Source organism: Pseudomonas sp. IPO3774 (assembly GCF_013386835.1).
GTDB lineage: Bacteria > Pseudomonadota > Gammaproteobacteria > Pseudomonadales > Pseudomonadaceae > Aquipseudomonas.
The window spans coordinates 1-49,288 of record NZ_JACAQY010000057.1; the positions used below are offsets into that span (position 1 = coordinate 1).

General features: G+C 61.9%; 45 protein-coding genes and 2 riboswitches. Of the genes, 23 read left to right on the plus strand and 22 right to left on the minus strand.

Features of this window, described 5'->3' with window-relative positions:
- Nucleotides 1-71: 71 nt before the first annotated feature.
- The 5 genes from cobM to fabF all read right to left on the minus strand — a co-directional run bounded on the left by cobM (nt 72) and on the right by fabF (nt 3,807).
- On the minus strand, nt 72-818 hold the full coding sequence (cobM, locus tag HYE77_RS26495) for a precorrin-4 C(11)-methyltransferase (protein WP_177029456.1): 747 nt from the start codon (nt 816-818) through the stop codon (nt 72-74).
- An 83-nt stretch (nt 819-901) separates the two neighbouring features.
- Entirely contained in the window at nt 902-1,294 is a 393-nt protein-coding gene (locus tag HYE77_RS26500) for a cobalamin biosynthesis protein (protein ID WP_003217881.1), read from the minus strand.
- Nucleotides 1,291-1,989, minus strand: a complete 699-nt coding sequence (locus HYE77_RS26505) for a CbtA family protein (RefSeq protein ID WP_008431977.1) — start codon at nt 1,987-1,989, stop codon at nt 1,291-1,293. Before HYE77_RS26505 ends, HYE77_RS26500 begins: the two co-directional genes overlap by 4 nt.
- Before the next feature lie 11 nt (nt 1,990-2,000).
- A complete protein-coding gene (locus tag HYE77_RS26510) occupies nt 2,001-2,189 on the minus strand; it encodes a CbtB-domain containing protein (protein WP_003217883.1) in 189 nt (62 codons plus the stop codon).
- 96 nt (nt 2,190-2,285) lie between these two features.
- A riboswitch (cobalamin riboswitch) is annotated at nt 2,286-2,502 on the minus strand.
- 36 nt (nt 2,503-2,538) lie between these two features.
- The gene (fabF, locus tag HYE77_RS26515) at nt 2,539-3,807 is read right to left on the minus strand and encodes a beta-ketoacyl-ACP synthase II (RefSeq protein ID WP_177069853.1); all 1,269 of its coding nucleotides are present in this window, start codon (nt 3,805-3,807) and stop codon (nt 2,539-2,541) included.
- Nucleotides 3,808-3,920: 113 nt separating this feature from the next.
- Between fabF and HYE77_RS26520 the strand changes: the two genes are divergently transcribed.
- From HYE77_RS26520 to HYE77_RS26540, 5 genes are all read left to right on the plus strand, one after another.
- The gene (locus tag HYE77_RS26520; protein WP_003217886.1) at nt 3,921-4,439 is read left to right on the plus strand and encodes a helix-turn-helix domain-containing protein; all 519 of its coding nucleotides are present in this window, start codon (nt 3,921-3,923) and stop codon (nt 4,437-4,439) included.
- Nucleotides 4,436-4,638: riboswitch (cobalamin riboswitch) on the plus strand. (Overlaps the previous gene by 4 nt.)
- Before the next feature lie 92 nt (nt 4,639-4,730).
- The gene (cobW, locus tag HYE77_RS26525; RefSeq protein WP_003217887.1) at nt 4,731-5,792 is read left to right on the plus strand and encodes a cobalamin biosynthesis protein CobW; all 1,062 of its coding nucleotides are present in this window, start codon (nt 4,731-4,733) and stop codon (nt 5,790-5,792) included.
- A 3-nt stretch (nt 5,793-5,795) separates the two neighbouring features.
- Entirely contained in the window at nt 5,796-9,569 is a 3,774-nt protein-coding gene (gene cobN, locus HYE77_RS26530) for a cobaltochelatase subunit CobN (RefSeq protein WP_177069855.1), read from the plus strand.
- A complete protein-coding gene (locus tag HYE77_RS26535) occupies nt 9,569-10,567 on the plus strand; it encodes an ATP-binding protein (protein WP_177069857.1) in 999 nt (332 codons plus the stop codon). The genes cobN and HYE77_RS26535 overlap by 1 nt, the downstream gene beginning before the upstream one ends.
- Before the next feature lie 53 nt (nt 10,568-10,620).
- Nucleotides 10,621-11,223, plus strand: coding sequence for a VWA domain-containing protein (locus HYE77_RS26540; RefSeq protein WP_177069878.1), 603 nt, complete (start codon nt 10,621-10,623; stop codon nt 11,221-11,223).
- On the opposite strand, the gene HYE77_RS26545 is transcribed toward HYE77_RS26540, so the two are convergent.
- The gene (locus HYE77_RS26545; RefSeq protein ID WP_177069859.1) at nt 11,180-12,166 is read right to left on the minus strand and encodes a DUF1853 family protein; all 987 of its coding nucleotides are present in this window, start codon (nt 12,164-12,166) and stop codon (nt 11,180-11,182) included. The genes HYE77_RS26540 and HYE77_RS26545 overlap by 44 nt on opposite strands.
- 143 nt (nt 12,167-12,309) lie before the next feature.
- Between HYE77_RS26545 and HYE77_RS26550 the strand changes: the two genes are divergently transcribed.
- Genes HYE77_RS26550 through pepN form a run of 6 tightly spaced genes read left to right on the plus strand, consistent with a single transcriptional unit; the run spans nt 12,310 to nt 18,817 of the window.
- Nucleotides 12,310-13,200, plus strand: coding sequence for an NAD(+) kinase (locus tag HYE77_RS26550; RefSeq protein WP_003217892.1), 891 nt, complete (start codon nt 12,310-12,312; stop codon nt 13,198-13,200).
- Nucleotides 13,197-14,171, plus strand: coding sequence for a metallophosphoesterase (locus HYE77_RS26555; RefSeq protein WP_161635726.1), 975 nt, complete (start codon nt 13,197-13,199; stop codon nt 14,169-14,171). Before HYE77_RS26550 ends, HYE77_RS26555 begins: the two co-directional genes overlap by 4 nt.
- Complete coding sequence (locus HYE77_RS26560; protein ID WP_177069868.1) at nt 14,168-15,043, plus strand: rhomboid family intramembrane serine protease; 876 nt, start codon at nt 14,168-14,170, stop codon at nt 15,041-15,043. Before HYE77_RS26555 ends, HYE77_RS26560 begins: the two co-directional genes overlap by 4 nt.
- A gap of 15 nt (nt 15,044-15,058) precedes the next feature.
- A complete protein-coding gene (locus HYE77_RS26565; protein WP_003217900.1) occupies nt 15,059-15,319 on the plus strand; it encodes a YeaC family protein in 261 nt (86 codons plus the stop codon).
- Nucleotides 15,316-16,146, plus strand: a complete 831-nt coding sequence (locus tag HYE77_RS26570; protein ID WP_177069879.1) for a DUF2797 domain-containing protein — start codon at nt 15,316-15,318, stop codon at nt 16,144-16,146. The genes HYE77_RS26565 and HYE77_RS26570 overlap by 4 nt, the downstream gene beginning before the upstream one ends.
- Before the next feature lie 13 nt (nt 16,147-16,159).
- Nucleotides 16,160-18,817, plus strand: coding sequence for an aminopeptidase N (gene pepN, locus HYE77_RS26575; protein WP_177069870.1), 2,658 nt, complete (start codon nt 16,160-16,162; stop codon nt 18,815-18,817).
- Nucleotides 18,818-18,938: 121 nt separating this feature from the next.
- On the opposite strand, the gene HYE77_RS26580 is transcribed toward pepN, so the two are convergent.
- Complete coding sequence (locus HYE77_RS26580; protein ID WP_008432003.1) at nt 18,939-19,994, minus strand: aldo/keto reductase; 1,056 nt, start codon at nt 19,992-19,994, stop codon at nt 18,939-18,941.
- A 182-nt stretch (nt 19,995-20,176) separates the two neighbouring features.
- On the opposite strand from HYE77_RS26580, the gene HYE77_RS26585 reads away from it, so the two are divergent.
- From HYE77_RS26585 to HYE77_RS26600, 4 genes are all read left to right on the plus strand, one after another.
- Nucleotides 20,177-20,893, plus strand: coding sequence for a YafY family protein (locus HYE77_RS26585; protein ID WP_032898885.1), 717 nt, complete (start codon nt 20,177-20,179; stop codon nt 20,891-20,893).
- Nucleotides 20,894-20,945: 52 nt separating this feature from the next.
- Nucleotides 20,946-21,287 (plus strand): nuclear transport factor 2 family protein, encoded by a 342-nt coding sequence (locus HYE77_RS26590; RefSeq protein ID WP_008432007.1) that lies wholly within the window; start codon nt 20,946-20,948, stop codon nt 21,285-21,287.
- Nucleotides 21,288-21,309: 22 nt separating this feature from the next.
- Nucleotides 21,310-22,443 carry a cell division protein ZapE gene (zapE, locus tag HYE77_RS26595; protein ID WP_177069872.1) on the plus strand — a complete coding sequence of 378 codons (1,134 nt, stop codon included), beginning with the start codon at nt 21,310-21,312 and terminating at the stop codon, nt 22,441-22,443.
- Between the two features lie 91 nt (nt 22,444-22,534).
- Nucleotides 22,535-23,026: a GNAT family N-acetyltransferase gene (locus HYE77_RS26600; RefSeq protein WP_008432012.1), complete on the plus strand. Its 492-nt coding sequence runs from the start codon at nt 22,535-22,537 to the stop codon at nt 23,024-23,026.
- 99 nt (nt 23,027-23,125) lie between these two features.
- Here HYE77_RS26600 and HYE77_RS26605 read toward each other — a convergent pair whose 3' ends face one another.
- The 4 genes from HYE77_RS26605 to HYE77_RS26620 form a co-directional block, all read right to left on the minus strand.
- Nucleotides 23,126-23,341 carry a hypothetical protein gene (locus HYE77_RS26605; protein WP_087694368.1) on the minus strand — a complete coding sequence of 72 codons (216 nt, stop codon included), beginning with the start codon at nt 23,339-23,341 and terminating at the stop codon, nt 23,126-23,128.
- Between the two features lie 150 nt (nt 23,342-23,491).
- A complete protein-coding gene (locus HYE77_RS26610) occupies nt 23,492-25,741 on the minus strand; it encodes a TonB-dependent siderophore receptor (RefSeq protein ID WP_177069874.1) in 2,250 nt (749 codons plus the stop codon).
- Between the two features lie 155 nt (nt 25,742-25,896).
- On the minus strand, nt 25,897-27,636 hold the full coding sequence (locus tag HYE77_RS26615; RefSeq protein ID WP_008432015.1) for a phosphoethanolamine transferase CptA: 1,740 nt from the start codon (nt 27,634-27,636) through the stop codon (nt 25,897-25,899).
- Nucleotides 27,637-27,790: 154 nt separating this feature from the next.
- The gene (locus HYE77_RS26620; protein WP_023658901.1) at nt 27,791-27,967 is read right to left on the minus strand and encodes a DUF6026 family protein; all 177 of its coding nucleotides are present in this window, start codon (nt 27,965-27,967) and stop codon (nt 27,791-27,793) included.
- A gap of 244 nt (nt 27,968-28,211) precedes the next feature.
- Between HYE77_RS26620 and gnd the strand changes: the two genes are divergently transcribed.
- Genes gnd through HYE77_RS26635 form a run of 3 tightly spaced genes read left to right on the plus strand, consistent with a single transcriptional unit; the run spans nt 28,212 to nt 31,560 of the window.
- Complete coding sequence (gene gnd / locus HYE77_RS26625) at nt 28,212-29,219, plus strand: phosphogluconate dehydrogenase (NAD(+)-dependent, decarboxylating) (protein ID WP_256579633.1); 1,008 nt, start codon at nt 28,212-28,214, stop codon at nt 29,217-29,219.
- Entirely contained in the window at nt 29,216-30,739 is a 1,524-nt protein-coding gene (gene zwf / locus HYE77_RS26630; protein ID WP_087694371.1) for a glucose-6-phosphate dehydrogenase, read from the plus strand. The genes gnd and zwf overlap by 4 nt, the downstream gene beginning before the upstream one ends.
- The gene (locus HYE77_RS26635; protein ID WP_003217930.1) at nt 30,736-31,560 is read left to right on the plus strand and encodes an HAD family hydrolase; all 825 of its coding nucleotides are present in this window, start codon (nt 30,736-30,738) and stop codon (nt 31,558-31,560) included. The genes zwf and HYE77_RS26635 overlap by 4 nt, the downstream gene beginning before the upstream one ends.
- Nucleotides 31,561-31,697: 137 nt before the next feature.
- Here HYE77_RS26635 and HYE77_RS26640 read toward each other — a convergent pair whose 3' ends face one another.
- Entirely contained in the window at nt 31,698-31,958 is a 261-nt protein-coding gene (locus HYE77_RS26640; protein WP_003217933.1) for a hypothetical protein, read from the minus strand.
- A 343-nt stretch (nt 31,959-32,301) separates the two neighbouring features.
- Between HYE77_RS26640 and HYE77_RS26645 the strand changes: the two genes are divergently transcribed.
- Nucleotides 32,302-33,630 carry a sigma-54 dependent transcriptional regulator gene (locus HYE77_RS26645; protein ID WP_003217935.1) on the plus strand — a complete coding sequence of 443 codons (1,329 nt, stop codon included), beginning with the start codon at nt 32,302-32,304 and terminating at the stop codon, nt 33,628-33,630.
- Nucleotides 33,631-33,695: 65 nt separating this feature from the next.
- Here HYE77_RS26645 and HYE77_RS26650 read toward each other — a convergent pair whose 3' ends face one another.
- The 7 genes from HYE77_RS26650 to HYE77_RS26680 form a co-directional block, all read right to left on the minus strand.
- A complete protein-coding gene (locus tag HYE77_RS26650; RefSeq protein WP_043224814.1) occupies nt 33,696-35,009 on the minus strand; it encodes an autotransporter domain-containing protein in 1,314 nt (437 codons plus the stop codon).
- Nucleotides 35,010-35,058: 49 nt separating this feature from the next.
- Nucleotides 35,059-35,808, minus strand: a complete 750-nt coding sequence (locus tag HYE77_RS26655) for a hypothetical protein (RefSeq protein WP_003217939.1) — start codon at nt 35,806-35,808, stop codon at nt 35,059-35,061.
- 37 nt (nt 35,809-35,845) lie between these two features.
- Entirely contained in the window at nt 35,846-36,526 is a 681-nt protein-coding gene (locus HYE77_RS26660; protein ID WP_003217941.1) for a C39 family peptidase, read from the minus strand.
- A gap of 61 nt (nt 36,527-36,587) precedes the next feature.
- On the minus strand, nt 36,588-37,283 hold the full coding sequence (locus tag HYE77_RS26665; protein WP_008432027.1) for a hypothetical protein: 696 nt from the start codon (nt 37,281-37,283) through the stop codon (nt 36,588-36,590).
- 79 nt (nt 37,284-37,362) lie between these two features.
- The gene (locus HYE77_RS26670; protein WP_003217945.1) at nt 37,363-37,920 is read right to left on the minus strand and encodes a hypothetical protein; all 558 of its coding nucleotides are present in this window, start codon (nt 37,918-37,920) and stop codon (nt 37,363-37,365) included.
- Nucleotide 37,921: 1 nt separating this feature from the next.
- Nucleotides 37,922-38,368, minus strand: coding sequence for a hypothetical protein (locus HYE77_RS26675; RefSeq protein ID WP_003217947.1), 447 nt, complete (start codon nt 38,366-38,368; stop codon nt 37,922-37,924).
- 318 nt (nt 38,369-38,686) lie between these two features.
- On the minus strand, nt 38,687-39,682 hold the full coding sequence (locus HYE77_RS26680) for a FecR family protein (protein WP_087694374.1): 996 nt from the start codon (nt 39,680-39,682) through the stop codon (nt 38,687-38,689).
- 152 nt (nt 39,683-39,834) lie between these two features.
- Between HYE77_RS26680 and HYE77_RS26685 the strand changes: the two genes are divergently transcribed.
- Nucleotides 39,835-40,104, plus strand: coding sequence for a PepSY domain-containing protein (locus tag HYE77_RS26685; RefSeq protein ID WP_003217951.1), 270 nt, complete (start codon nt 39,835-39,837; stop codon nt 40,102-40,104).
- Between the two features lie 41 nt (nt 40,105-40,145).
- On the opposite strand, the gene HYE77_RS26690 is transcribed toward HYE77_RS26685, so the two are convergent.
- Nucleotides 40,146-45,260, minus strand: a complete 5,115-nt coding sequence (locus HYE77_RS26690; protein ID WP_177069876.1) for a dermonecrotic toxin domain-containing protein — start codon at nt 45,258-45,260, stop codon at nt 40,146-40,148.
- Nucleotides 45,261-45,430: 170 nt separating this feature from the next.
- Here HYE77_RS26690 and HYE77_RS26695 point away from each other — a divergent pair, with 170 nt between their 5' ends.
- Nucleotides 45,431-46,468, plus strand: a complete 1,038-nt coding sequence (locus HYE77_RS26695; RefSeq protein ID WP_177051034.1) for an Ldh family oxidoreductase — start codon at nt 45,431-45,433, stop codon at nt 46,466-46,468.
- 40 nt (nt 46,469-46,508) lie between these two features.
- Here the strand turns inward: HYE77_RS26695 and HYE77_RS26700 are convergent, their stop codons facing one another.
- Nucleotides 46,509-46,829, minus strand: coding sequence for a YqjD family protein (locus HYE77_RS26700; protein WP_003217958.1), 321 nt, complete (start codon nt 46,827-46,829; stop codon nt 46,509-46,511).
- 175 nt (nt 46,830-47,004) lie between these two features.
- Between HYE77_RS26700 and HYE77_RS26705 the strand changes: the two genes are divergently transcribed.
- Nucleotides 47,005-47,256 (plus strand): hypothetical protein, encoded by a 252-nt coding sequence (locus HYE77_RS26705; protein ID WP_003217960.1) that lies wholly within the window; start codon nt 47,005-47,007, stop codon nt 47,254-47,256.
- On the opposite strand, the gene HYE77_RS26710 is transcribed toward HYE77_RS26705, so the two are convergent.
- The gene (locus HYE77_RS26710; protein ID WP_008432042.1) at nt 47,231-48,148 is read right to left on the minus strand and encodes a LysR substrate-binding domain-containing protein; all 918 of its coding nucleotides are present in this window, start codon (nt 48,146-48,148) and stop codon (nt 47,231-47,233) included. The genes HYE77_RS26705 and HYE77_RS26710 overlap by 26 nt on opposite strands.
- Before the next feature lie 92 nt (nt 48,149-48,240).
- Here HYE77_RS26710 and HYE77_RS26715 point away from each other — a divergent pair, with 92 nt between their 5' ends.
- Nucleotides 48,241-49,167 (plus strand): carbon-nitrogen hydrolase family protein, encoded by a 927-nt coding sequence (locus HYE77_RS26715; protein ID WP_102605635.1) that lies wholly within the window; start codon nt 48,241-48,243, stop codon nt 49,165-49,167.
- The last annotated feature ends 121 nt before the right edge of the window (nt 49,168-49,288 follow it).

The window sequence follows — 49,288 nt, forward strand, 5'->3', positions numbered from 1 at the left end:
TGTAAGAGCGGAACCAATAGTCGCCGTTACCTAAATAACGGATATGTACACCATCACCACCGCCACCACCCTCAGGGCCGATACAAATGCGCATGCCCCGCACGATACAACGACGACTCACCAAAACTGTCACTGGCCAAAACCCGGCCCACCAGAATCAACGCCGTACGCCGAAACCCCTTGGCTGCCACCTTCCCGGCAATATCCGCCAGCGTACCAATGGCCCAATCCTGATCCGGCCAGGTCGCCCGATGCACCACCGCAATCGGACAATCCTCCCCATAGTGAGGCACCAACTCAGCCACGATCTTCTCCAGATGACTCACCCCCAGGTGAATCGCCATGGTCGTCCCATGCTGCGCCAAACTACTGAACACCTCACCCTCAGGCATCGCCGTCTTATCCGCATACCGCGTCAAAATCACACTCTGCGCAATGTCCGGCAGCGTCAGCTCAGCCTCCAACAACGCCGCACACGCCGCCACCGCCGTCACCCCGGGAATGATCTGAAACCCAATCCCAAGCTCCCGCAACAGCCGAATCTGTTCCCCAATCGCCCCGTACAAACTCGGATCCCCGGAATGCACCCGCGCCACATCCTGGCCTTTCTCATGGGCCGTCTTGATCAGCCCAATGATCTGCTCCAGATGCAGCTCCGCACTGTTAACCACCAACTCCGCCTGATGCCCCTCAAGCACCGCCGCCGGCACCAGCGAACCGGCATAGATGATCACCGGGCAACTGCGAATCAGCCGCTGCCCCTTGACCGTGATCAATTCCGGATCGCCTGGGCCTGCGCCGATGAAAAAGACAGTCATGGATTCATTCCTGTGAAAAAAAGCACGCGAGCAGCCCTCCAGATGAAGATTGCTCATGATCAAAGCTGACGATTATCGGGAATTCAGCCGGCGCAAGCCAATGCAAAGGTGGCCTGGGCGGTTTTTTTGCGGGTGATCAGCAGGGTGGCAGGGCTTTGAGACAGCTGTTCTGCCAGGGCCAGGGCGGCACTTTCAGCAATGCCGTAGCAGCCGGTATGAGCAAAAACCGTCTCGGACTTATGGCTCAGTCGATCTTCATAGGGCGCCAATTGCTCCGCACTGAAAAATACCAACGGCAAATCCAGAACCTGAGCCAGTGCCAGCAACCCCGGCTCATCCCGCTTGCGATCAAGACTGGCCAACGCAGTGATGCGCTGACGCTCAATGCCACCCTCGGCGAGGGCGGCGTTGAACAGTTCACGCAGGATGTCGACAGAACAACCCCGCTGACACCCCAGGCCAACCGCCAGGATCATGCCGAATACTGACCATCTCGGTTACGGCGAAACAGCCAGGCACTGATCAAGCCCAGCGCCAGCCAGAAGGCAACGTTGGTCAACTGCGAGGCGATCTTGAATTGAGCTTCCAGAGCCTCCGGCGCCAGCATCGAGTGGACTTCCGGCTGTGGTGCGCCAATCACATGGGGCACAGCCAGGATCGCCACGCCCAGGATTTTCAGCAGCCAGTTACGACCGAACACGATCAGCGCGATACCGGCAGCGGTCGAAGCGGCAGTGCCGATCCACCAGATTTGCCGTTGCGCCAGGTCTGCCGCCGCAGTCCCCGGCAATTCAGGCGGCAAGCCCAGGGTCGGCGCCAACACAAAGGTGGCGTAACCGGCCAGGCCCCACAGCAGGCCTTGGGCCGTGCGGGTCGGTGCACGCAAGGTGTACAGGCCGGCAAGCATCAGGGCAAAACCTACGGCGACCACCAGGTTACCGCCCGTAGTCGACAGCACACGCTGCCAGCCATCTTCCGGCTCCCAGGCTTCAGCGTCGTGGGTGTGGGCCGTGGCTTCGGCATGTTCATGCACTTCGGTCGCGGCCGGGGCGTTTTCGAAGGTCTCCGCCTGCAGGATCAGCGGGGCAACCCAGAAGCTTTGCAGCAAGGTCAGCAGCAAGGCGGCCAGGAGGCCGGTGAAACCTGCGGTTTGGGCAATACGCTTGATCATGTCGGCAGGTCTCAGTGGCACGGGAACGCAGCGCTGTGGCGGGTATCGTGGGCGGCGTTGTGCACCGCTTCGATGTGCGAGAAACCGGCGAAATACACCAGGCACGCGCCGAGGATCGACGCGCCTATGGCGGCAGTCAGGCGTTGGCTCAGGGTGGCGGTGGTGCTGGCGGTAGAGGCGGTGCTGCTGATGATCGACATGGCGCGTCCCTTCAGGGTTTCAGGGTGACACGAGCGCATGAAAACCCCGCGAGCCAGGCACGCAGGGTTCTGAACAGCGCCCGCCCACCGCGGGTTTGTTATCTGATTTTTTCGGGCCGGTCTCCGGGCTTGCGAGGGGCCTGGGCCTTGAAAGCATCACCTTCCCATGCCGTAGAGGCACAGTGGTTTTGATGCTTCACTCGCTTACCGTTGCGGGGGCAGCACCGGACTCGTCACGCCCTTGAGTAAAGGAACATGACTCACCGGTTTCCCGTTTCACCCTGTGAAGGGCACCCGAAACAAGATGTGTAGGAGAGCATGGGCGGGCGATGGGCGTCAAATCGCCGGGTTATTGCCAGCGTTTGAACAGCACGCTGGCATTCACGCCGCCGAATCCAAACCCATTGGAAATCGCGTATTCAATCGGAAACGACCGAGCTTGGCCCCGGACCATATCCAGCCCATCGGCGGCGGGGTCCGGGTTATCCAGGTTGAGGGTCGCCGGGGCAATCTGGTCGCGCAGGGCGAGCACGGTGAAGATCGCCTCGATCCCGCCCGCGGCGCCCAACAGATGGCCGGTCGCCGACTTGGTGGCGCTGATCGCGACGCTGGCAGTTGCACCGAACAGCGTATTGATCGCTGCCAGTTCGCCGTTGTCGCCTACGGGGGTCGACGTGGCATGGGCGTTCAAATGCTGGATCTGTGCGGCGCTGATCCCTGCCTGCGCGATCGCCAGTTCCATTGCCCTGCGTGCACCCGAGCCATCTTCCGGGCCCGAGGTCATGTGATAGGCGTCGGCGCTGGTGCCGTAGCCCACCAGCTCTGCGATAGGCGTCGCCCCACGAGCCAATGCATGCTCCAGTTCCTCGATCACCAACAGCCCGGCACCTTCGCCCATCACAAACCCGTCGCGGCCTTGATCGAACGGGCGGGAAGCCAATGCCGGCGTGTCGTTGTAATCGCTGGACAGCGCACGCGCCGCAGCAAAACCGCCGAGGCTGACTCGGTGGATACAGGCTTCGGCGCCGCCACACACGGCGATGTCGATTTCGCCGGCACGGATCATGCGCGCAGCATCACCAATCGCCTGTACGCCGGCGGCGCAAGCAGTGACGGGGGAGCCCAGCGGACCTTTCAGTTGATGCTGGATCGACACGTGCCCGGCCGCCATGTTGCCGAGGAATGACGGGATCGTGAACGGCGACAGGCGGCGAGGCCCTTTGCTGTCAGCCGTACGAACGGCCTCGGCAATCGCGGGAAAACCACCCACGCCGGAGGCGATGATTGTCGCGGTACGTTCCTGCTGCGATGGCGTCTGCGGACTCCAGCCTGCCTGGGCCAGGGCCTCTTGCGCGGCTGCCAGGGCAAACACGATGAACCGGTCCATCTTGCGTTGTTCCTTGGCCGGGATGACAGTGTCCGGGTCAAAGCCGGCTTCAGGGTCCTGGATGCGGTCCAACACTTGGCCGCCGATGCTGATTGCCAGGTCGCCGATCAATGCCTCGGGTAGCCTGCGAATCCCGGATTCACCGGCCAGCAGGCGCTTCCAGGTCTGTTCCACGCCGGTTGCCAGCGGTGTCACTGCACCCATGCCGGTCACAACAATTCGCTTACTCATGATCGCTTAGCTCCGCAAATTTCAGGTTGGTAGCAATGCATGGACGAAACTATCATTATGAAAGTAACATCCGATAGCTGAAATTTCCGTAGCCGCCCCACAGAGGAACTGCAATGCAACGTAAGTCGCTGGTGAATGCCGAATGCCCGGTAGCCCGTGGAGTGGAACGGGTAGGCGAGTGGTGGAGCATCCTGATCATGCGCGACGCGCTGCAAGGGTTGCGGCGTTTTGACGAGTTTTCCCAGAGCCTGGAAATCGCTCCGAATATGCTCACCCGCCGGCTCAACAGCCTGGTGGAAGCGGGGCTGCTGGAGCGCCGGCAATACAGCGAGCGGCCGCCCCGTTTCGAGTACGTACCGACGCCGGTTGGCGAGGATTTCCGGGTGGTGATCATGGCGTTCATCGGCTGGGGCAACCGCCATTTCGCCAACGAAGGTGAAAGCCTGCAATTGGTCGACCGGAAAACCCGGCGCCCGGTGGAAGTGGCGGTGGTGGACGCCGACGGTGCACGCGTGTCCGTCGAGCAATGCAGCGTCCAGGCCGGTCCGGCGGCGAGCGAAGGCATGCTGGAGCGCCTGGCGCTGCTTAGTGCCAAACGCTCGGACATTGACCCGTCCCCGCGCACTGCGTAGCCTTGCACCTTCGAGGTTCTTCGGCCCAGGCCGAAGCTAAGAAGGGAACGCGGTCAATGCCGCGGCTGCCCCCGCAACTGTAAAGGGTTTATCTGACTGCCACGCCACTGCCTGAACAAGGCGGGAAGGCGCAGCCAGCGCCGGCCTCACCGCCGGCAAGCCCCAAGCCAGGAGACCTGCCTCGCAACCGATTTTCTACTTCAACCGGGCGGGGTGATCCGGTGGCGAATTCTGCTTCTGCGCACCCGCGCAGGGCCACTCGTCCCGTATGCCCGCCCCAAAGGGCATCCGATGAAAACACTGGCCAAACTCCCCGTCACCATCGTTACCGGCTTCCTCGGCTCGGGCAAGACCACCTTGCTGCGCCACATGCTGGATAACGCCCAGGGGCGCCGCATCGCGGTGATCGTCAACGAGTTCGGCGAGCTGGGCATTGACGGTGAAATCCTCAAGCAATGCTCCATCGGCTGTACCGAAGAAGAGGCGAACGGCCGCGTCTACGAATTGGCCAATGGCTGCCTGTGCTGCACGGTCCAGGAAGAGTTCTTCCCGGTGATGCGCGAACTGGTGGCCCGTCGCGGCGACCTCGACCATATCCTCATCGAAACCTCGGGCCTGGCCCTGCCAAAACCCTTGGTCCAGGCGTTCCAGTGGCCGGAAATCCGCAGCGCCTGCACCGTTGACGCCGTGATCACCGTGGTCGACAGCCCGGCCGTGGCCGCCGGCACGTTCGCCGCCTTCCCGGACCAGGTTGACGCCCAGCGCAAGCTCGACCCGAACCTGGACCACGAATCCCCCCTGCACGAGCTGTTCGCTGACCAACTGGCCAGCGCCGACCTGGTGATCCTCAACAAGTCCGACCTGATCAGCCCTGAAGACCTGGCCCGTGTGCGCCTGGAAGTGGCAGAAGAACTGCCGCCGGCGGTAAAAATCATCGAAGCCAGCAGCGGTCGCCTGCCGCTGGACGTATTGATCGGCCTGGGCGCGGGCTCGGAAGAACACATCGATGGCCGCCACAGCCATCACGATCATCACCACGAAGGTGAAGACGACCACGACCACGATGCCTTCGACTCCATCTCCATCGAACTGCCCCAGGCCGACGAAAGCCTGCTGCTGGACGCCCTGACCCAACTGGTGGTCAAGCACGGCATCCTGCGGGTCAAGGGCTTCGCGGCGATCCCGAACAAACCGATGCGCCTGCTGATCCAGGGCGTGGGCACGCGTTTCGACAAGCACTTCGACCGCGCCTGGCGCGCCGATGAGCCGCGCGCCACGCACCTGGTGCTGATCGGCCAGGAACTCGACGCCGCCTTGCTCGAAGCGCAACTGCGCGCTGCCCTCAGCGTTTAAACCATGCATCTGCTCAGGACCCAGCCCGGCGGTTTCGTTTCGGATGACAACATCGCCGACCTTGGGCAAACCCCCGCCGAGCTGGTGATCCTGTGCAGCGGTGATTCCAGCCTGGCGCTGCTGGCCGAAGCGGCCCAGCAGTTGCCCGAGGATTACCCGAGCCTGCGCCTGGCGAACCCGATGCAGGTGCAGAACCATGCTTCGGTCGACCTGTATGTCGATGAGGTGCTGCGCCACGCCAAGGTCATCCTGATTTCGCTGCACGGCGGCATCGGTTATTGGCGCTACGGTATCGAGCGCCTGGTGGAGTTGGCCGAACGCGGCGTGCAGCTGATCCTGGTGCCGGGGGATGATCGCCCGGACCCGGAACTCAGTGGCCTCAGCACCGTGGGCGCCGAGGAACGTGACCGGCTCTGGCACTTCCTGCGCCAGGGTGGTTTGGGGAATGCGCTGGATTTCTATCGTTGCCTGGCCGCCGGCTACCTTGGCCGCGATTACGCCTGGAGCGAGCCGCAAACCCTGCCACGCACGGCGATTTATCACCCGCATAAAGCCAATGCCCGCCTCAACGATTGGCAGGCTGACTGGCAAGCTGATTTTCCCGTGGCGGCGGTGCTGTTCTACCGCTCCCATTTGCAGGCGGCCAACACCGGCTTTATCGATGTTTTTTGCCAGCGCTTGCAGGCCGCGGGTCTCAACCCGCTGCCGATGGCGGTGGCCAGTTTGAAAGAGCCCGGCTGCCTGACCGTGGTCGAGGATTTGCTGGACGAAGTGCACGCCTCGGTGATTCTGAACACCACCGGTTTTGCCCAGTCCAGCCCTGAAGCGCCGCACCTGCGGCCGTTTCGCCGCAATATCCCGGTGATCCAGGCGATTTGCGCCCAGGACAACGAGCCCGGCTGGCAGGCCAGCGAGCAAGGCCTCGGCCCACGTGACCTGGCGATGCACATCGCGTTGCCGGAACTGGACGGGCGCATCATCAGCCGGCCCATCAGCTTCAAGGACCTGGCCTGGCGCAGTGAGCGCAGCCAGTCGGATGTGGTGTGCTATCGCGCACAGCCGGAGCGCATGGACTTTGTCGCCGAACTGGCGCGGCGCTGGGTCGAACTGGCGCGGGTGCCGAATGGCGAAAAGCGTATCGCGCTGATCCTCGCCAACTACCCGACCCGGGACGGACGTATCGGCAACGGCGTGGGTCTCGACACCCCAGCCGCCGCGCTGAATATCCTGCGGGCACTGAAAATCCAAGGTTATCCGCTGCCGGACGAGCTGCCGGAAAGCGGAACGGCACTGATCCAGGCGCTCTTGGGCGGCGTCAGCAACGACCTGGACAGCCTCGACTTGCGTCCGTGTCATCAGAGCCTGGCGCTGGATGACTACGAGGCGATGTTCAACCGCTTGCCCGAGTCCAATCGCCAGGCCGTGTTGGCACGCTGGGGTACACCTCATAGCGATCCGATGTTCCGCGACGGCCGCATGATGATCGCGGGCCTGCGTTTGGGCCTGACCTTCGTCGGCATCCAGCCGGCCCGGGGTTACCAGGTGGACGCGAGTGCGGTCTATCACGACCCGGACCTGGTGCCGCCCCATGCCTACCTGGCGTTCTACTTCTGGTTGCGCCACACCTACGGCGCCCACGGCGTGATCCACGTTGGCAAGCACGGCAACCTGGAATGGCTGCCGGGCAAGGGCGTCGGGCTTTCCGAGAACTGCTGGCCCGACGCACTACTGGGGCCGCTGCCGAATATCTACCCGTTTATCGTCAATGACCCGGGCGAGGGCGCCCAGGCCAAGCGCCGCACCCAGGCCGTGATCATCGACCACCTGATGCCGCCGCTGACCCGCGCCGAAACCTATGGGCCGCTGCGCGACCTGGAGTTGCTGGCCGACGAGTATTACGAGGCACAACTGCTCGACCCACGGCGTGCCCGCGAGCTGCAAAAGGACATCCTCAAGCTGGTGCGCGAAACCCGCATCGACCAGGAACTGGCCCTGGACGAAAACCTCGACAGCGACGCCGATGCGGCGATCTGGCTGCCGCGCCTGGACACCTACCTGTGTGACTTGAAGGAGTCGCAGATTCGCGATGGCCTGCACATTTTCGGCGAGTCACCCGAGGGCCGCTTGCGCATCGACACCTTGCTGGCGTTGTTGCGTATTCCGCGTGGCGATGGGCGGGGGCCGCAATCGAGCCTGCTGCGGGTATTGGCCAAGGCCTTCGACCTGGGCTTCGATCCGCTGGACTGCGCCCTGGCCGAGCCGTGGACCGGGCGCCGGCCATTGGTGCTGCAGAAGATCGACACGCAGTTGTGGCGCACCGCCGGCGACACCCGTGAACGCCTGGAGCTGTATGCCGCGCGCTTGATCGAGCAGGCGCTGGAAGGTGCCGTGGAGCAGCTTGAAGAGCCCGGCTGGGAAGACGTCAAGGCGGTGATCGAGAGCTTGCGCATCGTCGTCGCGCCACGCCTGGATGCCTGCGGCCCGGCGGAAATGCGCGGGTTGCTGGATGCCTTGAACGGGCGCTTCGTCCCGGCCGGGCCCAGCGGCGCGCCGAGCCGGGGCCGCCTGGACGTGTTGCCCACCGGTCGCAACTTTTTCTCGGTGGATGTGCGCAACCTGCCCACCACCACTGCCTGGCGCATCGGCTTCCAGTCGGCGAACCTGATCCTTGAGCGTCACCTGCAAGACCATGGCGACCACTTGCGCCAACTCGGCCTGTCGGTGTGGGGCACTGCCACCATGCGCACCGGCGGCGACGACATTGCCCAGGCCATGGCGCTGATGGGCGTGCGCCCGGTGTGGGCCACGGGCAGCCAGCGGGTGGATGACTTTGAAATCCTGCCCATCAGCCTGCTGGACCGGCCACGGGTGGATGTGACCTTGCGCGTGTCGGGATTCTTCCGCGATGCATTCGCCAACCTGATCCGCCTGTTCGATGCGGCGGTGCAAGCCGTGGCGGCGCTGGACGAACCCGACGACCTGAACCCTCTGGCGGCCAAGGTGCGCAGTGAGCGCGAGGCTTTGCGCCTGTCGGGCCTGGACGAGGACGCGGCGGCGAAGCAGGCCGGTTGGCGGATCTTCGGCGCCAAGCCCGGTGCCTATGGTGCCGGCGTGCAGGGCGCGATTGATGGGCGCTTGTGGCAGAGCCGCGAAGACCTGGCCGAGGTTTACCTGAACTGGGGCGGCTACGCCTATGGCGGCTCCGACGAAGGCACCGCCGCCCGCGAACAGTTTGCCCAGCGTTTGAGCCAGGTGCAGGCGGTGTTGCAAAACCAGGACAACCGCGAGCATGACCTGCTGGACTCCAATGATTACTACCAATTCCAGGGCGGCATGCTCGCCGCCGTGGAAACCCTGAGCGGCGACAAGGCTGCCAGCTATCATGGTGACCACAGTCAGCCGAACCTGCCGAAGATCCGCACGTTGAAGGAAGAGTTGAACCGGGTGATTCGTGCCCGGGCGGCCAACCCGAAGTGGATCGAAGGGGTGAAGCGCCACGGCTATAAAGGCGCGTTCGAGATGGCGGCCACCGTGGATAATCTGTTCGCGTTCGACGCTACGACGGCGTTGATCGACGATCATCAATACGCGTTGCTGGCGGATGCCTACTTGCTGGACCCGGACACCCGCGCCTTTGTGCAGCAGCACAACCCGGATGCCCTGCGGGACATGACCGAACGCATGCTCGAAGCCCAGCAACGCGGCATGTGGCAGGAGCCTGGGGCGTACCGCGAGGCGTTGGAAAACCTGTTGTTGGATATAGAAGAAGGCAGTTGATGACCGACATTCCACATTTCCCGCTGTCCGCCGTGGTCGGCGCCGACGACCTGAAACTGGCCCTGTGCCTGACCGCCATCGACCCGAAGATCGGTGGCGTGCTGATTGAAGGCCCGCGCGGCATGGCCAAGTCCACCCTGGCCCGTGGCCTGGCGGACTTACTCGCCAGCGGCCAGTTCGTCACGCTGCCGTTGGGCGCCACCGAGGAGCGGCTGGTGGGCACACTCGATCTGGACGCGGCACTCAGTGAGGGCCGCGCACAGTTTTCCCCCGGCGTGCTGGCCAAGGCCGACGGCGGCGTGCTCTATGTCGATGAAGTCAACCTGCTGCCCGACCACCTGGTGGACCTGCTGCTGGACGTGGCCGCCAGCGGCACCAACCTGATCGAGCGCGACGGGATTTCCCACCGGCATTCGGCGCGTTTTGTGCTGATCGGCACCATGAACCCGGAAGAGGGCGAGCTGCGCCCGCAATTGCTCGACCGGTTTGGTTTCAACGTGGCGCTGAGCGGGCACACCCAGCCGGCCGAACGCGGGCAGATCATCCGTCGCCGCCTGGATTTCGATAGCGACCCTCAGGGTTTCTGCGGGCAATGGGCCGACCGGCAGGCCGCGTTGCGTGAGCGTTGCACCCGGGCCCGCGCATTGCTGGATAGCATCCCGTTGGATGACCAGGCGCTGGCGCAGATTACCGAGCGCTGCTTTGCCGCTGGGGTCGATGGCTTGCGCGCCGACCTGGTCTGGCTGCGTGGCGCACGTGCCCATGCGGCCTGGCGGGGCGCGACGGCTATCAGCGAAGAAGATATCGAAGCGGTCGCGGAATTTGCCCTGCGCCATCGTCGTCAGGAGCAATCCCCGCCTGCAACGCCGCCCGCTGGCGGTCAATCACCCAAGCCCAATGATGCACCTGAAGACCAGGGCCAGTGGGGCAACGTGCCCGCACCCGCCTTGCCGATAGGCGCTCGCCGTGATGTGCCCACCTGGCCAAAAAAGCCCTAGGCATCCGCCCCAAACCTGACGCAGGGGCGGATGCACGGCCCAAGGCGGGTCGACTGAACAAGGGCCGGCGCGGCCAGGTGCGCAGCGCGGCCGAAGGTTCGATCAACTGGCCGGGCACCTTGCTCGGCGGGCGGCCGCAACGCCGCGAAGATTTGTTGTATCAACTGCGTAGCCGTACGCCCCATGAGTTGTGGCTGGTGATTGTCGATGCTTCGGCGTCCACCCGGCGGCATCAGGCGCTTAGCGATGCCAAGGGATTACTGGCCCAACTGTTCGACGATGCCTATCGACAGCGGGCGCGCATGGCGTTGCTCACCGCGAGCGGGCAATCGCCAAAGTGGCAGGTGCAGGGATTAAAGGCGGCAAAAGGGCTTGGTCATTGGCTTGATGGCCTCGGTGCAGGCGGTGGCACGCCATTGTTGCCAGCGCTGAACGAAGCGGGGCACTGGTTGGCGGCTCGTCGCAAGCGTTACCCGGTGGAGCAGCAGCGGTTGCTGGTGATCACCGATGGACGGCTAAAGGATGTGGCAGGGCTGCCGCAGCTGGACTGCCCGGGGTTGCTGGTGGACATCGAGCGCGGCCCGATTCGGTTGGGCCGTTCAAAGCAGCTGGCTATGGGGTTACAGATTGACTATCGGCATATCGATAACCTGTAAGCGCCGGCACGTTCGGCCAAAGATCCGCCACCAGAAACAGCCGTTCGGCTTCTTCCCATTCGCCTTCGCTGTTTTCCACCAGGCGCACCAGCAACTGCGCGGGCGCCATGGGGTCCAGTTCGGTTAGCCAGTGCTGCATCCGGGCCGCGTCCCAGGCTTCGTCCGCCGGGTAGTGCGCCGGTGCCAGCCATGCATGGCGGGGCAGCGGTTGCCAGCGTCCTGCCGGGCTTTTCTCGATAAACCTCGACCAATCGCGCTGATGCAGCCAACGGCCATTCAGGTGTTGGGGATGCGCGCCCTCCGGCGCCTGCGCCATGCCCGGCCATGGGTAGAGCAGATACCCGCCCAGCCACAGATGGGCATCAAAAGCCTGGATATCCAGCGCGGCCAGGACTTCGCGGCTCTCCGGCCGGGCGGAAATCGGCAGTTGGTGCTGGGCCAGGTGGGCCAGCTTGCGGTCGAGCCGGTCATGACAGCCGGGGCCGAGCCATTGCGCGGTGTCCCGGCCATTACCGTCCTGGGGCCCGAGGTAGAGTTTGATCGCCAGTTCCAGATGATGCACACCGTCACGGTCGCGCAGCAGCATGTCCAGCTCGCCCAGGGTATGCCCGGCCTGGCGGATCGGCAGGTTGGCCGCCAGCAGCTCCACGCCCGGCGCATGCTGCACGGCAAATTGCCACAGCCGTTCGTAATACAACCCCAGCCGGCGGGTGCGTGCCTGGCTCAGCCAATGCAGCAAGGCACTGCTGTCCTGGTCCAGCTGGCGCAGCCACTGCTCCAGCAAATGCGGGGCCTGCACCCAGTCGCTGCCGGTCAGCGGGTGGCGTTGTGGCCACGGCGTTTGCGCGAGCATCGGCGGGGCGAGCATCACCCACGCGAGATCGCGCACCTCGGGGTGACGCAGTTGGCGGGGCAGGTGCTGCAAATCAGGGAACAGAGTCATGGTCCGAGCATAGCCTTTTACAGCCGGGAAGGGGGCTGAGAACCGTTGTCGTCTGGGGTTTGCGGCGACAAAGGATTTTGTGTAACGCCGGCTTTCGCCCATAATCGTTCTTTTTTGCAGAACCCGAACCCCGCAGGAGCCCCATGGAGCAATTTCGCAATATCGGCATTATCGGTCGCCTGGGCAGTACCCAGGTGCTGGACACCGTCCGCCGACTGAAAAAGTTTCTGCTCGAGCGCCACCTGCACGTGATCCTCGAAGACACCATCGCTGAAATCCTCCCGGGCCATGGCCTGCAGACCTCGTCGCGCAAGATGCTCGGTGAAGTCTGCGACATGGTGATCGTGGTGGGCGGCGACGGCAGCCTGCTGGGCGCCGCCCGGGCGCTGGCGCGGCATAACGTGCCGGTGCTGGGGATCAACCGTGGAAGCCTGGGGTTCCTCACCGATATTCGCCCCGACGAGCTGGAAGTCGAAGTGGCCAAGGTGCTGGACGGCCACTACCTGGTGGAAAACCGCTTCCTGCTGCAAGCCGAAGTGCGCCGCCACGGCGAAGCCATCGGCCAGGGCGACGCCCTCAACGATGTGGTGCTGCACCCCGGCAAGTCGACGCGGATGATCGAGTTCGAGTTGTACATCGACGGCCAGTTCGTGTGCAGCCAGAAGGCCGACGGCCTGATCGTCGCCACGCCGACCGGGTCCACGGCCTACGCGCTGTCGGCCGGTGGGCCGATCATGCATCCCAAGCTGGATGCCATTGTGATCGTGCCGATGTATCCCCATATGTTGTCCAGCAGGCCTATCGTGGTCGATGGCAACAGTGAGCTGAAAATCGTGGTGTCAAAAGACATGCAGATCTACCCGCAAGTCTCCTGCGACGGGCAGAACCATTTCACCTGCGCTCCCGGTGACACCATCACCGTGAGCAAAAAGGCACAGAAGTTGCGGTTGATCCACCCGCTGGACCACAACTACTACGAAGTGTGCCGGACCAAGCTGGGCTGGGGCAGCCGCTTGGGGGGTGGAGGCGACTGATGCTCGATCCCGCGCGTAGCTACGACCTGATTGGTGACGTGCACGGTTGCGCTCATACCCTTGAGCACTTGCTCGACCGATTGGGTTACCACAAGCAGGGCGGTACCTGGCGGCATCCGTCGCGAATGGCCGTGTTCCTCGGCGATATCATCGACCGTGGCCCGCGCATTCGCGAGGCGCTGCATATCGTCCACGACATGACCGAGGCCGGCCAGGCACTGTGCATCATGGGCAACCATGAGTTCAACGCGCTGGGCTGGAGCACGCCCGCCGCCCCAGGCAGCGGCAAGCAGTTTGTGCGCGAGCACACGCCACGCCACGCGCGGTTGATCCACGAGACCCTGACCCAGTTCGAACAGCACCCGGCAGACTGGCACGATTTCCTCGGCTGGTTCTATGACATGCCGCTGTTTGTCGACGCCGGGCGATTCCGCGTAGTGCACGCTTGCTGGGACAACGGCTTTATCGAGCCCCTGCGCGCGCATTTCCCGGATGGCTGCATCGACGAACACTTCCTGCAAGCCGCCGCCGTGCCCGGCAGTTTCGCCAGCAATGCCTTCGACCGCCTGTTGCGCGGTACCGACATGCGCCTGCCGGACGGCTTGACCCTGACCGGCGGCGACGGCCTGACGCGCTCGTTCTTCCGTACCAAGTTCTGGGAAGACGACCCGAAGACCTACGGCGATATCGTGTTCCAGCCCGATGCGCTGCCGGAACCTGTGGCCGCCACGCCGCTGTCGTCCACTGAAAAGAATTCCCTGCTGCGCTACGGCGTCGACGAGCCATTGCTGTTCGTCGGCCACTACTGGCGCAGCGGCAAACCGGCGCCGATCCGCCCGAACCTGGCCTGCCTGGACTACAGCGCGGTGCTGTACGGCAAGTTGGTGGCGTACCGGCTGGATCAGGAAACCCGCCTGGACCCGCGTAAATTTGTTTGGGTCGATGTCGAGCGCCCTGAGGTTATTTCATGAGTACCGTTGCTGTATTACGCCTGCCGCTGGCGGTGGATTTGAGTGGTTTCGTCAAGCTTCTGCAACGCATGCAAGTGCCCCATCGCGTCAGCGAAGAAGCCGGGGAGCAGGTGCTGTGGGTGCCTGACTCCATCAGTGAAGACGTGAAGGTCCTGTACCAGCGCTTTCCGGCCGGTGACCCGGACCAGCAACTGGACATTCCCGAGCAGGCGACGTCGACCAGGCGTCCCGGGTTTGCCCAGCAGCTTCGCCACAGCCCGGTGACCGCGTTGGTGTTGCTGCTGAGCATCATCGTCGGCGCCGTTACGTTGCTGGGGGATAACCTGCAAGCCATGAGCTGGCTGACGTTCCTGCCGTTCAGCGTGGCAGGCGAGTACATCCGTTTCGCGCCATTGACCGACAGCCTGGCGTCGGGACAGTGGTGGCGCCTCGTCACGCCGATGTTGATCCACTTCGGCATCCTGCACCTGGCCATGAACGGCATGTGGTACTGGGAGCTGGGGCGACGCATCGAGTTGCGCCAGGGCAGCATCAACCTGCTGGGCCTGACCCTGCTGTTCAGCCTGGTGTCGAACTACGCTCAATACTATTTTGGTGGTCCCGGCCTGTTTGGCGGGTTGTCCGGCGTGCTGTATGGCTTGCTCGGGCATTGCTGGATCTATCAGTGGGTGTCGCCGAATCCGGTGTATCGCCTGCCTCGCGGGGTGTTGGTGATGATGCTGGTGTGGCTGGTGCTGTGCCTGTCGGGCCTGGTCTCGATGATCGGCTTCGGCGAAATCGCCAACGCGGCCCACGTGGGTGGCCTGGTGATGGGTTGCCTGACCGGTTTGTTGGGTGGCTTGTACAGCCGCCGCAAAATGTCTCCTATTTAGTTAAGGAAGAGTCTTATGTCCTCTTTTGTCGAAATGATCGAAAACATCACCCCGGACATCTACGAGAGCCTCAAGCTCGCCGTGGAAATCGGCAAATGGTCCGATGGCCGCAAGCTCACCGCCGAGCAGCGTGAATTGTCGTTGCAGGCGGTGATCGCCTGGGAACTGCAGAACCTGCCGGAAGACCAGCGCACCGGCTACATGGGCCCGCAGGAATGCGCCTCGAAGTCGGCGCCGGTGCCGAACATCCTGTTCAAGTCGGATGCCATCCATTGATTGAGATTGGCCGTGGTGCAGTCAGCAAGATGTCGGCGCAGTTGGGTGAGCCGACCGTTCAATACGCGTTTCGCCTGGGCGACACCGAGGTGCCGGTCAATCCATTGATCGGCACTACCGTGCGCCTGGAATACCTCGGTGCGATCCATTGCACCCATTGCGGTCGCAGGACCAAGACCAGTTTCAGCCAGGGTTACTGCTACCCGTGCATGACCAAACTGGCCCAGTGCGACCTGTGCATCATGAGCCCCGAGCGCTGCCATTACGACGCCGGCACCTGCCGCGATCCGGCCTGGGGTGAAAAATTCTGCATGACCGACCACGTGGTGTACCTGGCGAACTCGTCGGGGATCAAGGTCGGCATCACCCGCGCCAGCCAGCTGCCGACCCGCTGGCTCGACCAGGGCGCCAGCCAGGCGCTGCCGATCATGCGCGTTGCCACGCGCCAGCAGTCGGGCTTCGTCGAAGACCTGTTCCGCAGCCAGGTGGCCGACAAGACCAACTGGCGCGCGCTGCTCAAGGGCGATGCCCAGGCCGTCGACCTTGCGCAGGTGCGCGACGAACTGTTCGCCAGCTGTGCCGAAGGCATGCTCGCTTTGCAGGAACGCTTTGGCCTGCAGGCCATCCAACCGGTGACCGACATCGAACCGATCGAAATCCGCTACCCGATCAAGCAGTATCCGACCAAGATCGTCAGCTTCAACCTGGACAAGAACCCGATTGCCGAAGGCACGCTGATGGGGATCAAGGGCCAATACCTGATCTTCGATACCGGCGTGATCAATATTCGTAAATACACGGCCTACCAGCTCGCCGTGCATCAGTAGAAGGACGACAGACATGCGCACCGAACAGCCGAAGATGATTTACCTGAAGGACTATCAGGCGCCGGACTACCTGATCGACGAGACGCACCTGACCTTCGAGTTGTTCGAGGACCATAGCCTGGTCCACGCGCAGCTGGTGATGCGCCGCAACCCCGAGCGCGGCGCCGGCTTGCCGCCGCTGGTGCTGGACGGGCAGCAACTGGAGCTGTTGTCGGTGAACCTGGCCGACCAGGAACTGACCGACGCCGACTACCAGTTGAGCGACAGCCACCTGACCGTGCACCCCACCAGCGCGACCTTCACCCTCGACACCACGGTGAAGATCCACCCGGAAACCAATACCGCCCTGGAAGGCCTGTACAAATCCGGCGGCATGTTCTGCACCCAGTGCGAGGCCGAGGGTTTCCGCAAGATCACCTATTACCTCGACCGTCCGGACGTGATGAGCGTGTTCACCACCACGGTGATCGCCGAGCAACACAGCTACCCGGTATTGCTGTCCAACGGCAACCCGATTGCTTCCGGCCCTGGCGAAGACGGCCGGCACTGGGCGACCTGGGAAGACCCGTTCAAGAAGCCGGCGTACCTGTTTGCACTGGTGGCCGGTGATTTGTGGTGTGTCGAAGACACCTTCACCACCATGACCGAGCGCACCGTGGCGCTGCGTATCTATGTCGAGCCGGAAAACATCGACAAGTGCCAGCACGCCATGAACAGCCTGAAGAAATCCATGCGCTGGGACGAGGAAGTCTATGGCCGTGAGTACGATCTCGACTTCTTCATGATCGTCGCGGTCAACGACTTCAACATGGGCGCCATGGAAAACAAGGGCCTCAACATCTTCAACTCCAGCGCCGTGCTGGCCCGTGCCGAAACCGCCACCGACGCCGCGCACCAGCGAGTCGAGGCGATCGTTGCCCACGAATACTTCCACAACTGGTCGGGCAACCGCGTGACTTGCCGCGACTGGTTCCAGCTGTCGCTGAAGGAAGGCTTCACGGTGTTCCGTGATTCGCAGTTCTCTGCCGACATGAACTCGGCCACCGTCAAGCGCATCCAGGACGTGGCTTATCTGCGCACTCACCAGTTCGCCGAAGATGCCGGTCCCATGGCCCACGCGGTACGTCCGGACGGCTTTATCGAGATCTCCAACTTCTACACCCTGACCGTGTACGAAAAGGGCTCGGAAGTCGTCCGTATGATCCAAACCTTGCTCGGCGCCGAAGGGTTCCGCAAAGGCAGCGACCTGTACTTCGAACGCCACGACGGCCAGGCTGTGACCTGCGATGACTTCATCAAGGCCATGGAAGACGCCAACGGCGCTGACCTGACCCAGTTCAAGCGCTGGTACAGCCAGGCCGGTACGCCACGCCTGGCGGTGAGCGAGTCCTACGACCCGGTGGCTAAAACCTACAGCCTGACCTTCCGTCAAAGCTGCCCGGAAACCCCGGACAAGGTGGAAAAACTGCCGTTCGTGATTCCGGTTGAGCTGGGCCTGCTGGACGGGAAGGGCGCGGGCATCGCCTTGCGCCTGGCCGGTGAAACCGCTGCCGGCGCCACGTCCCGCGTGATCTCGGTGACCGAAGCCGAACAGACCTTCACCTTTGTCGACATCGCCGAGCACCCGCTGCCGTCGCTGCTGCGTGGCTTCTCGGCGCCGGTGAAGCTGAGCTTCCCGTATAACCGCGACCAACTGATGTTCCTGATGCAGCACGACAGCGATGGCTTCAATCGCTGGGACGCCGGCCAGCAGCTGTCGGTGCAGGTGTTGCAGGAGCTGATCGCCCAACATCAGCAGGGCAAGGCGCTGGTGCTGGATCAACGCCTGATCACCGCATTGCGCAGCGTATTGAGCGACGAAAGCCTGGATCAGGCGATGGTCGCCGAGATGCTCTCGCTGCCGAGCGAAGCCTACCTGACCGAAATCAGCGAAGTGGCGGATGTCGACGCCATCCACGCGGCCCGCGAGTTTGCTCGCAAGCAGTTGGCCGACAACCTGTTCGAAGGCCTGTGGCTGCGTTACCAGGCCAATCGCGACCTGTCGAAGAAAACCCCGTACGTGGCCGAGGCGGAACACTTTGCCCGGCGCGCCTTGCAGAACATTGCGCTGTCGTACCTGATGCTCAGCGGCAAGCCGGAAGTGCTGGCGGCGACCCTTGAACAGTTCGACGCGTGCGACAACATGACCGAGCGCCTGACGGCCCTGGCAGTGCTGGTCAACTCGCCGTTCGAAGAAGAAAAAGCCAAGGCGCTGGCGGTGTTTGCCGAGAACTTCAAGGACAACCCGCTGGTCATGGACCAGTGGTTCAGCGTGCAGGCGGGCAATGGTTTGCCGGGCGCGCTGGAGCGGGTCAAGACGTTGATGCAGCACCCTGCGTTCAACATCAAGAACCCGAACAAGGTGCGGGCACTGGTGGGCGCGTTTGCCGGGCAGAACCTGATCAACTTCCACGCGGCGGATGGTTCGGGTTATCGGTTCCTGGCGGACCTGGTGATCCAGTTGAATGGCTTCAACCCACAGATTGCTTCGCGGCAATTGGCGCCGTTGACCCGCTGGCGCAAGTACGACAGCGCGCGGCAGGCGCTGATGAAAGGCGAGCTGGAGCGGATTCGCGCTTCGGGCGAGCTGTCCAGCGATGTGTTTGAAGTGGTGAGCAAAAGCCTCGCTTAACTGAGGCTGAGTACTGCATCTGTGGCGAGGGAGCTTGCTCCCGCTGGAGTGCGCAGCGCTCCCAAGATTTTGGGGCCGCTACGCAGCCCAGCGGGAGCAAGCTCCCTCGCCACAACGGGTCTTAGATAACCGGCGGCCAGCGCAGGTCTTGTGCATCATCGTCCGTATAACGTGGGAAGCGTTCCGCGATCATCTCGTGGGGCACGCCCAGCGGTATCGCGCTGGCAGCATCCAGGCGGGCCACTTGCTCAGCCGAGAGTTGCACACTCAACGCACCCAGGGTGCCGTCCAGTTGTTCGCGGGTACGCGGCCCCAGGATCGGGATCAGCGCGGTGGTAGAACGACGGGCCTTTTCCCGCAGCCAGGCGATGGCGATGTGAGTCGGCGTGGCGTCCAGTTCACCGGCAACCGCCAGCAGGGTGTCGAGCACTGCCGTTTCCCGTGCGCTTTTTTCAGCGTGGACCAAAATCCCCAGCTTGCTGGCGCGGGTATCGTCCTGGCTGTTGCGGTACTTCCCGGTCAGAAAACCACCCCCCAGCGGTGACCATAAAGTCGCGGCCAGGCCCAGGGCCTCGGCCATGGGCAGCAGCTCGCGGTCAGCGGTGCGTTCGGCCAGGCTGTATTCGGTCTGGATCGCTACCAGCGGTGCAAAGCCGCGCACTTCAGCGAGCAGGTCGGCGCGGGCAATGCGCCAGGCGGGGAAGTTGGACAGCCCGGCGTAGTGGATCTTGCCGGCACGCACCAGGTCATCAAAACCCCGCAGGATCTCTTCCATCGGCGTGACGTTGTCGCTGATATGCGCCCAGAACAGGTCGATGTGGTCGGTGTTCAAGCGTTTCAGGCTTTCTTCGACGGCGCGCACCATGTTCTTGCGGTTGTTGCCAAGCTTGAGGGTGCCTTCGTCTTGAGGCTGGGTGCGCAGGGTGTATTTGCTGGCGATCACCAAGCGGTCGCGTTCCGAGGCAATGAACTCGCCGAGCAGCACTTCCGATTGGCCGAACTGGTAGCCGTTGGCGGTATCGAGGAAGTTTCCGCCGGCCTCCAGATAGCCGTCGTAGATTCGCTTGGACTCGTCGCGCTCGGCGCCGTGGCCCCAGCCTGTGCCGAAATTGGCGGTACCCAGGGCCAGCTCTGAAACCCGCAGGCCGCTGCGACGGCCAAAGACTTTATTGCGCATACCGAAACTCCTGACGCTGTGGTTGGTTTAAATGTTTCGCAACATCTATTAAATATGATGCTAGTCATATATTTCGTCAAGGGGCTTTTTTGGCGGCTGAAGGGAAGGGTGCCTGCTCCTGACACTTTCTGACGGAGGCCTCTGCTAAGCTGCACCACCTTTCTTTTTCGAGCATGATCAACGTGTCGCGTACCAGTCGTCTGTTGACCTTGTTGCAAGTCCTGCGGGGCAAAAAGCGCCCGGTGACGGCCGCCGTGCTGGCGGCAGAACTGGAGATTTCCGAGCGCACGCTGTACCGCGATATCGCCGAACTGACCGCGTTGGGCGCACCGATCTACGGCGAGGCGGGCGTGGGCTATGTGCTGCGTGCGGGCCTGTTCCTGCCGCCGCTGATGCTCAATGCCGACGAGACCGAAGCCATCGTGCTGGGCTTGCGGTATGTCGACCAGCGCGGTGATGACGTACTGAGCCAGGCGGCGGCCAATGCGCTTGCAAAGATCGCCGACGTGCTTGACCCGGCTGCCCAGGAAGCCTTGCGCAATCCGACGGTGCTGCCGGGCCCGCCAGGCTTCGGCTACCCGGAAAACCGCGTGCCGTTGAATGTGTTCCGCGAGGCCATTCGCGGCCAGGCCAAGCTGCACATCGACTACGCCGATGCCAGCCAGACCGCCAGCCAGCGCCTGATCTGGCCCCTGGCCCTGGGCTTTCTCAACGAAGTGCGGGTGATCGTCGCGTGGTGTGAATTGCGTGGGGCCTATCGCACCTTCCGCACCGACCGAGTGGCCGCCGCGCGCCTGCAAGGTGAACGTTATCCTGGCCGCCGCAGCGACTGGTTGCGGGGCTGGCGCAAGCTGATGGAACAGAACGAATCCGGGCCGTTCACTCCTGACAAGAACTGACACAACGCTGCTTTAGGATGGCTCCATAAATCACTAAAAAGGAGCTGTCACCATGTCCCAACCCACCCCTGAACTGGCCCCGGCGATTGCAACCTACATTGCCGCGGCGAATGCTGGCGACACCTCGCTGGTGGCCGACTGTTTCGCCGAAGATGCCAACGTGTTCGACGAAGGCGAGCACCGGGTAGGTACAGCCGCCATCGCCCGCTGGATGGAAGACACCGGGCGTCGTTACCAGCCCAGGGTCCAGGTGCTGAATGTGCAGCACCGCACGGGCAAGGTGCTGGTCAGCAACCTGATCACCGGCAGCTTTCCCGGCAGCCCGCTGGAGCTGCGCTATACCTTCCGCCTCAATGAACACGGCAAGATTGCCCGATTGGATATTTCCCTGTAGCCGTCATGGCATACTGCCGGGCATGACTTTCGACTCGCCACTTGCCGCCTATCAGCACGCCATCACCGAACAGGGTTTTGTCCCCGACGACGCCCAGCGCGAGGCGGTGCAAGCCCTGCAGGACTGCCATCAGGCCTTGCACCACGGCCATGGGCCCATCACCGGGGTGTACCTGTGGGGCCCGGTCGGCCGGGGCAAGACCTGGCTGATGGACCAGTTCTACCAAAGCCTGGGAGTGCCAGCGCGGCGCCAGCATTTTCATCACTTCATGGGCTGGGTGCACCAGCGTTCATTCCAGCTCACGGGCACCCACGATCCCTTGCAGGCCCTGGCCCGCGAACTGAGCCGGGAAGTGCGGGTGCTGTGTTTCGATGAGTTGTTTGTCAACGACATTGGTGACGCCATCATCCTCGGCCGGCTGTTCCAGGTGATGTTCGAGGAAGGCGTGGTGATGGTCTGCACGTCCAACCAGCCACCGGACCAGCTGTACGCCGACGGTTTCAACCGGGATCGTTTCCTGCCGGGAATCGAAGCGATCAAACAGCATATGCGGGTGGTGGCAGTCGATGGCGGGGAAGATCATCGGCTGCACCCGGGCACCGCACTGCAGCGTTACTGGGTCGATCAGCCCGACGCGTTGGCCGAGGTGTTTCGCCAGTTAAGCGCCGGGCAGGCAGTGAGCAGCGACCCGGTTGCGGTCGGCTACCGCTCCATCTCGGCAGTGCAGTCCAGTGAAACCGTGCTGTGGTGTCGCTACGCCGACCTGTGTGAACAGCCGTTGGCGGCGATGGATTTCATGCTGCTGTGTGATCGGTTCAAGGCCATTTTGCTCGGCGAGGTGCCCAACCTCAGCGCGCAAAAGCGCCCGGGACGAATCGCCCGTGGCACCGAAGACGCTGCCGAACGGGTGGACGCCGGGGACCGGGAACTGCCGGAACTGTCGGTGCATGACGACAGCGTCCGGCGTTTCATCGCGCTGGTGGACGAGTGCTACGACCGCAAGGTGCCGCTGTACATCGAGGCCCGGGTGCCGCTGGAAAGCCTCTACACCGAGGGTTACCTGGAGTTTCCATTCCGCCGCACCCTGAGCCGCCTGCAGGAGATGCAACTGGCACGGTTTGGCGAGCCTGGCGCGCTTTCACGCGGGCAAATGTAGTTAATCTCCTTCATCTAATGCCTGCACCACGCTTACAATCGAGCCCTTTTATGGGGACCGAGTCCCTGTCGCACCGTCAACGAGGAAGGAAATGGACAGCGCAGACATCCTGGTGCTGCAAGCCAGCTACACCAATCCGGTACACGCCGAGGCCATTGGCCTGGTGCTCAATCATTACGCCGAAGACCCCATGGGCGGTGGCCACAGCCTGCCGGCCGACCGCTTGCAGCAACTGCCGGCAGAGCTGGCCAAGCGTGCCCACGCGTTCAGTGTGCTGGCCTTTGTCGGCGGTACGCCGGCCGGCCTGGTGAACTGCTTTGAAGGGTTTTCCACCTTTGCCTGCCGCCCGCTGGTCAACGTGCACGACGTGGTGGTGATGGATCAATTCCGTGGCCTGGGGCTGAGTCAGAAGATGCTGCAAAAGGTCGAGGAAATTGCTCGCCAGCGCGGTTGCTGCAAGATCACCCTCGAGGTGCTTGAAGGCAACGCCGTGGCGCAGTCGGCGTATCGAAAGTTTGGGTTTGATGATTCGGTATTTGATCCGCAACATGGCCGGATGTTGTTCTGGAGCAAGCCGCTTTAATTAATGTTTATTTAATTAAAGGCAAAAAAAAGGCGCCAGGAAGTGGCGCCAAATTGACCTTGGCTATCAGAGCGGAATAGCACAGGTATTGCGGGTAAATCAGCTGTTCGGTGTGTTGGTAGTTTGGTCGGCCGTTGCCGGCTTTTCGGTCTTGCCGTCAGCCATTGCGGTTTGCTGGGCAGCACCGTGAGTCTGTTGCTGAACGAAGGTGAAGTTGTTGTAGAACTCCTTCGAACGCTCTGAGCCGCCTTCTGCAAAGGCGGCTACGGAAGTCATGGTCATCAGGCCGGCAAGGATAACAGTCGAAAATTTCATGGCAGTGTCTCAGTAAGTGTGTTGGGTCCGCGCGTTGTCATCAGCGGCGGGATGGGGAGACTGTGGGCCAATGATATTAAGTAAGGGTTAACCTCGCGCTGACCGAAAGTTAACGATTTCGTTAACTTCCAATCTTTAGCAGCGATGAATTCAGAGCTTCCAGTCCAGTGCAACGCTGATAGAGCGCGGGTCTCCCCAATACACGCCGTTATAGAAGCCGACGCGCTCGTAATATTTTTTATCAAATAGGTTGTTGATATTAAGTGACGCCGACAAGTGGTCATCGAACTCATAGCGCGACATCAGGTTGACCACGGTATAGGCCTGCTGGGTGATCCGGGTGCGCTCCCTGATCAGGGCTCCATTGGTGTCCCGGCCAACCGGGCGATAGGCGAAGTCGTAGAAGTCGCTTTGCCAATTCACCGCGCCGCCGACCGTCAGCGCGTGCCATTCGCCGGGCAGGCGGTAGGCCGTGGACACGCGCAGCAGGTTCAGCGGCAGGTGGGTGTTATTGCGCTGCTTGTCACCGTTCAGGGAGTGGGTGTAGGTGTATCCGGCGGTCAGGTTCCAGTCGGGGCGCACCTCTCCGGACACCTCTACCTCGAAACCCTGAACCTTGTTGCCTTTGCCGCCGGATGTGAAGAACTGCTCACCGGTCTCCGGATCCGGTGGGGTCAAACTGTCCAGTTCCGCGACGTTGTCCTGTTTGCTCCAGAAGTACGCGGCCGCCAGGTTCAGGCGCTCGTCCAGCAGGCTGCCCTTGATGCCCACTTCATAGTTGCTGCCTACCACTGGCTCCAGGTATTGCTTGCCGGCGGTGCGTTCTTCCTGCGGGTTGAAGATATCGGTGTAGCTGGCGTAGACGGTGTACTCCGGGGTCAGGTCGTAGAGCAGGCCGGCGTAGGGTGTCCACATGTCGTTGTGGGTCTGGCTGGATTTTGACGTACCGAGGAACTGGTCAGTGTCCCTGTTGTAGTTGTAGGTGGTGCTCTCGATCTCCCAGCTGCCGTAGCGGCTGCCCAATACCGCATGCAGGCGATCGGTCAGGCTCAGGCGGGTGGCCAGGTAGCCGGCCTTTTGGCGGGTGCTGCCTTGTTCGCCCTTGAGGCCGGTGTTGGTGTCGGGGAATTTGCCGATCCCGCCCATGTGTTTCCAATCGTCGATGCTGGTGTAGTCCTTCGGCACCGTACCGCTGCGCAGGTGTGGCGAAGCGTCACGCTGCTCGGACTCGCCGTAACCCACCATCAATTCGTGCTCACGACCCAGCAGGGCATAGGACCCGGACAGGTTCAAGTCGACCACGTCCATTTTCGAGGTGCCGAGCATGTGGCTGGTCCAGGCGGTCATGCCGCTGCGGTCGGCATTCGGGAAGCCTGAGCCGCCGTAATAGACCTTGCCGTCGGTGTCGCTTTCACGGTGGGTATAGGCGGCCTTCAGGTGCCAGTCACCCGCCAGGCGGTGGTCGAGGGTAGCGAAGGTGGTTTCATCTTTCAGCGGCCAGGAACTCCAGTGGGCCGCGATGTTGGCGGAGCGGGGCAGCCTGGCTTTGCTGCCGTCGCTGTTCCAGTAGGGCAAGGTGCCCCACGCGGTGCCCTGCACATGCTTGTTCTGGTAATCGAAGCCCACCGCCAGCACCGTGTCGTCGGTCAGGTCGCCTTCGAGGATGCCGTAGCCGACTTCCCGTTGCAGCGCGTAGTTGTCGCGGTAGGACTGGCTGTCCCGGTAGGCAAGCACCGTGCGGCCGCGCAGGCGCCCATCAAACGCCAGGGGGCCGCCAACGTCCAGGTAGCTGTAGTAATTGTCGTGGGAGCCGCCACTGACGCCTGTCTTGGCCTGCCACTGTGCGGTCGGACGTTTGCGCACCATATTGACCGTGGCCGAGGGGTCGCCGGCGCCGGTGGTCAGGCCGGTGGCGCCGCGGACCACTTCGACCCGGTCGTAGATGATGGTGTCGGCATCGGACTTCATGCGGCCGAAGGTGTTGAGCATGCCGTCAATCTGGAAGTTGGTGATGCCGTAGCCGCGCGAGGAATAGCCGACCCGGTCGGAGTCCAGGTGCTGCACCACCACGCCGGTGGTCTGGCGCATCACTTCGGTCAGGGTGTTGAGGTTGAAGTCGTCCATCTGCTGGCGGGTGATCACCGAGACTGACTGCGGGGTTTCCTTGATGGACAGGTTCAACCGGGTGGCGGTGCCCATTGAGCCTGTGGTGTAGGCACCGGTGTGTTCGGTGTTGGCGCCAAGGCCTTCGGCGGTGATGCTGGTGCTGCCCAGTTCCAGGGCTTTGGCCGGCGCTTGGGATTCCTGGTCGGGGTCGTTTTCGGCCAGCAGGTCCGGGCTCAGCACCACGCTGAAGAGGCCCAGGGTCAAGGTCATGGAACGGGTAATAGGCGCGAACATCGCGGCGAACTCCTTGTCGTCTATGAAAAATGCCATTGGCTCAAAGACGAAAGGAGGCGGGGAACTTTAGCGCTAAACGAGAATAATTATTATCTTTGCGTTGCAGTCAAATCGGGTTTCACCGCATTGCGCGGATGAAACCCGGGCGATTCAAGCTACTTGACGACCACGTTGGCGGCGTCTGGCTTGGGCTTGATCAGGCTGAAATCAATCAGCGGTTTTTGCTGGCGTGCATACGGGTCGCCAATCATCCGTGGCCGAGGCTTGAAGCTGTCACTGACCAGGCTCTTGCTGTGGTCCAGTTCGTCGAAGCTCAACCCGGCCATGTCGGCCCAGGTATGGATCAGCTGCGAGCTGGTGTAAGGGCGCTGCAAGTCACCGGCAAAACTCCAGTCATGGCTTTCACGCCACTTGGGTGATGCGTAGGCCATGAACGGAATGGTGTACATCGGTGCCGTCGGCTTGCCTTCGTTGCGGCCCAGGGTGTTGTGGCCGGCCGAATCGAACACGTCTTCGCCGTGGTCGGAAAGGTACAGCAGGAAACCGTTCGGATCGGTCTTGGCGTAGTCCTTGATCAGGCTCGACACCACGAAATCGTTGTAAAGCACCGCATTGTCGTAGCTGTTGTAGGTCGGCAACTGTGCGTCGCTGACCCCCTCAGGCACGCCCTGGCGGTCGGTGAACTTGTCGAAGGTCGGCGGGTAGCGGTACTGGTAGCTCATGTGGGTACCCAGCAGGTGCACCACGATGAATTTGCGTTCGGCGGTGTCGGACATAGCCTTGGCAAACGGCTCCAGCACGTCGCCGTCATACTGGCGCGCATTCTGGTTGCGGTTGTTGTTCAGGTACACCTGCTCGTCGGCCTGTTCGGAGAAGGTCGTGAGCATGGTGTTGCGCTTGGTCATGGTCTGCTGGTTGGTGATCCAGAAGGTCTTGTAGCCGGCCTGCTTCATCACGCTGACGATGGACGGGGTCTTGAGGTACAGGTCCGGGTTTTCTTCGTCGGCGAAGGTCAGCACCTGTTGCAGCGCCTCGATGGTGTACGGGCGCGGGGTAATGACGTTGTCGAACACCGCCAGTTGGTCCCGCAGCTTGTCCAGTTCCGGCGTGGTGTTGCGCGGGTAGCCATACAGGCTCATGCGCTGGCGGTTGGTGGACTCGCCGATCACCAGCACCAGGGTCGACGGCTGGCCGGCCATGCTGTCCTTGAGGTTGGTCAGGGGCGGGATCTTGCTGGCGCTGGTCAGCATGCCTTGCATGTTATCCAGTTGTTCGGTGTAGCGGCGGTAGGCGACGATCATCTGCCATGGCACTGCCGGCTCGATACGGGTTTCGAAGCGGTCGATGGCCAGTTCCATGGTCTCGCTCTTGGCGATCTGCTTGACCAGCGGGTAGCCGACGATGGCAATCACGATTGCGGCAGCCGCCAGCATGGCCTGGCCACGTGGCAGGTAAACCGGGCGTACGCGGGTCCACAGGAAAACGGCCATGGCGGTGTGGGCAATGAACGCCAGCACGATCCACCAGGCAAAGTATTGGGTGGCGTATTCGCCGGCTTCAGAGATGTTCGACTCGAACATGATGAAGATGACGCTTTGAGAGAATTCCTGCTGGTAGATGAAGAAATAACCCAGGCTGGCCATGGAACAGGCCCACAGCACCACGCCAATCAACCCCGCCACCAGGCGCGCGCGACGCGGGAACAACAGCATCGGCGCCAGCCACAGGGCGCTCATGAAGAATGCCTGGCGGAAACCACTGAAGCCGGAGGTGCCGGTCAGTTGGATCAGCAGTTGGGTAATGCCCGAGAAATACCAGAAGAACAGAAACATCCAGCCGAGGCCGGCCCAATCAAAACCTTTCGCAGACGTAGTGCTGCGTTTGAACATCGCCATCCAGCGCTCCAACCCGATAATTTCAGTGTCAACGCGCAGGGATGCACGCAAACAGAGGGCCTGCGCACGTAGCGCGGCCCTATTCGGCGGGAGTATCGGGAGGGGGATGTGAAAACTTCGTGAGTTATTCCTGAACGGTTCGTTCAGCCCACGTTCAGCAAAGTGCGGGCTGGGTGCCGGACGGCTGATTGAGCTGGCCCTGCAGGTGCGAACGCAAACGCATGACTTCCTGCTGCAGTTGGTCGCGCTCGTTTTTCAACTGGCGCAATTCATCGCGGCGAATGGTGACGTAGAGGGTCTGTGGCGGACGGGTCATGTGTGCAGTGCTCATTGCTTACCTCGCAAATAGCCGGTCTATCGCGGTGCCAGAGCGCTTGAATCGAGGCTCTCGGCAACAGTCGGGGCAATTCTGAATTCTTTTTTTAATGAAGGGAACTTTTTTATTTTTGATGGTCGTTGTGACTTTTAACCCACTGAAGGCGAAAGGATGGCCACTTTTTGTCATGAAACTATGCCAATCCGCTCTGGACTAACCCTCATTAGCCTCATTGCGCTATAAACTGTGACACACATTTATTCGTAGTAAGGAGCATCAGCACATGCAACTGGGGATTATTGGACTAGGCCGCATGGGTGGCAACATTGCGCGGCGCCTGATGCTCAATGGGCATACCACCGTGGTTTACGACCGCAATGAAGCATTCGTAAAAGGTCTGGCAGGTGAGGGCGCCACGGGCGTTGCTGACCTGGCAGGCCTGGTGGCCGGGCTGCAAAAGCCCCGGGCGATCTGGGTGATGCTGCCGGCAGGCGACCCGACCGAGAACACCATTGAAGAACTGAGCCAACTGCTTGAAGACGGTGATGTGATCATCGACGGCGGCAACACCTTCTATAAGGATGACATCCGTCGGGCCAAGGCCCTGTCGGAAAAAGGCCTGCACTATGTCGACGTCGGCACCTCCGGCGGCGTCTGGGGCCTGGAGCGCGGCTACTGCATGATGATCGGCGGCGACGCCGAGACCGTTAAGCTGCTGGACCCGATCTTCGAAAGCCTGGCACCGGGCCTGGGCACCATCCCGCGTACCAAGGACCGTTCCGCCGCAGCGGACAGCCGTGCCGAGCGCGGCTATATCCACGCAGGGCCTGCCGGTTCCGGGCACTTCGTCAAGATGATCCACAACGGCATCGAGTACGGGATGATGCAGGCCTTCGCCGAAGGTTTCGACATCCTCAAGACCAAGAATTCGGAGAACCTGCCGCAAGACCAGCGCTTCGACCTGAATGTTGCCGATATCGCCGAAGTCTGGCGCCGCGGCAGCGTGGTGTCGTCCTGGCTGCTGGACCTGACCGCCGACGCCCTGGCCACCGATCCGAAGCTCGACGGGTATTCCGGCTCGGTCGCCGACAGTGGCGAAGGCCGCTGGACCATCGAGGCCGCCATGGAACAATCGGTGCCGGTTCCGGTGCTGTCGAACTCGCTGTTCGCGCGCTTCCGGTCCCGCCAGCAAAGTACCTACGGTGACAAAATGCTTTCTGCCATGCGCTTCGGCTTTGGCGGCCATGTGGAGACTCCCAAAAAATGACCGCCAACGGCAAGAAACCCAAGGCCGAACCCGCTCCGCCCACCACACTGTTTCTGTTTGGTGCCCACGGTGACCTGGTCAAGCGCCTGCTCATGCCGGCGCTGTACAACCTCAGCCGCGATGGGCTGCTGGGCGATGGCTTGCGCATTGTCGGCGTTGATCACAACGCCATCAGCGACGCCGATTTCGCCAAGAAGCTCGAGGACTTCATTCGCACCGAGGCCGCCAGCAAGGTCAAGGGCAATGCCGAGAACGCCCTGGACCCTGCATTGTGGGAACAGTTGGCCCAAGGCATCAGCTACGTCGAGGGTGATTTCCTCGATGACGGCACCTACGCCGATATCGGCAAGAAGATTGCCGACAGCGGTACTGGCAATGCGGTGTTTTACCTCGCCACTGCGCCGCGTTTCTTCGCCGAAGTGGTGCAGCGCCTCGGCGCGGCCGGCTTGCTGGAAGAAACCCCGGAGGCGTTCCGCCGGGTGGTGATCGAAAAGCCGTTCGGCTCCGACCTCGCCACCGCCGAAGCGCTGAACGCCTGCCTGCTCAAGGTGATGAGCGAAAAGCAGATCTACCGCATCGACCATTACCTGGGCAAGGAAACCGTCCAGAACATCCTCATCAGCCGTTTTTCCAATGTGCTGTTCGAGGCGTTCTGGAACAACCACTACATTGACCACGTACAAATCACCGCCGCCGAAACCGTCGGCGTGGAAACCCGTGGCAGTTTCTTCGAACACACCGGCACCCTGCGGGACATGGTGCCCAATCACCTGTTCCAGTTGCTGGCGATGGTCGCCATGGAACCGCCGGCTGCCTTTGGCGCCGACGCAGTGCGGGGCGAGAAGGCCAAGGTGATCGGGGCCATCCGGCCCTGGTCGCTGGAAGACGCACGGGCCAACTCGGTGCGTGGCCAGTACACCTCGGGTGAAGTCGGCGGCAAGCAGCTGCCGGGTTACCGCGAAGAGGCCAACGTTGCGCCCGACAGCAGCACCGAGACCTTCGTTGCCCTCAAGGTGTTGATCGACAACTGGCGTTGGGTGGGCGTGCCGTTTTACCTGCGCACCGGCAAGCGCATGAGCATCCGCGACACCGAGATCATCATCTGCTTCAAGCCGGCGCCTTACGCGCAGTTCCGTGATACCGAGGTCGATGAACTCAAGCCGACGTACCTGAAGATCCAGATCCAGCCGAATGAAGGCATGTGGTTCGACCTGCTGGCGAAAAAGCCCGGGCCGACCCTGGACATGGCCAACGTGGAACTGGGGTTTGCCTACAAGGACTTCTTCGAGATGCAGCCGTCGACAGGTTACGAAACCCTGATCTACGACTGCATGACCGGCGACCAGACCTTGTTCCAGCGCGCCGACAACATCGAGAACGGCTGGCGTGCGGTGCAGCCTTTTCTCGATGCGTGGAAGCAGGATGACGGCATCCAGGCCTACAAGGCGGGTGAGGACGGCCCGGCGGCGGCTGATGCGTTGCTGGCCCGCGATGGCCGTACCTGGCACAGCCTCGGATGAGTGACTTGCCGAGTCAACCCATCCGTTTTGTGTTGAGTGATATGGATGGCACGTTGCTGCATCCGGATCACAGCCTCAGCCAGCGCACCATTGATACGGTTCGCGCCTTGCGCGCGGCCGGGGTGTTTTTCAGCCTGGCCAGCGGGCGACCGCCCAAGGCCATGCGTCAGCAGGTCGAAGCGCTGGGCATCGATGTGCCGATTGCCGGCTTCAACGGCGGCACGCTGGTCAATCCCGACGGCAGTATTCTGGTGGCGCATCACTTGCCGGCAGAAGCGGCGCTGGTGGCGTTGGCCTTGTTTACGCCGCAGCCGGACGTTGAAGTCTGGCTGTTTGCCGACGGCGACTGGCTGCGTCGCGATCCCGGCGGACCGATGGCGGTTCGCGAGGAGCACGGCCTGGGCTATGGGGCGATTGTGGTGGAGAGCTTCGAGCCGTATCTGGATCGGGTCGACAAGATTGTTGCGGCCAGTACCAATACCCAGCTGCTGATGGAGCTTGAGGCGCAGTTGCAGCCCAGGGTCGAGGGATTGGCCCAGGTGTCGCGTTCGCAGCCGGTGTTCCTGGATGTCACCGCCATGAAGGCCAACAAGGGTGAAGCATTGAGAACCCTTGCGGCGCACCTCGGTGTGCCACTGCAACAGACCGCAGCCATCGGTGATGGCGGCAATGACCCGGCGATGTTTCATGTGGCGGGGTTGTCGATTGCCATGGGCCAGGCAGAAGAGGTGGTCAAGCGCCAGGCCAGCGTCGTGACCGGCAGCAATGTCGATGACGGTGCGGCGGAAGCCATCGAGCGGTTTATTCTCTCGGCCTATTGATCGGTAACCACACTAATAAGTAGTCAGCTATGCAAAGTTGCAACTTGCATGGCTGACTGTCCACTTGAGTTAGTGTGGGTCAATATACTGCGCAGCCGGGCGGCACACTTTCGGGTGCCGTCTCACGCACGCTTCAGTTACTTGGGCATTGCCCAGGATTGCAACTGGTAGCCATCTTTGTCGAGTTCGGCACGGGCCTGCAACAGCAAGTTCTCGAGCTGTGCCGGGTCGGTATAAGTGCTGGAAGACAGCTGCTTGCTACCGATACGGGTATTGGTGCGGTCGATGACGCTCAGGCTCAGGGCGCCGTTGCCGTCGTGCCAGGCCACACATTGAAAGGGCTGGAAAGCACGGTCTGCGATCAAAAGAGCTTCGTTGATGCGGAGCGGGGCGTTCATGGGGTCTTCTCTCTAAATGCCCATTCAAGTGGAAGCCGTTGGTTGGGCGTGCCTAACGACTGGTTACTTGTACTGATGCACGATCACCGGGTGTGGGTCACATGTTAGAAGAAGATTTTTTAACTTTCCCTGATTAAAGTCATGTAAGGGGCTATTTTGAAAGCCTCATGAAAGTTACGCCGCGGCAATTGACCGCACCCGACTGACATAAAAGACCCGGTTCGTTCGCGACTTATAGCGAATCGGTACAAAGGGTGCGTCAAGATCTTGCTAGGGTTACCAGCAGACTTTGCAAATAGTTGTTTTTAAATAACTTTAACGATTTTGACGCCAAGGAATAGTCATGATTGTTACACCTGCCCCGCGCCGCCTGCTTGTGGTCGATCCCTGTGATGACTGCCATCGGCTATTGCCCGGTTTGCGCGCAGCGGGGTGGGACGTGGACAGCTGCGCCCTCGAGTCGGTGGGTGAGCGCTCCTGTGACGTTGGTTTGTTGCGCCTGCAGCCGTTTCACCTGGAGCGACCCGAAGCGGTCAAGGAACTGATCAGCCGCAGCGGCACCGAGTGGATTGCGGTGCTTAACCAGGAAGTGCTGCGCCTGCAGAATGTCGGCGATTTTGTCTGTGAGTGGTTCTTCGACTTCCATACCTTGCCGTTTGATGTGTCACGGGTGCAGGTCACCCTGGGCCGCGCCTTCGGCATGGCGCGCCTGCGGGGCAAGGGCAACAACGCGCCTGCGGGCCAGCCGGAACACGAGTTGCTGGGGGACAGCCGTCCGATCCGGGAATTGCGCAAGCTGCTCGCCAAGCTGGCGCCCACTGAATCCCCGGTGTTGATCCGTGGCGACAGCGGCACCGGCAAGGAATTGGTCGCGCGTACCTTGCATCGCCAATCCCAGCGCCATGCCAAGCCGTTTGTGGCGATCAATTGCGGGGCGATTCCCGAACACCTGATCCAGTCCGAACTGTTCGGCCATGAGAAGGGCGCCTTCACCGGCGCCCATCAGCGCAAGGTGGGGCGGATCGAGGCGGCGCACGGCGGCACCTTGTTTCTCGATGAGATCGGCGACTTGCCCATGGAGCTGCAAGCCAACCTGCTGCGTTTTCTCCAGGAAAAACAGATCGAGCGAGTCGGCGGCAGCCAGCCGATTGCGGTGGATGTACGCGTGTTGGCGGCCACCCACGTCGACCTGGAAGCCGCGGTGGCAAAGGGCACTTTTCGCGAAGACTTGTATTACCGGCTCAACGTCCTGCAAGTGGTCACCGCGCCGTTGCGCGAGCGCCACGGTGACGTGGCGATGCTGGCCAACCATTTTTCACACTTCTACAGCCAGGAAACCGGCCGCCGTCCCCGCAGCTTCAGTGAAGACGCACTGGTGGCCATGGGCGAGCACGGTTGGCCGGGCAATGTGCGCGAGTTGGCCAACCGCGTGCGGCGGGGCCTGGTACTGGCGGAAGGGCGGCAAATCGAAGCCGTTGATCTGGGATTGCAGAGCCAGCAGGCAATCGCGCTGCCGATGGCTACACTGGAGGATTACAAGCACCGTGCCGAACGCCAGGCACTGTGCGATGTGCTCAACCGGCACAGCGACAACCTGAGTGTCGCGGCGCGTGTGCTGGGGGTTTCCCGGCCGACGTTCTACCGGTTGCTGCACAAACACCAGATCCGCTAGGGCGGGTAAACCGAAAAGCCCCGCAACGACCCTTATCGTTGCGGGGCTTTTCCCGTTGTCATGCCTTAAAAATAATACGGGAACTTCAGGCTGAAGCTGAACGACGGCGCATCCGGTGTGATCCCGATGGCCAGGTTCGGCACGATGGTCAGGTTGTCGCTTGCCGCAATCGTCATGCCCACGTTGAAGTAACCCGCGTTGGCATCGCTGGAAACCACTGACTGCCAGTCGCCGCCATCCGGCTTGAGCTTGCTCTTGCGTTGCACCAGGTCGGACACCGAGAACGACATACTCATCTTCTCGTTCAGCGCAAACGCCACGCCAGCGCCGATCTGGAAGCTGTCGCCCAACTGCACTTTCCCCGGGGTCTTCTGGCCGACCTGGGAGCTGATATCGCTGAACGAGTCTTCGAAGTTGTGGGTGTACGACAGCGAGCCGAACAATACCGCCGGGTCGAAGGTCTTGACCAGCGAGATACCCGGCGTGATCGACCACACACCGTTGCCGGTGGGCAGGCTTTCCGGCACGAAGAGGTTGGTGTTGCTGGATGACTGGACCAGCTTGATCCCAAACGGATCTTCGCCGGTGGGTGCCTTGACCCGCACCGACACCACGGCATCCGGCAGGTTGACGCTCTCGTCGAGGAATTTGTAGGCAATCCCGAAGTTGACGTCGCCGATAGTCGGGTCACGCGTGACCGATTGTTCCGAGGTCGCGGTGCCGCTGCCACCGTTGGCACCACCGGACTGATAGGTCGACTCGCGGTAAACCACCGGCACGTTTATATCGAACTGCCAGCGGTTGTCGAGGTTGTAGCGGCCCGTGAGGTCGACGGTCCAGTTATCCGACTTGATCCGGTCCAGGTTGATGTTGCCGAGAAAGATCGAGTCCAGCGCCAGGAAGCCGTTGAGGGTCAACTGGCGGGCATCGTAGCGGGAATAGGTGACGCCGGTTTCAAAGCTGAACTTGCCGTTGCCAAAGAACCCGCTGGCCTCGTTATACAAGTTGCTCACGCTCTGCGCCGGGGCCGAATCATCCTTGAGGGACTGGCCGTAGGACGCGCCACCGGCTGCACCGCCCGAGGCCGCAGCCGCGCCGACTCCCGGCGTGTTGCCGGCCACTGTGGTGCCGCCTTTCTGGAAGTCTGCCGGGGATTTGGCCAGGCGTTTGGGCGGCGGCGCCACCGGTTGTTCTTCCACCTGGCGTACCCGTTGCTCCAGCACCGCCAGTGCTTTTTGCTGCACTTCGTAGCGTTGCTTGAGCTCCAGCAATTCCTTTTTCAATGTGTCTATGTCGGTGTCCGGCGCGGCATACAACATGGATGCGGGCAGGAGCGTGCTTAAACAAATTACGGCACGTAACGATAGCGATCGATGCATGGAATAAGCCGTCCCTTTCTAATGCGCAAGTGTCGAGGCACAGCGTAGTTCAATAACCGTTAGGGCGTAGGCCCCTGAGTTGATTCAGGTTGAGGTTCTGCCCCAAATTGTTCAAACCGTTGTTGCCCAGCACCACATTGAGTTGGGTCATGTTGCTGACGAAGTTGCTGTTACCCTGCAAAACCGTGCCTTGCAGGACATTCCCGGCGCCGATCTGCTGCAACGAATTGCCCTGATTGTTGTTGGCCAGGATCGCCATTTGCAGCCCGCCATTGGCGGCCGACACCGTGACCTGGCCGGCACCCGTGCTGCCGGTGACCGACTGGCCAGCCACCAGGGCTTGTCCGGACTGGACGACATTGGCCGGCGACAAGCCATTCTGGTTCACATTGATATTCACGTTATTGCTGGCGGTGTTGCCATCGCCGGCGGCGCGCACGCTTTGGGTCACGCCCTGGCCGCTGCCCAGGCCGGCACCACCGACCACCGTGCCGGTGCCATTCGGCTGGTTGGGCGAGACTTTGGTGGGGCTGTCGGTTACCTGCACATAAAACTGCGGGGTGACGGTCGACGCGTTGACGTTCATGCTGGCCGAGCCGGTCACGCTGTCGCCGGCGGCATTGGTCCAGGTGCTGCTCATCACGATGCCAAAACTGATGATCCGCCCCGGCATCACGTAGCGACCACGCAGGTCAGCCAGTTCCGAGTCCTTTATTTCAATCGGTTTGAACACCGATGACGCATAAGCGGGCATTGAGGCTGCCAGGCACATGACCGTCAGCCAACGGTAAGTGTTCATCGTTTGCTCCTGGAGCGTCCTGCCCCTTATTGCGCTTCTAGAAGAAGTCGCTCTGGATAAAACCGAAGTCCATCAATTCACTGTCCCGCACCGGACTGAACTCATTGATTCTGTTTTTCGCCGTCAGTGGGGTGGGCGGGTCGAGCAGCACGTTGGTCTTGTCATAACCTTCGCCCAATACCGCGAAGACGATGCCATTCCAGCCTTTGACGAAGTCGTCGCGGGCATAGCGTTTATGGCCCAGTACCGGGTCGCCGATGTACACCCAGTCCTTGTCGGCGCGCTGCATCACCACGAAGTGCTTGTAGCCGCGAATCTCCAGCAACACCACCACCGGGATCTTCACCGTGAGCAGGGTGTCTGCATTGATCCGGTAACCCCGGGCGCGCATCCCGATGCTTTCCAGGTAGCGCTTCATGTCCAACATCGAAAAGCCCTGGGTACGCACCAGGTCCTGATCGGCGTTGACCAGCATGCCCTTGATGATGTGGTCTTCATCCACATCCATCCAGTAGGCCTGGCGCAGGATGGTGGCCAGGGCGGCGGCACCGCAGCTGAAATCGGTTTTCTGTTCCACCAGGTTGGCGAACTTGCGTTCACGGATGCTCTCGACCTTCTTGAAGATCACGCCACCGCCGGGCATGGCAGCAATCGCCATTTGCCCCGCCCAAGTCGGGCCGGTGAGCAATAACAGGAGGGTGAGGGCGATGATCCGCATGATCGAATGGCCTGGTGGACACTGGAATAAAAAGGGGCCTTGTTGCCAAGGCCCCGTTGCATCAGAAACGTACGCCGGAGGAAATCACAGTGGTGTTGCCCTGTTGATTGCCCACGCCTGCAGCAATGTTGGCGCCCAGGTTGCCCGAAGAGCCATTAAGCGAGTTGTTGGCGCTGGCGTTGTTCACGACAGGCAGGTAAGTGTGGCTGCCCCATGGGCCAGACTGAGTGGCCACGGTATTGAGGAAGGTGTTGTCGACGCTGGTTTGAGTAGTGTTGCTCGAGGCAGCGGCGGCGGCACCACTGGCAGAAGCAATTGCCAGTTGGTTTTTCTGTTGGTTGAAGTTACCCGCGGCAACGCTCACACCCAGGTTGCCGGAGCTGCCGTTGGCCGAGTTGTTGAGCGAAGCGTTGTTGTGGGTAGCCACTTGCACCGAGACGTTGTTGCGGTTGTCTTGGGTAATGGTAGCTTGGGCAAACACGGCATCTGCATCACCGGCCGCAATGGCGGTCTGGTTGTCTTGTTGGTTGCCATCACCGGCTGCGATGTTGGCCTGGGCGTTGCCGCTGCTGCCGTTCAACGAGTTGTTGGCCGACGCGTTGTTCTGGGTGCCCAGGTTGAGCACGCCATTGTGGTTGCTCGATTGCGCATCGGAAACGGCGGCTACTGCAGCGGTAGGCTGATGAGTAGGTGGGTTGGCATGTGCGGCGGCAGCCATGATTGCAGCGAGAGCGAAGGCCAGTGGTTTAAGAGCCATTGTAGTTTTCATGGTATTTCCCCTTGCTTCTAATTAGTTGGTTAAGTGTTGGTACGGTCCAGCTTCGAGCTCCAATGAATCATTGGATCTGTACGTTCAGGGCGTTAGCCATGCGGTTCCCCACCCCGGCACTCTGATTCACCTGTACCACTCCACGGCTGCCGGTGAAGGCCTGGTCGCTTGTGACGACCTGGCGGCTGCCAGTGGTAGAGGTGAACCCTGAGTTTGGTGACAGCGCCACGTTCTGTTGCGACATGACGCTGTCGTCGATGCTTTGCGGGCCAGCATTCACGCTGATCCGCACCGCATTGATCATCTGGTTGCTGGCCCCGGCCGACTGGTTGACGCCCAGTACACCGCTGCCATTGCTGAAAGAGCTGCCCTGGATCGCCACCCTGGCGTTCTGGGAGCGATCGGCCGGTGCGCCGCCGATGGTCTGGCTGAGGGCGCCGCCCGCCTGGGAGTTGCTGCCCGCCGAAATCGCGCGGCTGTTGAGCTGTTGTTGCTGATTGCCGGCCGCCTGGTTGATCGAGACGATGCCGTTGTATTGCTTGCCGGAGTTGTCGATCACTGCGCTGTTGTCAGCCATGGCCGCCGAGCAGCCCAGGATCGCCAGGAACAACCAGGAATGGTTCATCTCACTGGCCTCCCATCAGGCTGCCGATATTGTTCAAAGGCGCCATGCCGCGGGAGATTGAGCCATTGATCTGCCCCGAGAGGCTGGAGCCGCCACCATGGCCGGCCGCTGCGCCGCCACCGAGGCCTACGCCACCCCCGTTGTTGGTCAAGCCGGGAAGGTTGCCGCCGGGCAGGATGGCGCGAGTGATGCTGGAGCCGCTGCTGATGTTGGCGTAGTCGTTGTCGCTCAGCTCGCTGGTGGCCCGCAGGATCTGTGGAGAAGAATTGGCATTGACGGTGACCGGGTTGGGGTCGACGCCAGCGGTGCGGCCAGCCATGTGGCCCTGGACGGTGCGCTGAATCACGATCACACCGTCGCCTGCCGCGAGCACCGGGAGGCTCACGCTGGTACTCAGTACACAGCTGATCAGCAGAAGGCTCAATGAGCCTGGATTAAGTGTCTTCACGACGGCATTCCTTATTCTTGGCGCTGACCCTAAACAGCGCTGTCAGGAAGAGAGCAGGAGCTGTGCCGCTTTTGAATTTGGGATGACATTCATGGGGTTATGAGCGCGGGGGATAGAATGCACAGTGGATGTGTTTCAACTGTGAGACAGCGGGCCTTTGTCCAGCCCGCCTGGCAGGTGTCTCAGGGATGAAACACTGCGCGCCGTAAACCCGGCACTCCGCAGCCGGCTGTCAGCTCAGCCGGTGCAAGTGTTTCAAAAATGGACGATTTGACGCAGGCAGCATCCGGGAGGAGGGCGCAGGGCCATGACCCTGGCTCAGCTCTTTGGGGTTTTGCGCGGAATCGAATTGAGTACAGGGTTGCCGTCCTGGTTCTGGGTCAGGTAGACCGGCAGGACCTTGGGCAGGGAGGGGACGAGGTTGGACACCTCGTTGATGTTGTAGATGCCACCAATGCGGATCGCGCCGGTGCCGGCGTCGGCCAGCATCACGGGTTTGCTCAGGTAGCGATTGATCAGCGGCAACGCGTCGGCCAGGGCCAGGTTGTCGAGGATCAGCTTGCCTTCACGCCAGGCCAGGGCGGTGTCGCCCGGGGCAATTGGCTGGGCCTGGGGGCTGGCATCGCCACGGTTGTAGCTGGCCTGCATCCCGGGTGACAGGCGCAGGCCGCTGTGGGCGTCGTCGCTGCTCACCAGCACCGAGCCTTGCAGCAGCATGACCCGCACATGGTCTTCGTATTTCCAGACATTGAACTGAGTGCCGGTCACTCGAACCTGGCCGTCCCCGGCGTGGACGATAAACGGATGTTGCGCGTCATGGCTGACCTTGAAAAACGCCTCGCCTTTTTTCAGGGTAACCCGGCGCTGATCCTTGAAATTGCTGTAGACCAGTTCGGTGCCCAGGTTAAGTTCAACCTGGCTGCCGTCGTCAAGGGTGACCTGGCGCAAGCTGTTTTCAGCTTCGTAATGGTTGTACGAGCTGGGCAGCCAGCCTGCTTCCCAGCCGGTAAAGGCCGCCAGTGGCAAGGCCACCAGGCATATCGCCGCCGCTACCGCGTAGTTCCTCAAACGGCTGCGAGGTTGTCGTCGCGCCACGACGGGGGCCGGCTCGCTGCGGGGCAAGTGATCGGCAACGTCCCAGATTTCCAGCATCGCGGCGTATTCGAAGGCATGCAGTGGATGCGCATCGTGCCACTGTTCGAAGGCCTGACGCTCCGCCGTCGTGCAATCGCCGGCGTGCAGACGCATGCACCAGTGCGCAGCGGCATCGGTGATGGCGTCGTATTCGGCTTCTGATAGGGACTTATCTGTCATTAACTCATCCTGATTTCCGACATTCTAACCTCCACAGCAGGACGGCGAGAACAGCCATCATGGCGAATGCACATCAATTGGAACTAATTCTCGTCTGCAGGGCCCTAAAAAATTCAGGACAGGTAACACTCATTCCCTAATGGAGCACGAAAATGCTTAAGAAAACCTTAGCCGCCGTTGTCGCAACCACCGCCTTGCTCAGTGCTGGAGCCGCCCTGGCGGACAAACCGGGCGCAGGCTGGATCACCATTGAGAAAGCCATCGAGACCGCCAAGACCAAGGCTGGTTACGTCCAGATCTACAAGATCGAAGCCGATAACGATGGCTATTGGGAAGGTGAGGGGCGCAAGGCCGATGGCGTGGTCTATGAGTTCCGCATCGATGGTGAGTCGGGCAATGTGTTGCGCGATCAGAAAGACTGAATGAACTGACGGGTGCGGGCGTTCGGTCCGCACCCTGTCTGTTACGGTGTGGCTTCGGCAATCGAAGGCACGGGGTCCAACTGGCGCCCCAGGGTGGTGATCAGCAAGGTCAGTGAGTCGGCGTTATCCATCTGTGTGTTGAACCGCCGCGTCAGGTTGGTTTTGAAAATTCCCCGCGCATTGCTCAAGTCCACGCCTCCGGTCGTGGCAAGAATCTGCTGCTTGATGTAGTCATCTTCCGGGTCGGTCCCCAGATCAGACCCGGTAGCCCCCCACGCGTCCGCTGATTTGAACAACTGCCCCACTGGCGTGTTGATCGAGTACGCATTCTCCTGCACGTTGCGCAGCCAGTCCTGAAGATCGCGACCGGCTTGGGTCTGTACTTCAATCAGGTCGGAAAAAGGTGATGTGGAATTGAGGTAGGCGACGTCGGCGGTATTGCTCACGATATGAGTCAACTCATGAATCAAGGTGGCCGCGCGGGCATGGGCTCTTTGGTCGAAGTGATTGATCAGGCGCCCTTCGAAATCGGCCGTAGGCGGGTTGAAGAAGTTTTCAGTGAGGTAGATGCGTCGATCCGGGTCGCCGTCGATGGTAAACGCCCAGTGCCGTTCGGGTTCGGCAATATGCGCACCGGAGACGAAACGCCGGGAATTGAGCGAGTAGAGTGTCGGCTCCAGCGCCTCATCGAGGAGGGCGGTCACCGTGTCCATGAGTTTTTGCGCGAGGGCTTCCGGAAACTTGGCCGGGCCGGTGTCGGCGTCTATCGGGATGCCGAAGAAGCGGTTGATAAAGCGATGCACCCGGGTCACGGGCGGATACTGGTGGTCGAGCAGCTTCAGGTTCTGCTGGCAGTTGTGCAGGTAGAAGGTTGCCAGGTCCAGTGCCTCGACGATCGCCTGGGCCCTGGAGGGCGACACACGCCGAATCTCGGCGAGGCCGCGGGCCTCGACGTTCATCACCTGGTCCACGGCTGTCCGCACCTCACGGCGGTCCATCATTGCACTCCATCCGGGGCCGTGGCGGCGAACCGATGCGCCCGGGTCCAGGGTCCATTTGCGGTTGGCATCCAGGCGCACAAACGGTCCTTTGGACCGTGCACTGAAAAGCCGCCAATGGCCTTCGACCTGCCTGGCGCGGTAGACCTTGCCTGCGCACGGCAGGTAATGCCGGTTGTCCGTCGCTGTGTAGACGCCCGTGTTGCCTGCCGTCAGGCCCTCCAGGCTGATGTCGCAGGCTTCGTACCCTTGCAGCCGGGTTCGCGCCCGGGCGGTGACGTCCATGTCGTGCCAGGCACTGGCCGTTTGCGTCGGCGCGGGTTGCGCGGGGGCGGTGCCTGGTGTCGAGGGTTCATCCATCAATGCGCGGATCGAAGCCATTTGCGCGACACCGCCGATGAAGGTTTGCAGCGCCTCGCGCCAGCGGTGTTGCTGCAAGTCTTCGGCAGAGGCCTGGAACAGTTTGTAGCTTTGCCAGATCACCAGCGGCACCATCAGTTTGCCCGGCAGCAACGCCTGCGCGTGCTGCAGTCCGCTGCTGAACAAGGCTTTGAGGGTGTCCCAGGCTGACCGGCCGTTGGCCTGGGATTGCTGTTCAAACAGGTTCGAGATCAATCCGATGTTGTCGCGGTACAACTGCTTGAGCGCGTGGCCCTTGATCGGATTGGCCCCCAGGGTGATTTCCGAAGTTCCCCCGACCGTGCTGGCCCAGAGGTGTCTATACGTGGCTTGCTCAGCCTCTGGCAGGCGACCGATCACCCAGTCCTGCAAGGGGCCGGGCAGGTTGAGCCGGCGAATCAAATCGGCTTCGTTGTCGAACTCCTGGAACGCCTGTTGCGGCCCATAGGGCGCATACATCACCAGCGGAGTGCTTTCGACGGCACTGATCAAGTAGACCCCAAGGGCCTTGATGGACCGGGCCCCCGCCGTGGCGATCAACTCCAGCGGACGCACTGTCGAGGTCGCGCCCTCGACCGCTGCGCGGGCGAGCGCGTCCGGCATGTCGAGGACCTGTTCGACCAGGCTCAGGCCCGCGGGTGATAACAGTTCCTGCAGCCTCAGCGCGTGGGCATTTTGCAACAGTTGCCAGGGCAGTTGCTGAATAAACCGGCGCTCCCGCACGTCTGCGCCCGGCTTGCCCGGGGTGAGTTTTTCGACCAGGCAAGCCTGGTGGTCCTGCTTGAGGGGCAGGCGCGCGAGGATCTGGCGCACCACAGCAGGTGTCAGGCCGGCGGCTGTGGACTCGACATCGAATGCAGCAGCTTGCTGGCTGACGTGATTGAGGGCGTAGTCCACCAGGTTCTGCCGCTGGCCGGCCAATACCAGCTTGGGCAGGATGTAGACGTCTTGCGGGCGCACGTCATAGGGCTGCAACAAGTCGATGAGCTTGCTGCCGAGATACGCTGGCAGCGGCAGGAAATCGTCAAGGTAGTCCTTGTCATCCGTGAGGCTGTGGCGGTATTGCTCAAGGATTTCGACATGGCGACGCTGTTGGCTGACAGACGCCATCCCCAGCCAGGCGGGCAGTGATTGTTGTGCCATGAAGGTCTGGGCGATTTGTGAGGCATGGCCCAGGTCGTTGGCCGGCAAGGCCTTTTCCAGCCCCCCGAGACGCTTCAGCAAGGCGTCCCCTGAGAGCGTCAGGGTGAGGCAGTGAGCCCGTTGTGCCCGGTAATGATCAATCCAGGACTGCTGGCAGTGCTGTGCGACCGCGCCGTTGATCAGCATGAACTGACCGAGTGCGCAGGCCTGGTGCGGTTTGAGATAGCGCGGGTCGAGATTGGCCAGTAGCTGCCTGCGAAGGTCCGGGGCGGCCAGTCGTCGTTGCAGTTCTGTCTGCAACTGGCTGACATTGGCGAAACTCTCCAGGCCGCGCGCCGGCGTCCACAGCACGGCCCGGCCTGAGTGGGACGGGGCCAGGCCACCGCGTTCGGTGAGCATCAAGCAATGCGCCAGGGGCACCCGTTGCGTCAGGCCCTCGGGTTCGACGGTCAACGCATAGGCATCCGGGATGAATCCACCCAGGCCCTGGCGCCGGCGGCGATCAGGGTGTTGAAGATCAAACACCGTCTGCGCGATCGCCTCATCACGCGCGTCCAGGCTGTTGTTGAGGCGCCTGAGCCTGGCTTCGCCCTGGATCGCCACCGCCATGGCATGGGCCATCGGCGCCTTGAGCTGTTCCAGGTATTCGCGGGGAATATCGGCAATGTTGGAGTGATGAAACTTGACCAGTGCGGCATCGAGCACTGCGTTGGCTTGCGCTATGTCCAGGCCGCCCAGCGGTGTGACAGCCCCATCGCCCTGGCTGGCGTAAAGGCCATAGTGCGGCGTTTGCGGAATCGGCCCGCGCTTGTGTATCAGGCGCGCAAGAAAGTAACTGCGCAGGCTCTGGCTTTCCAGGGGCGCAGTGGCGGGTGTCGCGCTTGCGCTGGCGGCGTAGCGATTGACGTAGATCTTGCCGGGATCGTGGCCAGCCAAGCCGCGGCGGTTGAACTCGGCGGTGAGCGCCTGATTGACGGTGTTGGCCAATGTGGGTTGCGCTCGCACCTGGGTTGCCAGCGTGTCCTGGATATCGGTCATCTGCTTTTGCAGCAGGGCGGCACGTTCGGCGGCCAGCGACACCGGGCGAGTCGGGTCGGCCAGTACCGAATGAGGCGTCCAGCGTCCCGCGGTATCCAGGCCCGGGAGGTGGCTGTCGATCATGTACCGCACATCCAGCGCGTAGTCGAGCAAGGCCGAGGGGTCAATGCCGGCGCGGGTGCGTCGGTACAGATCGAGCGCGTAGCGTAGGTTCTGTTGCTGCTTGCCGATGATGGTTTCGAGCACCTGCTCAAACAGATTGCCGGCGATAGGAATGCCGGAAAACTGCGGCGTCTTGAACCCCACAAACAGCGCCCGCTCCTCCAGGGACATCAGGTTGTAGAGGTCATCTTCATAGCCTGGTGCCTTGACCATGGCCTTGAGGGTGTCCATCAGATCGTCGTAGGTCCCGAGCACCTGCAGGCCCTTCTCTGGGGTGTAGAGAAAGGTCTGCGAATTGCCGATCATCAAGGTGCTGGCCAGCTCGACGGCGTTGCTCGGCTGCTCCCAGATCTGTACGTTCTCGACGCGCAGCGTCTGGCTGTTCGGGGGGGCCTCGTTACCCCGGGAAGCGTACAGCGCTGCCAATGCGCGGCTTTGCTCCGGACTGATGATGGATTGCTGGCGCTTGAACAGCAGATCCAGTTGCGCATTGGCGGCCATGGCCCGGGCGAACCAGGCCCGACGCGACACGCCCGGTGCGATCTCGCTGTTCCAGAACGTCTCCAGTGCACTGTGCAGGAACGGGATCAGTTGGCCGGCGGCTTGTTTGATCGCGGTTTCCCAACGCTGCGTGTCGCGGGCCTTGGCGTCGGCAGGCCGCTTGGGGTGGAAGAACTCCCGGGTTTGCCCGGCGGGCCAGGCTTGTTCACGGTAGTACAACAGCACCGCGTCATTGAGTTGCAGCGAGTCGAGCCAGCGAGGCACCGTGTGCCCAACGGGCTGTATGGCGAAAAAACTCACGTGGGCTTCGCCGGGGCTGAGCCCGGGGAACAGTGTGCGGCAGACGCTTTCGAGCAGTTTTGAAAGCAGGGTGCCGAGGGCGGGCAACTGTTTCAACGCCGCCAGCAGCGCCTGGCGATTATTCTCCTGATAGCGTCTGAGGGTTTTTTCCTGTTCACCCAATACGTCGCCGAGCATGGCCTCCGGTGTCAGCACCAGTCGGTTGTCGAGTAGCGGCGATGGTTGTTGCTGCAAGGGCAGGAAGTACAGCAGTTGCGTGGCGCTGTCCGGGGTTTTCAAGCGCTCGGTCAGTGCTGTCAGCAAGTGGGCGGGGCTGTCGAATTTTTCCAGGCCGCCGTACGGGGTGTAGAGCCAGGCATGTGGGTAGGCGCTGGTTGAACTCATCATGAAGCTGCCGGCCAGTTCGACGGCATTGGCAGTGCTTTTATTCAACCAGATGCGCTGCGCGATCATTGGCGGCGACTGTTGGCGACGGCCTGCATCGCTGGCAAAAAACACCTTGCCGAGAAACTCGATGTCCCTGCTGTCGATGTTCAGCTGGCGCTCACGGTCCAGCGCCCTCCAGCCCACGCGCATGGCTTCGGGGAAAAAATACGGGAGAGGGGTGTGGCTCATCATCCTGATCCTTGAAGAGTTGCGTGCCTGCAACCTATCCAGGCCTGGCGCCACGAGGGGCTAGATATGTCTGGCGCTCCCTGTCGACAGCCATGGGGCAAACCCTGTCTAATCGACGGACCGATTCTTGTACGCTGTTGCCCATTCCAATAATTAAACGGGAGCTTCAGATGTCTGCATCGCCTTTGGATGTCGAGTCTTCATCAGAGCGACTCAGTTATGCGCAATTGACCGACCTGCTGCGCCAGGTGTTTGTCCGCCACGGTACGTCGGCCGATGTGGCCCAGGTGCTGGCCGAGAACTGCGCCAGCGCCGAGCGCGACGGTGCCCACAGCCACGGTGTATTCCGTATCCCCGGTTACGTCTCGACCCTGGCCAGTGGCTGGGTCAACGGCAAGGCGGTGCCGGTGGTCGAGGATGTGGCCAGCGGGTTTGTGCGGGTGGATGCGGCTAACGGCTTCGCCCAGCCCGCACTGCAAGCCGCCCGTGCGCTGTTGGTGGAAAAGGCCCGCAGTGCCGGGATTGCCTTGCTGGCGATCCATAACTCCCACCACTTCGCGGCGCTTTGGCCGGATGTCGAGCCTTTTGCTGAAGAAGGCCTGGTGGCCTTGAGCGTGGTCAACAGCATGACCTGCGTGGTGCCCCACGGCGCCGACCGCCCGCTGTTCGGCACCAACCCCATTGCCTTCGCCGCGCCCCGCGCCGATGGCCTGCCGATCGTGTTTGACCTGGCCACCAGCGCCATCGCCCATGGCGACGTGCAGATTGCCGCGCGCAAGGGCGAGCGCCTGCCGCCGGGCATGGGTGTGGACAGCCTCGGCCAGCCGACCCAGGACCCCAGGGCGATCCTCGAAGGCGGCGCGCTGCTGCCGTTTGGCGGGCACAAGGGGTCGGCCCTGTCGATGATGGTCGAGCTGCTGGCCGCGGCCCTCACGGGCGGTAACTTCTCGTTTGAGTTCAACTGGTCCGATCACCCCGGCGCCCGTACGCCATGGACCGGCCAGTTGCTGATCGTGATCGACCCGAGCAAGACCGCCGGGCAGAGCTTCGCCGAGCGCAGCCAGGAATTGGTGCGACAGATGCATGCGGCAGGGTTGCGGCGTTTGCCGGGGGATCGGCGCCATCGCACACGGGCGAAGTCGCTGTCAGGCGGGATCGAGATCGAAACGCAGGAATTGAGTCGGTTGCGGGTGTTGGCACAGGCGTGAAGCGCGCTGCGCCCGGGGAGGGCGCAGCCGTTGCATCAGATCAGTTGCGGCGGCCCAGCAACAGGCCGACTACCAGGCCAAACCCGGCGGAAATCGCCACGGTCTGCCATGGGTGGCCACCGATATAGGTTTCGGTGGCATCCACCACCGGCTTGCTGCGCTCGCGCACGTTGGACACCGAGTCCAGCGCCTGCTTGAGCTTGATGGCGACCTGTTCACGCAGGGTTTCACCTTCTTCCCCCACCAGTGACGCGCTGCTTTTGAGCAGCTTGTCCGATTCTTCGATCAGTGCGGTCAGTTCACTGAAGGCTTGGTCCTTGATTTGGTCTTCGACGGCTTGGGCGGCAGATTTGCGAGCCATTGGGTTAACTCCTTGCGGGTGAATGTGGCAATGAATGCGCTTGATGAAGAATGGAGTGTTTGAAGCGGGCAAAAGTTGCAGTTTTTTTCCTGTGGTCAGCTTAGGAGAAATCCAGGCCAGGAAATTTCAACCTACAGTGTAAGATGTCACCTATTTGTGCAGCAGGTAATTCAACATGAGCTTCAATCTGGCCAACAAGCCCCTCGCCGAGCGCGCCGCGCTGGAAGATGAAAAGTCCCGTCTCTACGACCTCTGGCAAAGCAACCTGGGCAAGGCCAAGGGCGAGGCCGCCCGCCTGTTTGGCGAACGCGCCAAGCGCAAGGGCAAATGGGCCGAATGGGTGCGTGCAGAACTGGACGGCATGTCACCGCCGGAGTTCTCGAACATGGTGCGCAGTGAAGTCAATCGCCTGATGGCGGCGAAGTAAAACAAGCCTCGATTGCCTCGCGCACCTTGAGCAGCAACGGATCCAGTTGCGCCTGGGTGCGCCAGCCCAGCTCCACCGGGTAACGCGGCAGCGCCAGCGGGCAAGGCAGCTCCCTCAGTCCGGTCATCTGCGCGATGGCCTGGGCCGCATGGCCGGGGATGGTCGCCACCGCCTGGCTGCCCTTGAGCAAGAACGGCAGCGCCGCGAAGTGTGTGGTCGAGGCACCTACGTGGCGGCTCAGCCCCTGCGCGGCCAGGCCCTCGTCGGTGATCCCGATAAACCCGCCGGATGACACCAGCACATGCTCGCGCCTGACGAACTCGTCGAGGTCGATGGCCTGTTGTCCCGGCGCCAGGCTGTCGGGGTCCACCAGGCACGCGTAATGGCCTTCCCCCAATACCTGCCGGCTCAACCGGCGCTCGGCAAACCCGCCGGCGGTGATTGCCAGGTCCAGGCTGCGGTCGAGCAGGGCGTCGGCAACGATCTGGCTGTGGGTCTGGCGGAACATCAACCGCAGCTTTGGCGCACGCCGGGCAATCTCTTCAATCAGCCGCCGGCCGTAGGCGATTTCAAAATCATCCGATAACCCCACCACCACCGAACGGCCCTGATAGTGATTGCCCTGGGGATCCACCATCGCCAGGCTCTGGCGGCAGCGATCCAGGGCTTCGCTGATCACCGGCTTCAACTGATTGGCCCGCAAGGTGGGCGCCAGGCCCCGGCCGGTACGCACGAACAACTGATCGCCGTACACATCGCGCAAGCGGCGCAGGGCTGCACTGATCGCCGACTGCGTGACGCCAAGGCGCAGGGCGGCACGGCTGGCACTGGATTCGTCGTGCAGGGCCTCGAAGGTTTTCAGCAGGTTGAGATCGACGTTGGCGATATTCATATGGCTCATATCAGTTAGCAGCGAAGCGGGCTTTATTCATGATTGCCGCTGGCCGGAGAATGGGCAACCCCCATTGATACGGAGTGATCGTGATGCCTGTTTCTACCGTGGCTGCGCTGCAAATCGGTTCCTTGCCGGGTGGCAAGGCTGAGACCCTGGAACAGATCCTGTCCTACGAGGACGAAATCCTGCGCAGCGGTGCGCAACTGGTGGTGATGCCGGAAGCGTTGCTCGGGGGTTATCCCAAAGGTGAAGGCTTCGGCACCCAGCTGGGGTATCGCCTGCCTGAAGGGCGCGAGGCCTTTGCGCGGTATTTTGCCAATGCGATTGATGTGCCGGGTGTGGAGACCGAAGCGCTGGCCGGCTTGTCGGCGCGCACCGGGGCGAGCCTGGTGTTGGGCGTGATCGAGCGCAGTGGCAGCACGTTGTATTGCACGGTGCTGTATTTCGAACCGGTGGGCGGGTTGGTGGCCAGGCATCGCAAATTGATGCCTACCGGCACTGAGCGGCTGATCTGGGGCAAGGGTGATGGTTCGACGTTGCCGGTGATTGATGCCGCGGTAGGGCGCATCGGTGGCGCCGTGTGCTGGGAGAACATGATGCCGTTGTTGCGCACCGCGATGTACGCCAAGGGTGTGGAAGTGTGGTGCGCGCCGACGGTGGATGAGCGGGAAATGTGGCAGGTGAGCATGCGGCATATTGCCCATGAGGGGCGGTGTTTTGTGGTGAGTGCGTGTCAGGTGCAGGCGTCACCCCAGGCGTTGGGTGTGGAGGTGGCGAACTGGCCGGTGGATCGGCCTCTGATCGCGGGGGGCAGTGTGATTGTCGGGCCCATGGGGGACGTTCTTGCCGGGCCATTGCTCGGTGGCGCGGGGTTGCTGGTGGCGCGGATTGATACGGATGATTTGGTGCGGGCGCGGTATGACTATGATGTGGTTGGGCATTATGCCCGGCCGGATATTTTCGAATTGACCGTGGATGAGCGGGTTAGGGCGGGGGTGCGGTTTATTGTTGACTGAGTACATATCCGTTTCTTCGGTAACGGCGGCTTATGGTTCCGCTCTTACAGCGGGTCACTTTTTTACAAACGCCTAAAAAAGTAACCAAAAAACGCTTTGCCCCACCACTCGGTGCCTCGCT

Bases quoted from the DNA above. Each gene is read 5' to 3' on its own strand.
- cobM (WP_177029456.1), bottom strand. From the start codon at position 818: ATGACTGTCTTTTTCATCGGCGCAGGCCCAGGCGATCCGGAATTGATC.
- HYE77_RS26500 (WP_003217881.1), bottom strand. From the start codon at position 1,294: ATGATCCTGGCGGTTGGCCTGGGGTGTCAGCGGGGTTGTTCTGTCGAC.
- HYE77_RS26505 (WP_008431977.1), bottom strand. From the start codon at position 1,989: ATGATCAAGCGTATTGCCCAAACCGCAGGTTTCACCGGCCTCCTGGCC.
- HYE77_RS26510 (WP_003217883.1), bottom strand. From the start codon at position 2,189: ATGTCGATCATCAGCAGCACCGCCTCTACCGCCAGCACCACCGCCACC.
- fabF (WP_177069853.1), bottom strand. From the start codon at position 3,807: ATGAGTAAGCGAATTGTTGTGACCGGCATGGGTGCAGTGACACCGCTG.
- HYE77_RS26520 (WP_003217886.1), top strand. From the start codon at position 3,921: ATGCAACGTAAGTCGCTGGTGAATGCCGAATGCCCGGTAGCCCGTGGA.
- cobW (WP_003217887.1), top strand. From the start codon at position 4,731: ATGAAAACACTGGCCAAACTCCCCGTCACCATCGTTACCGGCTTCCTC.
- cobN (WP_177069855.1), top strand. From the start codon at position 5,796: ATGCATCTGCTCAGGACCCAGCCCGGCGGTTTCGTTTCGGATGACAAC.
- HYE77_RS26535 (WP_177069857.1), top strand. From the start codon at position 9,569: ATGACCGACATTCCACATTTCCCGCTGTCCGCCGTGGTCGGCGCCGAC.
- HYE77_RS26545 (WP_177069859.1), bottom strand. From the start codon at position 12,166: ATGACTCTGTTCCCTGATTTGCAGCACCTGCCCCGCCAACTGCGTCAC.
- HYE77_RS26550 (WP_003217892.1), top strand. From the start codon at position 12,310: ATGGAGCAATTTCGCAATATCGGCATTATCGGTCGCCTGGGCAGTACC.
- HYE77_RS26560 (WP_177069868.1), top strand. From the start codon at position 14,168: ATGAGTACCGTTGCTGTATTACGCCTGCCGCTGGCGGTGGATTTGAGT.
- HYE77_RS26565 (WP_003217900.1), top strand. From the start codon at position 15,059: ATGTCCTCTTTTGTCGAAATGATCGAAAACATCACCCCGGACATCTAC.
- pepN (WP_177069870.1), top strand. From the start codon at position 16,160: ATGCGCACCGAACAGCCGAAGATGATTTACCTGAAGGACTATCAGGCG.
- HYE77_RS26580 (WP_008432003.1), bottom strand. From the start codon at position 19,994: ATGCGCAATAAAGTCTTTGGCCGTCGCAGCGGCCTGCGGGTTTCAGAG.
- HYE77_RS26590 (WP_008432007.1), top strand. From the start codon at position 20,946: ATGTCCCAACCCACCCCTGAACTGGCCCCGGCGATTGCAACCTACATT.
- zapE (WP_177069872.1), top strand. From the start codon at position 21,310: ATGACTTTCGACTCGCCACTTGCCGCCTATCAGCACGCCATCACCGAA.
- HYE77_RS26600 (WP_008432012.1), top strand. From the start codon at position 22,535: ATGGACAGCGCAGACATCCTGGTGCTGCAAGCCAGCTACACCAATCCG.
- HYE77_RS26605 (WP_087694368.1), bottom strand. From the start codon at position 23,341: ATGAAATTTTCGACTGTTATCCTTGCCGGCCTGATGACCATGACTTCC.
- HYE77_RS26610 (WP_177069874.1), bottom strand. From the start codon at position 25,741: ATGTTCGCGCCTATTACCCGTTCCATGACCTTGACCCTGGGCCTCTTC.
- HYE77_RS26615 (WP_008432015.1), bottom strand. From the start codon at position 27,636: ATGGCGATGTTCAAACGCAGCACTACGTCTGCGAAAGGTTTTGATTGG.
- HYE77_RS26620 (WP_023658901.1), bottom strand. From the start codon at position 27,967: ATGAGCACTGCACACATGACCCGTCCGCCACAGACCCTCTACGTCACC.
- zwf (WP_087694371.1), top strand. From the start codon at position 29,216: ATGACCGCCAACGGCAAGAAACCCAAGGCCGAACCCGCTCCGCCCACC.
- HYE77_RS26635 (WP_003217930.1), top strand. From the start codon at position 30,736: ATGAGTGACTTGCCGAGTCAACCCATCCGTTTTGTGTTGAGTGATATG.
- HYE77_RS26640 (WP_003217933.1), bottom strand. From the start codon at position 31,958: ATGAACGCCCCGCTCCGCATCAACGAAGCTCTTTTGATCGCAGACCGT.
- HYE77_RS26645 (WP_003217935.1), top strand. From the start codon at position 32,302: ATGATTGTTACACCTGCCCCGCGCCGCCTGCTTGTGGTCGATCCCTGT.
- HYE77_RS26650 (WP_043224814.1), bottom strand. From the start codon at position 35,009: ATGCATCGATCGCTATCGTTACGTGCCGTAATTTGTTTAAGCACGCTC.
- HYE77_RS26655 (WP_003217939.1), bottom strand. From the start codon at position 35,808: ATGAACACTTACCGTTGGCTGACGGTCATGTGCCTGGCAGCCTCAATG.
- HYE77_RS26660 (WP_003217941.1), bottom strand. From the start codon at position 36,526: ATGCGGATCATCGCCCTCACCCTCCTGTTATTGCTCACCGGCCCGACT.
- HYE77_RS26665 (WP_008432027.1), bottom strand. From the start codon at position 37,283: ATGGCTCTTAAACCACTGGCCTTCGCTCTCGCTGCAATCATGGCTGCC.
- HYE77_RS26670 (WP_003217945.1), bottom strand. From the start codon at position 37,920: ATGAACCATTCCTGGTTGTTCCTGGCGATCCTGGGCTGCTCGGCGGCC.
- HYE77_RS26680 (WP_087694374.1), bottom strand. From the start codon at position 39,682: ATGACAGATAAGTCCCTATCAGAAGCCGAATACGACGCCATCACCGAT.
- HYE77_RS26685 (WP_003217951.1), top strand. From the start codon at position 39,835: ATGCTTAAGAAAACCTTAGCCGCCGTTGTCGCAACCACCGCCTTGCTC.
- HYE77_RS26690 (WP_177069876.1), bottom strand. From the start codon at position 45,260: ATGAGCCACACCCCTCTCCCGTATTTTTTCCCCGAAGCCATGCGCGTG.
- HYE77_RS26695 (WP_177051034.1), top strand. From the start codon at position 45,431: ATGTCTGCATCGCCTTTGGATGTCGAGTCTTCATCAGAGCGACTCAGT.
- HYE77_RS26700 (WP_003217958.1), bottom strand. From the start codon at position 46,829: ATGGCTCGCAAATCTGCCGCCCAAGCCGTCGAAGACCAAATCAAGGAC.
- HYE77_RS26705 (WP_003217960.1), top strand. From the start codon at position 47,005: ATGAGCTTCAATCTGGCCAACAAGCCCCTCGCCGAGCGCGCCGCGCTG.
- HYE77_RS26710 (WP_008432042.1), bottom strand. From the start codon at position 48,148: ATGAATATCGCCAACGTCGATCTCAACCTGCTGAAAACCTTCGAGGCC.
- HYE77_RS26715 (WP_102605635.1), top strand. From the start codon at position 48,241: ATGCCTGTTTCTACCGTGGCTGCGCTGCAAATCGGTTCCTTGCCGGGT.